Annotated in this window: 47 protein-coding genes, 3 tRNA genes and 3 pseudogenes (2 of these 53 running past the window's edge); 40 read left to right on the top strand and 13 right to left on the bottom strand. The window is 64.9% G+C overall.

Translation table 11 applies throughout. From position 1 onward, the window contains the following. Window positions 1-906, bottom strand: partial view of a TRAP transporter substrate-binding protein gene (locus ABIB91_RS07240; RefSeq protein WP_007591303.1) — the 5' portion only. The gene continues 117 nt to the left of window position 1, outside the view; only the first 906 of its 1,023 coding nucleotides appear in the window; the start codon lies at window positions 904-906; its stop codon lies beyond the left edge, outside the window. Between the two features lie 318 nt (window positions 907-1,224). On the opposite strand from ABIB91_RS07240, the gene ABIB91_RS07235 reads away from it, so the two are divergent. Beyond that, window positions 1,225-1,467 carry a pentapeptide MXKDX repeat protein gene (locus ABIB91_RS07235; RefSeq protein WP_007591301.1) on the top strand — a complete coding sequence of 81 codons (243 nt, stop codon included), beginning with the start codon at window positions 1,225-1,227 and terminating at the stop codon, window positions 1,465-1,467. Between the two features lie 123 nt (window positions 1,468-1,590). Here ABIB91_RS07235 and ABIB91_RS07230 read toward each other — a convergent pair whose 3' ends face one another. Next, window positions 1,591-1,938 carry a DUF6481 family protein gene (locus tag ABIB91_RS07230; RefSeq protein WP_007591299.1) on the bottom strand — a complete coding sequence of 116 codons (348 nt, stop codon included), beginning with the start codon at window positions 1,936-1,938 and terminating at the stop codon, window positions 1,591-1,593. A 267-nt stretch (window positions 1,939-2,205) separates the two neighbouring features. Here ABIB91_RS07230 and ABIB91_RS07225 point away from each other — a divergent pair, with 267 nt between their 5' ends. The 3 genes from ABIB91_RS07225 to ABIB91_RS07215 all read left to right on the top strand — a co-directional run bounded on the left by ABIB91_RS07225 (window position 2,206) and on the right by ABIB91_RS07215 (window position 3,715). Beyond that, on the top strand, window positions 2,206-2,442 hold the full coding sequence (locus tag ABIB91_RS07225) for a hypothetical protein (protein ID WP_354160626.1): 237 nt from the start codon (window positions 2,206-2,208) through the stop codon (window positions 2,440-2,442). A 75-nt stretch (window positions 2,443-2,517) separates the two neighbouring features. Beyond that, window positions 2,518-2,754 (top strand): hypothetical protein, encoded by a 237-nt coding sequence (locus ABIB91_RS07220; RefSeq protein WP_007591292.1) that lies wholly within the window; start codon window positions 2,518-2,520, stop codon window positions 2,752-2,754. A gap of 184 nt (window positions 2,755-2,938) precedes the next feature. After that, the gene (locus ABIB91_RS07215; RefSeq protein WP_354160628.1) at window positions 2,939-3,715 is read left to right on the top strand and encodes a hypothetical protein; all 777 of its coding nucleotides are present in this window, start codon (window positions 2,939-2,941) and stop codon (window positions 3,713-3,715) included. A gap of 110 nt (window positions 3,716-3,825) precedes the next feature. Here the strand turns inward: ABIB91_RS07215 and ABIB91_RS07210 are convergent, their stop codons facing one another. Beyond that, entirely contained in the window at window positions 3,826-4,005 is a 180-nt protein-coding gene (locus ABIB91_RS07210; RefSeq protein ID WP_007591288.1) for a hypothetical protein, read from the bottom strand. A 227-nt stretch (window positions 4,006-4,232) separates the two neighbouring features. Here ABIB91_RS07210 and ABIB91_RS07205 point away from each other — a divergent pair, with 227 nt between their 5' ends. Further along, window positions 4,233-4,382, top strand: a complete 150-nt coding sequence (locus tag ABIB91_RS07205; RefSeq protein ID WP_167552267.1) for a hypothetical protein — start codon at window positions 4,233-4,235, stop codon at window positions 4,380-4,382. A gap of 237 nt (window positions 4,383-4,619) precedes the next feature. Further along, on the top strand, window positions 4,620-4,838 hold the full coding sequence (locus tag ABIB91_RS07200) for a hypothetical protein (protein ID WP_354160630.1): 219 nt from the start codon (window positions 4,620-4,622) through the stop codon (window positions 4,836-4,838). 126 nt (window positions 4,839-4,964) lie between these two features. Here ABIB91_RS07200 and ABIB91_RS07195 read toward each other — a convergent pair whose 3' ends face one another. Then, entirely contained in the window at window positions 4,965-5,192 is a 228-nt protein-coding gene (locus ABIB91_RS07195) for a DUF2171 domain-containing protein (RefSeq protein WP_247349066.1), read from the bottom strand. Between the two features lie 140 nt (window positions 5,193-5,332). Between ABIB91_RS07195 and ABIB91_RS07190 the strand changes: the two genes are divergently transcribed. After that, a complete protein-coding gene (locus tag ABIB91_RS07190; RefSeq protein WP_354160632.1) occupies window positions 5,333-6,616 on the top strand; it encodes a hypothetical protein in 1,284 nt (427 codons plus the stop codon). 15 nt (window positions 6,617-6,631) lie between these two features. Further along, window positions 6,632-6,997 carry a hypothetical protein gene (locus ABIB91_RS07185; protein ID WP_354160634.1) on the top strand — a complete coding sequence of 122 codons (366 nt, stop codon included), beginning with the start codon at window positions 6,632-6,634 and terminating at the stop codon, window positions 6,995-6,997. Window positions 6,998-7,058: 61 nt separating this feature from the next. On the opposite strand, the gene ABIB91_RS07180 is transcribed toward ABIB91_RS07185, so the two are convergent. Both ABIB91_RS07180 and ABIB91_RS07175 read right to left on the bottom strand, forming a co-directional pair. Continuing rightward, window positions 7,059-7,301 (bottom strand): hypothetical protein, encoded by a 243-nt coding sequence (locus ABIB91_RS07180; RefSeq protein WP_007591272.1) that lies wholly within the window; start codon window positions 7,299-7,301, stop codon window positions 7,059-7,061. A gap of 200 nt (window positions 7,302-7,501) precedes the next feature. Further along, a tRNA-Arg gene (locus tag ABIB91_RS07175) sits at window positions 7,502-7,578 on the bottom strand. 402 nt (window positions 7,579-7,980) lie between these two features. Here ABIB91_RS07175 and ABIB91_RS07170 point away from each other — a divergent pair. The 6 genes from ABIB91_RS07170 (at window position 7,981) to ABIB91_RS07145 (ending at window position 19,174) form a co-directional block, all read left to right on the top strand. Then, the gene (locus ABIB91_RS07170; RefSeq protein ID WP_354160636.1) at window positions 7,981-13,185 is read left to right on the top strand and encodes an alpha-2-macroglobulin family protein; all 5,205 of its coding nucleotides are present in this window, start codon (window positions 7,981-7,983) and stop codon (window positions 13,183-13,185) included. A 95-nt stretch (window positions 13,186-13,280) separates the two neighbouring features. Then, a complete protein-coding gene (gene pbpC / locus ABIB91_RS07165; RefSeq protein ID WP_354160638.1) occupies window positions 13,281-15,389 on the top strand; it encodes a penicillin-binding protein 1C in 2,109 nt (702 codons plus the stop codon). 50 nt (window positions 15,390-15,439) lie between these two features. Then, window positions 15,440-17,182, top strand: a complete 1,743-nt coding sequence (locus tag ABIB91_RS07160; protein WP_354160640.1) for an ArnT family glycosyltransferase — start codon at window positions 15,440-15,442, stop codon at window positions 17,180-17,182. A 1-nt stretch (window position 17,183) separates the two neighbouring features. After that, window positions 17,184-18,029 carry a phosphatase PAP2 family protein gene (locus ABIB91_RS07155; protein ID WP_354160642.1) on the top strand — a complete coding sequence of 282 codons (846 nt, stop codon included), beginning with the start codon at window positions 17,184-17,186 and terminating at the stop codon, window positions 18,027-18,029. A gap of 63 nt (window positions 18,030-18,092) precedes the next feature. Next, window positions 18,093-18,839 carry a glycosyltransferase family 2 protein gene (locus ABIB91_RS07150; protein ID WP_354160644.1) on the top strand — a complete coding sequence of 249 codons (747 nt, stop codon included), beginning with the start codon at window positions 18,093-18,095 and terminating at the stop codon, window positions 18,837-18,839. Further along, on the top strand, window positions 18,836-19,174 hold the full coding sequence (locus ABIB91_RS07145; protein ID WP_007591223.1) for a lipid-A-disaccharide synthase N-terminal domain-containing protein: 339 nt from the start codon (window positions 18,836-18,838) through the stop codon (window positions 19,172-19,174). The genes ABIB91_RS07150 and ABIB91_RS07145 overlap by 4 nt, the downstream gene beginning before the upstream one ends. Before the next feature lie 10 nt (window positions 19,175-19,184). Here ABIB91_RS07145 and ABIB91_RS07140 read toward each other — a convergent pair whose 3' ends face one another. Both ABIB91_RS07140 and metC read right to left on the bottom strand, forming a co-directional pair. After that, a complete protein-coding gene (locus ABIB91_RS07140; protein WP_354160646.1) occupies window positions 19,185-20,876 on the bottom strand; it encodes a Na/Pi cotransporter family protein in 1,692 nt (563 codons plus the stop codon). A gap of 156 nt (window positions 20,877-21,032) precedes the next feature. Further along, window positions 21,033-22,217, bottom strand: coding sequence for a cystathionine beta-lyase (gene metC, locus ABIB91_RS07135; protein ID WP_354160648.1), 1,185 nt, complete (start codon window positions 22,215-22,217; stop codon window positions 21,033-21,035). Between the two features lie 395 nt (window positions 22,218-22,612). Between metC and ABIB91_RS07130 the strand changes: the two genes are divergently transcribed. The 6 genes and pseudogenes from ABIB91_RS07130 (at window position 22,613) to ABIB91_RS07105 (ending at window position 30,137) form a co-directional block, all read left to right on the top strand. Beyond that, on the top strand, window positions 22,613-23,629 hold the full coding sequence (locus tag ABIB91_RS07130) for an amino acid ABC transporter substrate-binding protein (RefSeq protein WP_007591217.1): 1,017 nt from the start codon (window positions 22,613-22,615) through the stop codon (window positions 23,627-23,629). 25 nt (window positions 23,630-23,654) lie between these two features. Next, the gene (locus tag ABIB91_RS07125) at window positions 23,655-24,860 is read left to right on the top strand and encodes an amino acid ABC transporter permease (RefSeq protein ID WP_354160651.1); all 1,206 of its coding nucleotides are present in this window, start codon (window positions 23,655-23,657) and stop codon (window positions 24,858-24,860) included. Continuing rightward, window positions 24,857-26,377, top strand: coding sequence for an amino acid ABC transporter permease (locus tag ABIB91_RS07120; protein WP_354160653.1), 1,521 nt, complete (start codon window positions 24,857-24,859; stop codon window positions 26,375-26,377). Before ABIB91_RS07125 ends, ABIB91_RS07120 begins: the two co-directional genes overlap by 4 nt. An 11-nt stretch (window positions 26,378-26,388) precedes the next feature. Then, window positions 26,389-27,126, top strand: coding sequence for an amino acid ABC transporter ATP-binding protein (locus tag ABIB91_RS07115; protein WP_007591212.1), 738 nt, complete (start codon window positions 26,389-26,391; stop codon window positions 27,124-27,126). 100 nt (window positions 27,127-27,226) lie between these two features. Continuing rightward, window positions 27,227-29,468, top strand: a pseudogene (locus ABIB91_RS07110) (tetratricopeptide repeat protein). 135 nt (window positions 29,469-29,603) lie between these two features. After that, window positions 29,604-30,137, top strand: a complete 534-nt coding sequence (locus ABIB91_RS07105; protein WP_354160655.1) for a DUF805 domain-containing protein — start codon at window positions 29,604-29,606, stop codon at window positions 30,135-30,137. A 21-nt stretch (window positions 30,138-30,158) separates the two neighbouring features. On the opposite strand, the gene ABIB91_RS07100 is transcribed toward ABIB91_RS07105, so the two are convergent. Continuing rightward, complete coding sequence (locus tag ABIB91_RS07100) at window positions 30,159-31,193, bottom strand: cysteine synthase A (protein ID WP_354160657.1); 1,035 nt, start codon at window positions 31,191-31,193, stop codon at window positions 30,159-30,161. Window positions 31,194-31,953: 760 nt separating this feature from the next. Between ABIB91_RS07100 and ABIB91_RS07095 the strand changes: the two genes are divergently transcribed. The 9 genes and pseudogenes from ABIB91_RS07095 to ABIB91_RS07055 all read left to right on the top strand — a co-directional run bounded on the left by ABIB91_RS07095 (window position 31,954) and on the right by ABIB91_RS07055 (window position 43,999). Beyond that, window positions 31,954-33,405 (top strand): efflux transporter outer membrane subunit, encoded by a 1,452-nt coding sequence (locus tag ABIB91_RS07095; RefSeq protein WP_502916957.1) that lies wholly within the window; start codon window positions 31,954-31,956, stop codon window positions 33,403-33,405. Further along, window positions 33,395-34,792, top strand: a complete 1,398-nt coding sequence (locus ABIB91_RS07090; RefSeq protein WP_354160661.1) for an efflux RND transporter periplasmic adaptor subunit — start codon at window positions 33,395-33,397, stop codon at window positions 34,790-34,792. The genes ABIB91_RS07095 and ABIB91_RS07090 overlap by 11 nt, the downstream gene beginning before the upstream one ends. 36 nt (window positions 34,793-34,828) lie before the next feature. Continuing rightward, on the top strand, window positions 34,829-37,978 hold the full coding sequence (locus tag ABIB91_RS07085) for an efflux RND transporter permease subunit (protein ID WP_354160663.1): 3,150 nt from the start codon (window positions 34,829-34,831) through the stop codon (window positions 37,976-37,978). After that, window positions 37,978-41,082 (top strand): efflux RND transporter permease subunit, encoded by a 3,105-nt coding sequence (locus tag ABIB91_RS07080; protein ID WP_354160665.1) that lies wholly within the window; start codon window positions 37,978-37,980, stop codon window positions 41,080-41,082. The genes ABIB91_RS07085 and ABIB91_RS07080 overlap by 1 nt, the downstream gene beginning before the upstream one ends. A 41-nt stretch (window positions 41,083-41,123) precedes the next feature. Continuing rightward, entirely contained in the window at window positions 41,124-41,858 is a 735-nt protein-coding gene (locus ABIB91_RS07075) for a tRNA-uridine aminocarboxypropyltransferase (RefSeq protein WP_354160667.1), read from the top strand. Window positions 41,859-42,052: 194 nt separating this feature from the next. After that, entirely contained in the window at window positions 42,053-42,769 is a 717-nt protein-coding gene (locus ABIB91_RS07070; RefSeq protein ID WP_354128227.1) for an ABC transporter permease, read from the top strand. A gap of 166 nt (window positions 42,770-42,935) precedes the next feature. Then, window positions 42,936-43,532, top strand: a pseudogene (locus ABIB91_RS07065) (ABC transporter ATP-binding protein); the annotation flags it as partial. Window positions 43,533-43,589: 57 nt separating this feature from the next. Next, window positions 43,590-43,663: transfer RNA gene (locus ABIB91_RS07060), tRNA-Cys, on the top strand. 189 nt (window positions 43,664-43,852) lie between these two features. Then, window positions 43,853-43,999, top strand: coding sequence for a hypothetical protein (locus ABIB91_RS07055; protein WP_007591188.1), 147 nt, complete (start codon window positions 43,853-43,855; stop codon window positions 43,997-43,999). Between the two features lie 85 nt (window positions 44,000-44,084). On the opposite strand, the gene ABIB91_RS07050 is transcribed toward ABIB91_RS07055, so the two are convergent. Continuing rightward, complete coding sequence (locus ABIB91_RS07050) at window positions 44,085-44,279, bottom strand: hypothetical protein (protein WP_007591187.1); 195 nt, start codon at window positions 44,277-44,279, stop codon at window positions 44,085-44,087. A gap of 253 nt (window positions 44,280-44,532) precedes the next feature. Between ABIB91_RS07050 and ABIB91_RS07045 the strand changes: the two genes are divergently transcribed. From ABIB91_RS07045 to ABIB91_RS07010, 8 genes are all read left to right on the top strand, one after another. Then, entirely contained in the window at window positions 44,533-44,796 is a 264-nt protein-coding gene (locus ABIB91_RS07045) for a hypothetical protein (protein ID WP_007591186.1), read from the top strand. A gap of 1,269 nt (window positions 44,797-46,065) precedes the next feature. Further along, window positions 46,066-46,434 (top strand): hypothetical protein, encoded by a 369-nt coding sequence (locus tag ABIB91_RS07040; RefSeq protein ID WP_354160673.1) that lies wholly within the window; start codon window positions 46,066-46,068, stop codon window positions 46,432-46,434. A gap of 134 nt (window positions 46,435-46,568) precedes the next feature. Beyond that, window positions 46,569-46,643, top strand: a tRNA-Asn gene (locus ABIB91_RS07035). Between the two features lie 176 nt (window positions 46,644-46,819). Beyond that, on the top strand, window positions 46,820-46,999 hold the full coding sequence (locus ABIB91_RS07030) for a hypothetical protein (protein WP_007591158.1): 180 nt from the start codon (window positions 46,820-46,822) through the stop codon (window positions 46,997-46,999). Between the two features lie 136 nt (window positions 47,000-47,135). Then, window positions 47,136-47,798, top strand: a complete 663-nt coding sequence (locus ABIB91_RS07025; protein ID WP_354160675.1) for a protein-L-isoaspartate O-methyltransferase family protein — start codon at window positions 47,136-47,138, stop codon at window positions 47,796-47,798. A gap of 213 nt (window positions 47,799-48,011) precedes the next feature. Continuing rightward, window positions 48,012-49,412 carry a TolC family outer membrane protein gene (locus tag ABIB91_RS07020; protein WP_354160677.1) on the top strand — a complete coding sequence of 467 codons (1,401 nt, stop codon included), beginning with the start codon at window positions 48,012-48,014 and terminating at the stop codon, window positions 49,410-49,412. A gap of 306 nt (window positions 49,413-49,718) precedes the next feature. After that, on the top strand, window positions 49,719-50,498 hold the full coding sequence (locus tag ABIB91_RS07015) for a PopZ family protein (protein ID WP_354160679.1): 780 nt from the start codon (window positions 49,719-49,721) through the stop codon (window positions 50,496-50,498). A gap of 153 nt (window positions 50,499-50,651) precedes the next feature. After that, window positions 50,652-53,528 carry a valine--tRNA ligase gene (locus ABIB91_RS07010; RefSeq protein WP_354160681.1) on the top strand — a complete coding sequence of 959 codons (2,877 nt, stop codon included), beginning with the start codon at window positions 50,652-50,654 and terminating at the stop codon, window positions 53,526-53,528. A gap of 2 nt (window positions 53,529-53,530) precedes the next feature. On the opposite strand, the gene ABIB91_RS07005 is transcribed toward ABIB91_RS07010, so the two are convergent. After that, window positions 53,531-54,133: a DNA-3-methyladenine glycosylase gene (locus ABIB91_RS07005; protein WP_354160683.1), complete on the bottom strand. Its 603-nt coding sequence runs from the start codon at window positions 54,131-54,133 to the stop codon at window positions 53,531-53,533. A 130-nt stretch (window positions 54,134-54,263) separates the two neighbouring features. Here ABIB91_RS07005 and lipA point away from each other — a divergent pair, with 130 nt between their 5' ends. The 3 genes and pseudogenes from lipA to ABIB91_RS06990 form a co-directional block, all read left to right on the top strand. Continuing rightward, entirely contained in the window at window positions 54,264-55,220 is a 957-nt protein-coding gene (lipA, locus tag ABIB91_RS07000) for a lipoyl synthase (protein ID WP_007591147.1), read from the top strand. Window positions 55,221-55,226: 6 nt separating this feature from the next. Further along, on the top strand, window positions 55,227-55,697 hold the full coding sequence (locus ABIB91_RS06995) for a type II toxin-antitoxin system RatA family toxin (RefSeq protein ID WP_007591145.1): 471 nt from the start codon (window positions 55,227-55,229) through the stop codon (window positions 55,695-55,697). An 89-nt stretch (window positions 55,698-55,786) separates the two neighbouring features. Next, a pseudogene (locus ABIB91_RS06990) lies at window positions 55,787-55,956 on the top strand (GFA family protein); the annotation flags it as partial. Between the two features lie 18 nt (window positions 55,957-55,974). Here ABIB91_RS06990 and ABIB91_RS06985 read toward each other — a convergent pair. Together ABIB91_RS06985 and ABIB91_RS06980 are read right to left on the bottom strand one after the other, a co-directional pair. Beyond that, complete coding sequence (locus ABIB91_RS06985) at window positions 55,975-56,583, bottom strand: CinA family protein (protein ID WP_354160686.1); 609 nt, start codon at window positions 56,581-56,583, stop codon at window positions 55,975-55,977. Window positions 56,584-56,586: 3 nt separating this feature from the next. Continuing rightward, window positions 56,587-57,410, bottom strand: the 3' portion of a protein-coding gene (locus ABIB91_RS06980) for a bifunctional 2-C-methyl-D-erythritol 4-phosphate cytidylyltransferase/2-C-methyl-D-erythritol 2,4-cyclodiphosphate synthase (protein WP_354160688.1). 358 nt of this gene lie beyond the right edge of the window; 824 of the gene's 1,182 nt are visible here — the last part of the coding sequence; its start codon lies off the right edge, out of view; the stop codon is at window positions 56,587-56,589.

The raw sequence follows: 57,410 nt of genomic DNA, 5'->3' as shown, positions 1-57,410 counted from the left end.
ATCGAGCGCCGAGACCTTGGCGCCGGCCTTCTCGTAGACCTTGGCGACCTCGACGTCGTCGTCCTGCGCGCCCTTGCGGCCGAAGGCTTCGAGCTCGGTGCCGACCGCGAGCAGGACGTCCTGCTGGTTCTTCGGCAGCTTGTCGAAGATCGCCTTCGACATCATCAGCGGCTCGAGCATGAACCAGTAGGACGCGCCTGCGCCCGAGGTCAGCGATTTCGCGACCTCTTCGAGGCGGAACGAGATCAGGCTGGTTGAGGAGGTGATGCCGGCATCGCAGGCCCCCGTCTGCATCGCTGCGTAGATTTCGTTCGAGGGCACCGACAGCACGGATGCGCCGGCGGTCTGCAGCACCATGTCCATCTCGCGCGAGCCGCCGCGCACCTTGAGACCCTTGGCATCTTCGGGGGCCACGATCGGCTTGGAGCGGCTGGCGACGCCGCCGGCCTGCCACACCCAGCTGAGCAGGATGATGCCCTTGTCGGCGAGGAAGTCGGTCAACGCCTTGCCGACCGGCTCCTTCTTCCAGCGCATGCCCTGGTCGTAGGTGGTGACGAGGCCCGGCATCAGGCCGATATTGGTTTCCGGCAATTCGCCGCCGGCGTAGGGCATCGGGTAGAGGCTGATGTCGAGCGCGCCCTTGCGCATCGCGGAGAACTGCGCGTTGGTCTTGATCAGGGAGGAGTTCGGATAGATTTCGGCGGCGATGTCGCCGTTGCTGCGCTTGGCGACTTCGGCGGCGAACATGCGGCAGAGCCGGTCGCGGAAATCGCCCTTGTCAACGGTGCCGCCCGGGAATTGATGCGAGATCTTCAGCGTGGTCGCGGCATGCGCGGTGCCGGTGCTGAAACGGAGAATGGCGGGTGCGGCGACGGCGGTCGCGATCAAGTGGCGGCGCGTGAGCATGGTGTGATTCCCTTTGGACGTTTCTTGGACGGTTCTTGCTTGCTGTGATTTTGGGCGGGTCTTTGAGACCGTGCTGAGGCCCATCCTAGCCGGTCTTTCAGACAATGTTCTCTAGTCTGATAGTTCGAGACCGAATGCCGCGGCAAGTGTCGACCATGCTGCGTTGCACACCACTGGGTTTCTGCATCCGTCCAACGAAGGGGCGGCGGGGGCGCAGAAATTTATCAGCGGTCGCGTAACAACGCCCCGTGGCAATCCGTCGAGATCAGATAGCGGCGTCCGTCGCTGACAAACATCATCTCGAAGGGAAGACCAGTCATGACCATTCGTACCCGCATCGCGCTCGGCGTTTCGGCGGCCGTTCTCTCGCTCGGCCTCGCGCTGTCGCCGGCCGCCTTTGCCCAGGACAAGATGGGCAAGGATGACGGCATGATGAAAAAGGACACGATGTCCAAGGACGGCATGAAGAAGGACACCATGTCCAAGGACGACGGCATGAAGAAGGACACGATGTCGAAGGACGGGATGAAGAAAGACGACGGGATGATGAAGAAGCACTGATCTTCCATCGTCGAGGCGGCGCTTGCGACAGCCAGACGCGCGCCAAAAATCCGGGGGCGGTCACGTAGACCGCCCCCGGAGTATTGTTTCAGTCCAAATTCAATTGAACGTGACTTGCGAACGTTACTTGCGCTTCGCCTTGCGGGCGGCGTAGCGGGCGTCTCGCTTGGCCTTTTGATCGGCCTCGGCTTCGGCCGCCTTCGCGACGGCTTCTTCGGCTTCGCGGGCGATCCGCGCGGCCTCGAGCGCGGCAGCCTCTTCTTGAAGGCGCTTCTGCTCGGCCTTTTCCGTCTCGCGCGCAGCCTTTGCCTCGGCGCGCTTGGCCGCAAGGGCCTCGCGCTCCGCACGCTTCGCCACAACCGCGGGATCATCCGGCCCCGGCTGCGACTTGAATTTGTTCAAAAGGTTTTTGCGTGCTTCCTGTGCCGCCTTTTGCCGGTCGGAGAAGCCTGGTTCCCTAAATCCACTCATCGGCGAACCTTGTCATCCTCGCTTTCGATCCTACATCACTGCCTGTTGGTACGTCGGCTGGGCATAGCGGGCGCCGCGCGACGCAGATGCGTGTACATCGGCGCGCGCCGTGATGCCACCTATAATCGCAGCCGATCAGGTAGACGAAAATCGCCGCCCCCGACGATCTCTCGTAGCCCCGAAAAACTGCCGAATTGTGATGCCCCTCATAAGGGGCACCAGGGCGGCGCCTAGCGTCCCGCCTGGTATGAGACGCGGAGCACGGGCATGACGATCTCAAGACTGAGCCTGAAGGCGCTCGCAATCGCCGTCGCGGTGGCAGCCCTGGCTGGTGTCACGCTGCTCTTCGCCAGCCCGCAGCCGATCGAAAGTGCCGTCCTGGGTGCAGATTGGGAATGCACCCAGACTGCGTTTGTGCTCACGACCTGCGCACCGCGGGCCCAGCAGGCGATCCCGGCCGCCGAAACCTCGCGCAAGGAAGCGATCCGGCCGACGCGGGGCTAACCGGGAGAAGCTGGGCGGGATGTGACGCCACGCCGCAGAGGTGATAAAGCCCGCTCGCCCCGTGATCGGTCAGCCATGTCCAAGTCCGAAGCCAAGCCCGAGCCTAAGCCCAAACCGGGCGCGAAGCTCAAATCCCCTCCAAAACCTCAATCCGGTGACAACCGCCGCGGCGCCATCGCCGGCTTGATCATCGCGATTGTCATCCTCGGCGTCGGCTGGTGGCTCGCCCGCGATCTCACCTCCGCGAGCAAGATGCAGGACTGCCTGATGTCCGGGCGAAGCAACTGCAATGTGATCGAGCCGGCCCGCTAGAGGCACTCCAGAGCGGCCCGCGCGGACGAAAAAATGTCGTGATCTTAATCATTTGTAACGGGACTTGGCCGACCAAAGCAGGTCAGTCATGTCAGCCGGCATCAGCTCAGCGCGAGCCGAATCGTCTATCGCGCCAGGCATCACGGCCATCGACGGCAATCGAGAGAGTAGGGGGCAAGCACGCATGAGTGCGTCCAGTCGCATCAAGATCATCATTCCCTTGGTTTCGGCCATGTCATTGCTCGCCGTCCCGGCGCAGGCTCAGGACGCCCGGCCGCCGAGAGACGCCGCCCAGCCATCGCCCGGGCCGAGCGCAGGTGCGCCGCCGCAGAACATGCGCAAGGGGCCGCCGTCGCAGCAGGCTGCCCGGCCCGTGCTACAGCCCGGCGGCCAGCCTCACGCGGGCGGTCCGGGCTATGCAGGTTCTGGTCCGCGCAATGCCGGCGGTCCGCCGCCCGGACGCAATTACGCCAGGGGTCCCGCACCGGCGCGCGATTGGGGCGGACACACCTATCGCGGCCATCTCGCCTGGGATGGCGGACGCTGGCGCCACGAAGTCCACGACGGCCGCTCCGGCTGGTGGTGGGATGTGGGCGGCGCGCGGTATTATTATCCGCAGCGCATGGAAGGGCCTCCGGCCTACATCTCGGAGGATTATTACGATGACGTGCCTGTGGCCTACGCCCCGCCGCCGGTCGCCTACGAACCGCCGCCTCCGCCGCCGCCGGCGGATCCTGGTGCGAGCGCGCTTGGCGGCGCTATCGTCGGCGGCGTGCTGGGGGGCCTGATCTCGGGCAACGCCTCGGGCGCGGCCGCAGGCGCCGTGATCGGCGGTGCCACCGGGGCGATCGCCGGCGCGACGGCTGCTTCGCGCCCCGGCTACTATCTGGCCCAGGGCAACTGCTACTACCGCTATCCGAGCGGCCAGTATGTGCAGGCCGATCCCCGGGCGTGTTACTGAGCACTCCAGGCGAGACCTGAAGCGATGAGGCGGGCGAAAAGTCCGCCTCTTTTCGTTTTGCGCTGGCCGTCAGCTGGCCGGGAATTGATTCAAGGGGGATCGCCCGCGCGTCAGGACACCAGCCAGCTGAAGAACGCGATCGCGGCCCAGACCAGGCCTGCGATCCAGGCCAGCATCACGATGCCGATGGTCGCAAGATAAGCGATGCCGAGCGGGTCGGATCTTTCGCGTCGCGTCGGGACGGCAATTTCGGCTGCGGCTTCTTGCGTCATGACGGGAATATCTCCCATGCCTTCTCCCTCTCTGGGAGCGCTGAGAACTGTTTAGCGGATGCGCCGGGCGCCGGCTGTGACGCACTTCACAGATCGGTACGCACCAAGCCCACAATCGGGGCGGATCGTTCGACAGATGCGTGAGCTGGATCGCGTCGCAAATCCGTGTCGGGAGGCATTAACCCCGCAATCATACGGACGAAATTGCCACGCGCTTGTCCAGATCGTCCGGCTAGAATTGCTTCATGTGTACCAAGTACGATCCACAGCACGAAGCTGAGGCGGCGATGAAGCGCGCCGTGGCGGCCGATGGCCCCGACCGGCAACGTCTCATCGAGCTAGCCCTGGCCTGGCATCAACTCGCCCGCGACCGGCGCGAAGAGCGGACGGACTGAGCCCACGCTCTTACGACAATATCCGTATTCAAAGAAAAACCCCGTGCTCGGGGGGACGAGCACGGGGTTCTCGAGAGCCGATCGGGGCTGGCAAATCGGCGCCACTCGATAGCGAACGCGCTGATCGCAGGTTCGTTCCGCGCCCCCTCAATTCTTTTCGCGCGAAGATCATGAAGGGCGACCGGGGGAGGGCGTCTTGCCGATGGAACGTCGGTTCCCCGCCGACGTTGAGCCGCTATGACCGATCCCGAGTTGCGCGCACAGTCCTTCGAGATTGCCTGGAAGTATCTCGACCAATCCGGCCTGCTTACCGGCGAGCGCAGGGACGCGGCCCGGTTCATCCTGAACAGGATCGACCGCATGATGTTGGGTGGCGAGAGGCGACGATTGCTGCTGTCCAACGCCGCGATCGATGCCTACCGCTTCCGGCCCGTGCTCGTGCCGCTCGAGGCCTGACGCGAGCCGTCGAAACGCGACGTTAAGACTCGTTCGGGCGACGATTTTCCGATCGCGATTCGTTTCGGAGAACGAAGCGGAGCAGGACCGTGAACAAACAAAAAGTCCCCGAGGGGACTTGCTGGCTCAGGCTGCTTCCGACTTCGGCACCGCGTCGGCATTGACCGAAAGCTTGACGACATCGCCTTCGACGGCACCCACATATTTCGTGTCGATGTAATGATGATGGTCCTTGTGACCTTCCGGGCTGTCCTTCCGCGTCAGCTTGATGCGGTTGCCCTCGACGCGGTCGACGGTGCCGACATGTGCGCCGTCCTTGCCGATGATCTTCATGTGCTCTCTGATCTCGCTCATGATGTTCTCCTTGTGCAGTGTCAACGGCGAGGACCGGTCTTCGTTGCAAGGATGAGCGCGGCCGACTGTTTGGAGCCAATGCGTTCGCCGAACGTTGAAAGGCCGTCGCAATTGCCAAGACCACCTTCGTCAAGATCCGCATGGAGACCTCCGAGGCCTATCTCGAACGAAAGCACAGGGAAATCGGGCTGCTGAACGATTGCCTGAGGAGCCCGCTGCATTTGGCTCGGCCGCAATCGGTCGACGAGGTCGTGGTCTCCAAGTTTCAGCTCGCCGCCGCGCTACGCGCGGAGCATGCGCTCCAGGACTGGAAGGCGACGGAGACCGCCTGGTCGCACGCGGCGTCTCCCAGGAGCGGTCCGTTCGTGTTCAGCTACGATTATCAGCGCGCGGACCTCAAGGTGCGTGGTCCCTCGTTCTACGAACTCGAGCGGAGCTGCGGGAGCGAGGCGATCTATACCGCATCCGGCATGGCCGCGATCTCCGCGCTGCTGCTCGCGTCCGCACGAATCATCGGCAAGGCAGACGTCGTGGTGCTGCCGGGCACCTACGGCGAGACACTGGAGCTGATCGAGAGCCTCGTCCCCCATTTGCGGCTTGTCACCGCCAGACTCCCGCTGGGCGAAGCGTTCGCTGCGGCAGCCTCGCCACGGTTTCTCCTGCTGGATTCGTGCGCCCCTGCCGGGGCGTTCGAGGCGGCTTTGTGTTGCGACGGTTCGGGGCTCGATCTGTTGATTTTCGACACGACATGCTTCGCCGGTAGATCGGGGCGCATCCGGCGCGTTCTGAGATGGGCCGCGCGATGGGACATTCCGGTCGTGTTGGTGCGAAGCCACAACAAGCTGGATTCGCTCGGGGTGGAATACGGCCGGCTCGGCTCTGCCGTATTCGTGCATTGGAGCCGGAAAGACCTGAATGCAGGCCAGCTGCTGTCCGAGAGCCTGGCGGCGGAAACCGGCAATGCCGTCCGGCTTCTCGGTGGCGCGGCGTTGCCGGCACACTTCCCGCCATTCGTGGGCTCAGCGGGCTATTGGGCCCTGACGAAAAAACGCGTCGCGGCGATCCTGCGCAACGGTCGCCACACGGCGCGATATTTCGCCGCCGAGCTCGGTTCGCTCTCGGCCGAGCTGCATTTCACCCACGGCCTCTATGTCACGCTTCGCGGCAGGCGCGCCCTCGATGAGGCGACCGCGCGGCAGGCCGCCGAAGACATGAGCCGCGACCTCAGCGGCAAAGGCTTCCCCATTCGTCACGCCGGCAGCTTTGGTTTTGATTTCGCGGCGACCGAGTGGTTTCACGACGCGACTACGGATCGGTACAGCGTCCGGGTGGCGGTGCCGGATCTGCCGACCGAGTCGTGGAAGGATCTCGCGGCGGCAATTGCCGGGTGGTGGGCGCGACATCAGGGCGACACTGAAGAGTGAGTGCGGTGCAAGGCCATGACAGAGCGACCGAAAGCGTTTCCTTACAGGGAATGCACGTGGCATGTTTCAGACGAACAGTCCCAGCAATGGCTTGCGGTGCTTGAAAAGACGGGTGCAGCCAACGTCCGAGCGCGCCTAGCCCAGACCGACGCGGCATCCGCAGGAGCGACTGCGATCGGAACCGCGCCCGTCATGACGATCGGGTTCGCCCAGGAATGGCTGAACTGGAAAGAAAATCAAAAATCCGAGGCGGATATCGAACGGCACGAGCGGCAGATCTGGTGGACTCGGACCGCGGCAATCGCCGCATCGGTCGCCGCCTTGAGCGCACTGTTCGGCTGGATTTGGACGATCTTCATCCGGGGGAATAATGGCCTGTAACAAACATGATTGTTACATTGCGCATACATCCGCGAGACGAGCGGCGACAAACTGCGCTGTTTCAATCGATCGCCAGGCATTCTTCCACGGCCGGCTTCTGGTGGCCGCGACGTGCCCACGCCTGAACGGCGAAGGCGAGTTGGTGCTGACTCGCCGCCGCGTCCGCGATGGAGGCCCGCGCCGTCGCGATGGGCTTTGTGATCACCCCGGAGTTCACGACTCCCGCGTCAACTGCCAGGAACGATATTGCCACAACCGCCACCGCAGATGCGATGGCCATTCTCGTCAAGTCGGATAGTGGCATCAAAGTCCTTATCGGGCGTACGTCGCTCGGCGGATAGATAGGGCTCGTTTGCCTGGATCAAAGCCCGGACCGAGGCGTCCCACGCGTTCGTGAAGGACGGTGGATTCTGCAGGCGCGCGTCGTAGACCGGGCTAACGATGAGCGCCGGTGTATCGAGTCAGCGTGCGCCGGACGATGTCCCCGTCCGATGAGACTGAATATGGCGATCCCGGCAGGAATCGAACCTGCAACCCTCAGAGTAGAAATCTGATGCTCTATCCAGTTGAGCTACGGGACCGTCTTGAGCCGCCCTGGTTGGGGCCGGCTGTTCATCTACCATGCCATTATGAAAAATATCGTCTTTCGCCAAGCCTGAACCGAACCGTTTTCCTCGAAGCCGCGACAAAGCGGAACGGTGGGGTGTCAGGGTGCCGGGTTGAGCGGCAGCGGACTGGACGATGGATCACATCGCCGGGAACGCTGGCCAGCTTCCGGGACACGGCCGCCGGACGACTGGTCGGGTATTGCTGCGCCATCAGGACGGCGTGCGCGGCGGTAGCTTGATCGGTCTCCTCTGGGCGTGCCTTGTCATGGCGAATGCGACGGTTTGCACCTTTGGTTCCATCGCCTTGAGTCGGTCACCTTTCCGCGCATTTCATGCGACAAGCGGCGTTCGTCCGCGATTTCCGGGAGTCCATCCATGATCGGTCTTGTTCGCGCCGTCACACTCTGCGCCACGCTGGCGTTCGGCCTTAGCGTAGCGCAGGCCGCCGACAAAGCCTTCAAGCGGGACGACCTCGCCGATTCCGCGATCAAACTGGAGGCGCAGATCAAGGGCGAGGCGGGGCCGGTCGCCAAGAGCGGCGCGAGCTTACGCACCGACGCCGATGCTGCCTTCCGGCGCAACGACTATCGCACCGGCCTGTCGGTGCTCGGCCAGATCGCGGCGACCACGCCGGAGGACGCCGGCAACTGGCTGCGCCTGGCGAAAGTCATCTTCCAGATCACGCCCAAGAGCTCGAGCGAGCAGACGTTTCTGGTGGAGCGCGCCTCGACTGCCGCCTACATCGCCTACCAGCGCGCCGGCAATGCGGGCGAGGAGGCCGATTCGCTCGCGGTGCTCGGCAAGTCGCTGTCCGAACGCAAGCTGTGGCGGCCAGCGCTGGATGCACTGCGGCTGTCGCTCGACATGCGCGAGGTCGCCGACGTCCGGGGCCAGTACGAGAAGATGCGCGACGAGCACGGGTTTCGGTTGCTCGACTACACCGTGGACTCGGACTCCGCCAGTCCGCGCGCCTGCTTCCAGTTCTCGGAGGAGCTGGCAAAACGCACCGATTTCGCGCCGTACCTCGCGCTGGCGGGCCAGGACAAGCCGGCTTTGTCGGCCGAGGGCAAGCAGCTCTGCGTCGATGGGCTCAAGCACGGCGAGCGCTACAACATCAATCTGCGCGCCGGCCTGCCGTCCACCGTGAAGGAAGGCCTGCCGAAATCGGCCGAGTTCAACGTCTATGTGCGCGACCGCAAGCCCTTCGTGCGCTTCACCAGCCGCGCCTATGTGCTGCCGAGGACGGGCCAGCGCGGCATTCCCGTCGTCAGCGTCAACACGCCAGCCGTCAACATCAACGTGTTCCGGATCGGCGACCGCAATCTGATCAACACGGTGGTCGACAGCGATTTCCAGAAGACTCTGTCGAAATACCAGCTCAGCGATCTCGGTGGCGAGCGCGGCGTCAAAGTCTGGACCGGCGAGCTCGCGACCGCGATGACGCTCAACCAGGACGTCACCACGGCGTTCCCGGTCGACCAGGCGCTGGGCGAGCTCCAGCCCGGCGTCTATGTGATGACGGCCGCAGCCAAGGGGCCGGGCTCGGACGACGACTACCAGCTCGCCACCCAATGGTTCATCGTCTCCGATCTCGGCGTCACGGCCTATTCCGGCAATGACGGCATCCATGTCTTCGTGAATTCGCTGGCCTCGACCGATCCCGTCGGCAAAGCCGAGGTGCGACTGGTCGCGCGCAACAACGAGATCCTGGCCACCCGCAAGACCGATGAGAGCGGCCATTTGCTGTTCGAGGCGGGGCTTGCGCGCGGCGAGGGCGGCCTGTCGCCGGCGATGCTCACCGTGACCGGTGAGAAGGCCGACTATGCTTTCCTCAGCCTCAAATCCTCTGCCTTCGACCTGTCGGACCGCGGCGTTTCGGGCAGGGCCGTGCCTGTGGGCGCCGACGCCTTCGTCTATGCCGAGCGCGGCGTCTACCGCTCCAGCGAGACCGTCTATCTCACCGCGCTGTTGCGGGACGGGCAGGGCAACGCCGTTACCGGCGGGCCGATGACCCTGGTGATCGAGCGCCCCGACGGCGTCGAATATCGCCGCGCCGTGCTGTCCGACCAGGGCGCCGGCGGGCGCACCTTGTCCGTGCCGCTCAACTCGGCCGTCCCGACCGGGACCTGGCGGGTGCGCGCCTTCACCGATCCAAAGGGCTCTTCGGTCGGTGAGACCACTTTCATGGTCGAGGACTACGTCCCTGATCGGATCGAATTCGACTTGTCTGCCAAGGACAAGCTGATCAAAGCTAACGCTCCAGTGGAGCTTAAGGCGGACGGTCATTTCCTCTACGGCGCGCCGGCCTCGGGGCTGGCGCTCGAAGGCGACATGCTGGTCGCGCCCGCGTCCGAGCGGCCGGGCTTCGCCGGTTACCAGTTCGGCGTCGCCGACGAGGAGACCACCTCGAACGAGCGCACGCCGCTGGAAAACCTGCCCGAAGCTGACGCCAACGGCGTTGCGACCTTCCCGGTCACGCTCGACAAGCAGCCGGCCTCGACGCGGCCGCAGGAGGCGCAGATCTTCGTCCGCATGGTCGAGACCGGCGGCCGCGCCGTTGAACGCAAGATCGTGCTGCCGGTCGCGCCTGCTGCCGCCATGATCGGCATCAAGCCGCTCTTTGGCGACAAGAACGTCGCCGAGGGCGACAAGGCCGAGTTCGACGTCGTGTTCGTCTCGCCCGAGGGCGAGAGGCTACGCCGCGACGGCCTGCGCTACGAGCTCCTGAAGATGGAGTCGCGCTACCAATGGTATCGCCAGAGCAATTACTGGGAGTACGAGCCGGTCAAATCGACCTCGCGCGTCTCTGACGGCGACGTGACCGTCGCCGCGGACAAGCCGTCGCGGATTTCGCTGACCCCAAAGCCCGGCCGCTACCGGCTGGACGTGAAGTCGAACGATGCCGACGGCCCGGTGACCTCGGTACAGTTCGACGTCGGCTGGTATTCCGACGGCAGCGCCGACACGCCGGACCTCCTGGAGACCTCGATCGACAAGCCGCAATACGCCTCGGGCGATACGATGACCGTGTCGGTCAACGTCCGCAGCGCCGGCAAGCTGACGGTCAACGTGCTCGGCGATCGGCTGCTGACGGCGCAGACCATCGACGTCAAGGAAGGCACCGCCCAGGTGAAGCTCCCGGTCGGAAAGGACTGGGGCACTGGCGCCTATGTGGTGGCGACGCTGCGCCGTCCGCTCGATGCAGCCGCGCAACGCATGCCAGGCCGGGCGATCGGACTCAAATGGTTCGGTATCGACAAACAGACCCGCACGCTCCAGGTGAAGCTGACCCCGCCGGCGCTGATCCGGCCGAATGGGTTGCTGAAGATCCCCCTCAAGCTCGACGGGCTCAATCCGGGCGAGGACGCCAAGATCGTCATCGCCGCGGTCGACGTCGGCATCCTCAACCTCACCAATTACAAACCGCCGGCGCCGGACGACTATTATCTCGGCCAGCGCCGCCTGAGCGCGGAGATCCGCGATCTCTATGGGCAACTGATCGACGGCATGTCGGGCACGCGCGGTCAGATTAAGTCCGGCGGTGACGCCGGCGCGGCCGAATTGCAGGGCTCGCCGCCTGCGCAGAAGCCGCTCGCGCTCTATTCGGGCATCGTCACGGTTGCCGCTGACGGCACCGCGGAAATCAGCTTCGACATTCCGGAGTTCGCCGGCACCGCGCGCGTCATGGCGGTGGCGTGGACCGCGACCAAGCTCGGTCGCGCCAACACGGACGTGGTGATCCGCGATCCTGTCGTGCTCACCACGACCCTGCCGCGCTTCCTGCTCAACGGCGACCACGGTACGGTCAATCTCGAGATCGACAATGTTGAAGGGCAGGCCGGCGATTACGTCATCAACGTGAAGACGGGCGGACCGGTGAAGATGACCGGCAATCCCGCAACCACGGTGAAGCTCGCCGCCAAGCAGCGGAACTCCTTCTCGCTCGCCATCGACGCGACGGCGGCGGGGCAGGCGACGCTCGACGTCGACATCAAGGGGCCGAACGGGCTTGCACTCGCGCGCCACTATGCGCTCGACGTCAAGGCGGCGACGCAGGTGCTGGCGCGGCGCTCGATCCGGACGCTGGCGAAGGGCGAGAGCCTGACGCTGACGTCTGATATGTTCGCCGACCTCGTGCCGGGCACCGGCAGCGTCTCGGTCTCGGCGAGCCTGTCGACCGCGCTCGATGCGGCGACGATCCTGAAAGCGCTCGACCGCTATCCCTATGGCTGCTCGGAGCAGATCACGAGCCGTGCGATGCCGTTGCTCTATGTCAACGATCTCGCCGCGGGCGCGCATCTCGCCATGGACACCGAAGTCGACCAGCGCATCCGCGACGCGATCGAGCGGCTTTTGGCCCGCCAGGGCTCCAATGGCTCGTTCGGACTGTGGTCGGCGGGCGGCGACGATGCGTGGCTCGACGCGTACGTGACCGACTTCCTGACCCGCGCCCGCGAAAAGGGCTTTGTGGTCCCGGATGTGCTGTTCAAGACCGCGCTGGATCGTATCCGCAACTCGGTCGTCAACGGCAACGAGCCGGAGAAGGACGGCGGCCGCGATCTCGCTTACGGCCTCTATGTGCTCGCGCGGAACGGCGCGGCGCCGATCGGCGACCTCCGCTATCTCGCCGACACCAAGCTCTCCAACCTCGCAACTCCCATCGCGAAATCGCAGCTCGCCGCGGCACTCGCGCTGGTCGGTGACCGCAACCGCGCGGAGCGCGTTTACGGAGCCGCGCTCGACAGTCTCGCGCCAAAACCCGTGCTGGAGTTCGGCCGCACCGACTACGGCTCGCAGCTTCGCGATGCCGCAGCGCTGGTGTCGCTTGCCAGTGAAGGCAATGCCCCGAAGGCGACGCTGACGCAGGCAGTGTCGCGAGTCGAGACTGCGCGCGGGCTGACACCCTATACCTCCACGCAGGAGAATGCGTGGCTGGTGCTGGCGGCACGCGCGCTCGCCAAGGAGAACCTGTCGATGGAGGTCGACGGCCAGCCGGTCAAGACCGCGCTGTACCGCAGCTACAAGGCGGCGACCCTGGAGGGCAAGCCGCTGAAGATCACCAACACCGGCGATGCGCCGGTGCAGGCCGTGGTCTCTGTGTCGGGTTCGCCGGTGACGCCGGAGCCCGCGGCATCGAACGGCTTCAAGATCGAGCGCAGTTTCTTCACGCTCGACGGCAAGCCCGCCGATATCAGCAAGGTGAAGCAGAACGACCGCTTCGCCGTGGTGCTGAAGATCACCGAGGCCAAGCCCGAATACGGCCACATCATGGTGTCCGATTATCTTCCGGCCGGCCTCGAGATCGACAATCCGAAACTGGTGTCGTCGGGCGACAGCGGCACGCTGGGCTGGATCGAGGACGGCCAGGAGCCCAAGGATACCGAGTTCCGCGACGACCGCTTCACGGCGGCCGTCGACCGGGCCTCGGATTCCAAGGCGGTCTTCACGGTGGCCTATGTCGTCCGTGTGGTCTCGCCCGGCAAATACGTGCTGCCGCAGGCCTATGTCGAGGACATGTACAATCCCTCGCGCTACGGCCGCACCGGGACGGGCACCGTCGAGGTGCGGGCGGCGAAGTGAGTGGTGAGGGGATGAGCGACAAGGAGCCACATGCTCCGCCGTCATGCCCGGGCTTGTCCCGGGCATCCACGGACTTTTGTGCGAGGGGCAAGGACGTGGATGGCCGGGACGAGCCCGGCCATGACCGAGCGCGGAGCTGGGACCTGCATGTCCTCTCCGCGCTGGCATTCTCGCTCATTCTCACCATCGTCGGTTTCGTCGCCTGGGTCTACGCCCTCGGTCCGCTGCCTTTCGACGAAGCCCGCCAAGTTTCCACCACCATTGTCGATCGCAACGGCAAGCTGCTGCGCGCCTATGCGATGGCGGACGGGCGCTGGCGACTGCCGGTTGAGACAAATACGAACGTCGATCCGACCTATCTGAAGCTGCTGCTCGCCTATGAGGACCAGCGCTTTTACGCGCATGACGGTATCGACCCGCTGGCACTAGGGCGCGCTGCGTTTCAGCTTGCGACCCGCGGCCACATCGTCTCGGGCGGCTCGACCATCTCGATGCAGCTCGCGCGGCTGATGGAGCCGCGGCGGCAGCGTTCGCTCCATGCAAAGCTGCGGCAGATGGTGCGTGCGATCGAGATCGAGCGCAGCTTGAGCAAGCAGCAGATCCTCGACCTCTATCTCGCGCTCGCGCCCTACGGCGGCAATCTCGAAGGCATCCGCGCTGCCTCGACCGCCTATCTCGGCAAGGAACCGAAGCGGCTGTCGCTGGCTGAAGCGGCATTGCTGGTCGCGCTGCCGCAATCGCCGGAGACGCGCCGGCTCGACCGCTATCCCGATGCGGCGCGCAAAGCGCGTGACCGCGTGCTCGACCGCATGGTCGAGGAGCAACAGATCAGCCTCGACGATGCCAAGCAGGCCAAGGCCGTTCCCGTGCCGAAGCTGCGCAGGCCAATGCCGATCCTGGCGCCGCATGCCTCCGATGCGGCGCTTGCGACGGTCAAGGACGCGCCCGTCATCAAGCTGACGCTGGATGCCAACCTGCAAAAGGTGCTTGAGCCGCTGGCGCGCGACCGTGCCATTGCGCTGGGACCGAACATCTCGGTCGGCATCATCGTCGTCGACAATGAGAGCGGCGACGTGCTCGCACGCGTCGGCTCGGCGGATTATTTCGACGAGCGCCGGGCAGGGCAGGTCGACATGACCCGCGCGGTCCGCTCGCCGGGCTCGACGCTGAAGCCGTTCATCTATGGGCTCGCTTTCGAGGACGGTTTTGTTCACCCCGACAGTCTGATCGACGATCGGCCCGTGCGCTTCGGCTCCTACGCGCCGGAAAATTTCGACATGACGTTCCAGGGCACCGTGCCGGTGAAGAAGGCGCTGCAGCTGTCGCTGAACGTGCCCGCGATCGTCCTGCTCGACCGCGTCGGCGCGAGCCGGCTGGCCTCGCGGCTGCATCAGGCGGGCGGCAATCTGGTGCTGCCCAAAGACGAGGCGCCGGGACTTGCCATGGGCCTTGGCGGCGTCGGTGTGACGCTGCAGGACCTCGCCCAGCTCTATGCGGGCTTCGCCCGGCTCGGCACCACCAAGCCGCTGCGCGAGATCATGAGCGACAGGGACGTGCGCGAGCCGCTGCGACTGCTCGATCAGGTCGCGGCCTGGCAAGTCGGCAATGTGCTGCTCGGCACCCCGCCGCCGGAGAACGCGGCTCACAACCGCATCGCCTTCAAGACCGGCACCTCCTACGGCTACCGCGACGCCTGGTCGATGGGCTTCGACGGGCGCATGACCATCGGCGTGTGGGTCGGCCGGCCCGACGGCGCGCCGGTTCCGGGCCTGATCGGGCGCGTCGCCGCCGCGCCGATCCTATTCGACGCCTTCGCCCGAACCGGCAAGACGCTCCTGCCGTTGCCGAAGCCACCGAAAGGAACTCTCGTTGCCAGCAACGCCAAGCTGCCGTTGCCCTTGAGGCGGTTCCGTCCGGTCGGGGATCTGGTGCGGACCGGGGGCGAGCAGGCTCTGCACATCCAGTTTCCGCTGAACGGTTCGCGGATCGACGTCGATCGCTCAGGTGGCGAGGGGGGCGCAGCCATGCCGGTCAAGGTCGCCGGAGGCGTTCTGCCTATGACCGTCATGGTTAACGGAACGGCGCAGGGCGAGATCGACGGACGGCGCCAGCGGCTGATCGATCCGCCTGGTCCGGGCTTTGCGCGGCTGACCGTCATCGATGCCGCGGGCGCCGCGGACACAGTTGTCATTCGAATTCAATGACCCTGCCTCAAGCGGTTGTGGCGATGGCGGTTTCAGCGTAAGCGGAACCGATGGCTGAAACCTACCCAGCACCCCGTTTTGGAGCTCCCCGCGGGCCGAAATCCCCGGTGAATCCGGGCAGCCGGCTCGTGTTCATGTTCGACATCGCCACCGCCAGCCACGTCCGCGCGGTCGCCTTCCTGCTGCTGTGCGCGCTGCTGCTGTTCCTGCCAGGCTTCTTCACGATTCCGCCGGTTGACCGCGACGAGGCGCGCTTTGCGCAGGCGACCAAGCAGATGGTCGAGAGTGGCGATTATGTCGATATCCGCTTCCAGGAGGACGTCCGCTACAAGAAGCCGGTCGGGATCTACTGGCTGCAATCGGCTGCGGTCGAGACGGCGTCGGCGCTCGGTCTGCCGAAGGCCGAGTTGCGGATCTGGGTCTACCGGCTGCCGTCGCTGATCGGCGCGATCGGTGCCGTGCTGATGACCTACTGGACGGCGCTCGGCTTCGTCACGCGACGCGCCGCGGTGCTTGCAGCCCTTCTAATGTGCGCCTCCGTGCTGCTCGGGGTCGAGGCGCGGCTTGCGAAGACCGACGCCATGCTGCTGTTCTGCGTGGTCGCCGCGATGGGCGCGATGGGGCGGGCCTATCTGTCGTGGCAGCGCGCCGAGGACGAGACGCGTCCGCCCTGGAGCTGGCCCGCAATCTTCTGGACCGCGCTCGCTGTCGGCATCCTGATCAAGGGTCCGCTGATCCTGATGTTCGCGGGCCTGACCATCGTCGCGCTCGCGATCCAGGACCGCGACGCCTCCTGGCTATGGAAGTTGCGCCCGCTCTGGGGCCTGATGTGGATGCTGGTGCTGGTGCTGCCCTGGTTCGTCGCGATCTTCTGGCGCGCGGGCGATGCCTTCTTCGCCGATTCCGTCGGCGGCGACATGCTGAGCAAGTTGGGCGCTCAGGAATCTCACGGCGCTCCGCCCGGACTGTATCTGGCGCTGTTCTGGATCACGTTCTGGCCCGGCGCGCCGCTCGCGGCGATGGCGGCGCCCGCGGTCTGGCGCGCGCGGCGCGAGCCCGGCGCGCAGTTCCTGCTGGCCTGGCTGATCCCATCCTGGATCGTGTTCGAGGTGGTGCTGACCAAGCTGCCCCATTACGTGCTGCCGCTGTATCCTGCAATCGCGATCCTCACCGCGGGCGCGCTCGAGCGGCGCGTGCTGTCCTGGTCCTGGCTGATGCGCGGCTCGGCCTGGTGGTTCGCGATCCCTGTTGGCGGCTCGATCATCGCGGTCGTCGGCGCGGTGATGCTGACTCGACAGCCTGCTTTCGTGGCCTGGCCGTTCATCGCGGCCTCGCTGATCTTCGGCCTGTTCGCCTGGTGGCTTCACGACAACAATCACGCCGAGCGCTCGCTGCTCAACGCGCTGGTCGCAGCCCTGATGCTCGCGGTAACAGTCTACGGCATCGTGCTGCCGTCGCTGACGCCGCTGTTTCCGAGCATCGAGATCGCACGCGCGCTTCGCAACGTCACCTGCGTCGGCCCGAAGGCGGCCGCGGCCGGCTATCACGAGCCGAGCCTCGTCTTCCTGACCGGTACGCAGACGCTGCTCACCGACGGTTCGGGCGCGGCGGATTTCCTGCGGCAAGGAAGCTGCCGTTTCGCGCTGATCGAGCAGCGTTCGGAGCGCGGCTTCGTGCAGCGCGCCGAGGCGATCGGGTTGCGCTATAAGGTCGGCACGCGCATCGACGGCTACAATTTCTCGCAAGGGCGTGCGATCTCGATCTCGATCTTCCGCTCGGAAGGCACCGAGTAGGGTGTCGGCACCAACCGACATCGCGCCGCGCGCGAGCTATCCCGCGCAATTGCTCACGCTCTCGGGGCGCGCCCTGGCACAGCTCGTGCGCACGCCCTCGCATTCGCGCCGCGCCGAGGCCGCGCGAAAGCTGGCGCGGCATTCGCTGTGGCTGAGTGCGGCAGGTGCAGCCCTGGTCATCGCGCTGATGGTCGTTTTCGACCTGACCGAGATCCAGCTGATGCCGGCGCGTGGCACGCCGGGCCTGTGGCCGATCCGCATCCTCACCGATTTCGGCAAGGACGAGTATGTGCTCTCGGTGCTCGGGGGCCTGCTGGTGGTGCTGGCGCTGGTTGCGGCGGGATTGCACGGCACAAGCCGCGCGTTGCTGCTCGGCCTCGGCACGCGGCTGCAGTTCATGTTCCTGTCTGTTGCCGTGTCCGTATTCGTCGCCGAGATCCTGAAATATCTCATCGGTCGAGGACGTCCGTTCGTCGGCGGCAAGGCCAATCCGTTCAACTTCGTGCCGTTCGATGGGACGGGCTCCTATGCCAGCCTGCCGTCGGGGCATGCGGTGACGGCGTTCGCGCTGGCGTTTGCGGTCTCGGCGCTATGGCCGCGCCTGCGCGTGTTCATGTTCACTTACGCGATCGTGATCCTGCTGACGCGTCTGGTGCTGCTCGCGCACCACCCGAGTGACGTGGTGGCCGGCGCCCTGGTCGGCATGGTCGGCGCCATGGCGGTGCGCTACTGGTTCGCGGCGCGCAGGCTCGGCTTTGCCATCCGGGCCGACGGCACCATTGTGCCTCTTTCAGGGGCGGTCTCGGGCCGCTTCAAAAGGGTTGCCCACGGGGCATCCGCCCCATAAAAGCGGCTGCCTGCCGGGACCGCCGGTTCCCGAGCCAAGCCAATTCCAACCACGAGCTTCGATTTGTCGTCCCAGCCTTCGGTTTTCCAGCCCTCGGTTTCCATCGTCGTTCCCGTGCGCAACGAAGCCGACAACATCGTGCCGCTGATCGAGGAGATCGGCGCGGCGCTCGACGGCCGCTGGGCCTATGAGATCATCTACGTCAACGACGGTTCGAGCGACGCGACCGGCGAACGGCTCGGCGCGGTCATGAAGCAGCGGGACAATCTGCGCCAGCTGCGCCATGCCAGATCAGGCGGCCAGTCCGCGGCCGTGCGCAGCGGCGTGCGTGCGGCACGCGGAGCGATCGTGGCGACGCTCGACGGCGACGGCCAGAACAATCCGGCTTTCCTGCCCGACCTGATCGCGGCGGTCGAGAACGGAAGCAAGGTTGGACTTGCCGCCGGACAACGCGTCGGCCGCAAGGATACCGGCTTCAAGAAATTCCAGTCGCGCATCGCCAACGGCGTCCGCAACGCGATCCTGAAGGACGGGACGCGCGATACCGGCTGCGGCCTGAAGGCGTTCCGGCGCGAGGTGTTCCTGATGATGCCCTATTTCGACGGGCTGCATCGCTTCCTGCCGGCGCTGGTGCGCCGCGAGGGCTACGAGATCGCCTATGTCGACGTGATCGACCGGCCGCGCCGCTCCGGCGTTTCGAACTACGGTTTCTTCGACCGGCTGTGGATCGGCATCATGGATCTCGGGGGCGTGTGGTGGCTGATCCGCCGCAAGAAGCCGACGCCGGATGTGACTGAGGTGACGGCATGATCATCCAATACGGTCAGGCGCTGAGCAATTATTTCTACGACGTCTTCGTGGCCAAGTTCGACTTCTGGCTCGCGTTCGGCCTCGTCGCGCAACTGTTCTTCACGGCACGCTTCCTGGTGCAGTGGATCGCGAGCGAGCGCGCCGGCAACAGCGTGGTGCCGATGGCGTTCTGGTTCTGCTCCATGGGCGGCGGGCTGATGACGCTGGTCTACGGCGTCGTCAAGCGCGAGCCCGTCATTATCCTCGGCCAGGCGCTCGCGACCATCATCTATATCCGCAACATCATGCTGATCGTGAAGAACCGCGGCCGCGCGTCAAAGACGCTGGAGCGCTGATCCGACGCGACTAGCGCGGCAAGGCCGACGCCGCGCCCGTTGCGGGCAGGGCGGCTGTCTCCGTCTCGGTCCTGCGATGGGGCTCGCCGGCTGCGTCGAGCACGGGATAGGCGACCGAGCAGATGTGCGAGTGGATGCGGCGCAAGTCCCGCAGCACGTCGAGATGCAGCGACGTGGTTTCGATGGTCTCGGGACGGCCCTCGCGCAGGCGATCGAGGTGGCGCTCGACGGCGGCAAGCTCGGTGTTGCGCAGCGCCGTCTTCTCCACCAGCAGCTTGCGCGCCTCGTTGGCGTCGCCCGACATGAAGACACCGAAGGCGATGCGCAGCGAATCCATCGTGCGCTTGTGGAAGGCGGCGAGCTCCTCGGCGCCCTCGGGCGAGAACTGGAAGCGGCGCTTGATCTTCTTGGTCGCCAGCTCGCTCAGGCTCTTGTCGATGATGTCGCCGATATGTTCCAGATTGATGGCGAAGGAGATGATCTCCATGGCGCGCCGGCCCTCGCTCTCGTCGAGGCTGCCGCGCATGAGTTTCGTCACGTAGAGCTTGATGGCTTCGTCGAGGCCGTCGACGATGTTGTCCATCTTCGAGACCTGGTCGACCAATGCGCGGTCGCCGCTCATCATCGCCGCCATCACCTTGCGCAGCATGACTTCCACGAGATCGCCCATGCGCAGGGTTTCGCGGCCGGCATCGGCCAGCGCCAGCGACGGCGATTCCAGCGCGGTCTCGTCGAGATAGCGCGGCCGGGCCGGATCGGCCTCCTGAACACGATCGGGCAGGAGCCGGGTCAACAGGCGCGACATGGTATCGAGCAGGCCGATGAAGATCATGGCCGTGCCGACGTTGAAGGCGATATGAAACGCCGCCGTCATCCTGGCAAGATCAGGCTGCCAAGCGTGGAAGTGCTCGGCGATCGGGCCCAGGAAGGGCAGGACGAGCGCGATCCCGATCACCCGGTTGACGAGATTGCCCACTGGCAGGCGATAGCTGGCGGGATCGTCACGCTTGGCGCCTTCGAATACGGGATTGATGGCGCTGCCGAGATTGGCGCCAAGCACCAGTGCGAGCGCGGCGTAAGGCGAGATGAACTGCGAATAGGCCAGTGACATGATCAGCAGCACGCTTGCGACGCTCGAATGCACCGCCCAGGTGGCGAGCGCCGCGGTCACGATGCACAGAACGGGATCGCCCGTGATGGAGGACATCATGACGCGGACGCCCGGTGCGTTCTCGGCCGGGGCCAGCGTGTCGAGCAGGATGTGCAGCGACAGCAGCATCAGTCCGAGACCGATCGAGACACGGCCGACATCCTTGATCCGCGAGCGCGGACCCACGCGGAAGGCGACCAGTCCGAGCACGAACAGGACCGGCGCGACGGCCGCGATGTTGAACGACAGCACCTGCACGATCAACGTCGTGCCGACATTGGCGCCGAGCATGATGGCAAGCGCGGTGACAAGGCTGAGCAGGCCCTCGGCTGCGAACGAGCTCGTGAGCAGCGCAGTCGCGGTGCTGCTCTGGAGCAGCGCCGTCAGCCCGAGACCGGCAGCAAACGCGTTGAAGCGGTTACCAAGAGCCTTGCCGAGCAGCCGTCGCAGGTCCGGGCCAAAGGCACGCAGAATCCCGCTGTGGACCATGTGCAGGCCCCACAGCAACAGCGCCACGCCGCCCATCAGATCGAGCAGTACCAACGTTCCCATGCTCCGAGTCCGGATTGGAGTCGATTGGTGAGGCTAGCGCCAAATGCTTGAGGTTCAAACCATTTGTTGGCGCAGGGGGCGTCAACGTTTGCAGCGGCTACACGTTCCTGCGGCGCGCGTTGGCGCGTCCGCAGGCGCAGTGCCTTGTGAACAGGCTCACATTGCTGCTTTGAGGGCAGCGAAGCCGCGATCGAGGTCGGCCTTGAGGTCGTCAGTGCTCTCCAGCCCGATGTGCAGACGCAGGGTAGGGCCGCCCGGCGCCCACTTGGTCGCCGTGCGATAGCCGTCGCAGTCGAAAGGAATCGCAAGGCTCTCGAAGCCGCCCCAGGAAAAGCCCATGCCGAACAGCTTGAGCGTGTTGAGCATTGTGTCGACCGCCTTCTGCGGCGCCGGCTTCAGCACGATGCTGAATAGGCCCGACGCGCCCGTGAAGTCGCGCTTCCAGATCGCATGGCCCGGATCGGTCTCGAGTGCCGGATGCAACACGCGCGCGACCTCTGGCCGGTTGGCGAGCCAGCGCGCCATGTCGAGGCCGGAGCGATGATGCTGCGCCAGCCGCACCGACAGCGTACGCAGGCCGCGCAGCGCCAGGAAGACGTCATCGGGACCGGCGCAGACGCCGAGCAGGCGGATGCCTTCGGCGATCTGCGGCCATGCCCTGGCATTGGCCGAGATGGTGCCGAACATGATGTCGGAATGGCCGCCGATATATTTGGTGGCGGCCTGCATGCTGATGTCGACGCCCTGTTCGAGCGAGCGGTGATACAGCGGCGTCGCCCAGGTGTTGTCGTCGATGACGAGCGCGCCGCGTGCATGTGCGACATCGGCGATGGCGCGGATGTCGGGCATCTCGAACGACTGCGAGCCGGGCGCCTCGACCAGGACGGCGCTTGTGTTGGATCTGAACAGCTTGTCGATGCCGGCGCCGATCATCGGATCGAAGTAGGTGGTCTCGATGCCGTAGCGGGTGAGCATGCCATTGCAGAAATTGCGCGAGGGCCGGTAGACGTTGTCGCAGACCAGGATGTGGTCGCCGGCGTTCAGCACCGAGAGCAGGGTGGTGGAGATCGCCGACAGGCCCGACGGCACGATGCCGACGCCGGCGCATTGTGGCCCCTCCAGCGCCATCAGCGTCTCCTGGAACGCCTTGGTGGTGGGGGAACCATGGCGACCATAGGTGAACTCGCCGCGATGGGCGTGCAGGTCCTCGGCGGTCGGATAGAGCACGGTCGAGCCGTGGAACACCGGAGGATTGACAAACCCCTTCTGCGCCTTGGTGTCGCGGCCGGAGGTGACCAGCCGGGTCTCGGCGTGCTGTTCGGAGGGGTGTGAGGAATCCATGCGTCTGCTTTCAAAAGCGCGTTTCCACCAGGCGCGCTGCGCCCGCGGGCAGGCCGAAAGGCCGCTGTCGTTAATAACAGAACACAGAAGAGTCCCGTCAACCCCTTGACCCGGCACGCCAGCCGTTCTGTTATCGCAGGTGCTATTCAGTCGCCGCATGTTGAGGGGCCTGCCGCGACCTTCGATCCATCGCCTGACCGGACCACGCGCCACAGCCGTAACGGCGGGCGCCTTTCGGCGGGGATTAAGGTAGGGCCTCCCGGGATCGGCGGGTGATCGGCAAGGTTTTCCAGCATGACTCTTGCAGGGCTGGTCCTGATACGGCTAGCCCTGGCAGAGACGATCGCAAAGACAACGTTCCTGACCTTGAGACGACTTTGAAAGGCCCCAAGCCCATGAAACGCGTAATCCTGGCTCTCACTCTCGCCCTCGCCGCCGGCCTGACGGCCCAAGCCGCCGAGGCGCAAACGCTCAAGACCGTCAAGGACCGCGGCATGCTGTCCTGCGGCGTCAGTCAGGGCCTGCCCGGCTTCTCCTCGCCGGACGACAAGGGCAACTGGACCGGGCTTGATGTCGACGTCTGCCGCGCGATCGCCGGGGCGATCTTCAACGATCCGACCAAGGTCAAGTACGTGCCGCTCTCCGCCAAGGACCGCTTCACGGCGCTGCAATCCGGCGAAGTCGACGTGCTGTCGCGCAACACCACCTGGACCATCTCGCGCGACACCTCGCTCGGCGCAAACTTCACCGGCGTGACCTATTATGACGGGCAGGGCTTCATGGTGAAGAAGTCGCTCAAGGTGAACTCGGCGCTCGAGCTCAACAGCGCCTCGGTCTGCGTCCAGACCGGCACCACCACGGAGCAGAATCTCGCCGACTACTTCAAGGCCAACAACATGAAGTACGAGGTGATCGCGTTCGGCACCAACGACGAAACGGTCAAGGCCTACGAGGCCGGGCGCTGCGACGTCTTCACCACCGACCAGTCGGGCCTTTACGCCAACCGCCTGAAGCTTGCCAATCCCGGCGATCACATGGTGCTCCCGGAAATCATCTCGAAGGAGCCGCTCGGACCGATGGTGCGCCACGGCGACGACCAGTGGTTCGACATCGTGAAATGGACGCTGTTTGCCATGATCACCGCCGAAGAGCTCGGCGTGACCGCGAAGAACGTCGACGAGAAGGCGAAGCAGGAAAATCCGGAGCTGAAGCGCGTCCTCGGCACCGACGGCAATTTCGGTGAACAGCTCGGCCTGAGCAAGGATTGGGTGGTGCGCATCGTGAAAGCCGTCGGCAATTACGGCGAAGTGTTCGACCGCAACGTCGGCGCAGGCTCGCCGCTTGGTATCAATCGGGGACTCAACAATCTCTGGAATAAGGGCGGTCTCCAATACGCGCCGCCGATCCGCTGACCCCGCCTGACCCGCGCTCGCGGCGATGAGCATCGAGGCCCGCAAACCCCCGCCCCAGATCGCGCTGAAGATCAGGCGCGTCCTGGGGGGCAAGACAGGCTGGAACGGCATCGCCGTCCAGTTTGCCTTCGCTGCGGTCCTGGGCTGGATTGCCTATGAAATCGTCTCCAACGCCCGCGCCAACCTCGAGAACCAGCACATTGCGGCCGGCTTCGGCTTCCTCGCGAACAACGCCGGTTTCGACGTCAATCAGACGCTAATCTCGTATACCGGCTCGGACACGTTCCTGCGCGTGTTCCTGGTCGGGCTCCTCAATACGCTCGTGGTCTCGGTGGTGGGCATCGTGTTTGCCACCGTGATCGGCTTCATTGTCGCGCTGTGCCGGCTGTCACCCAACTGGTTGCTCGCGCGCATTGGCGAAATCTATGTCGAGATCATCCGCAACCTGCCGGTGCTGTTCCAGATCCTGTTCTGGTACCTGGCGGTGCTTGCTGCCTTGCCTAATCCACGACAGAGCATTTCGCTGCTCGGCATCGCTTTCGTCAGCAATCGCGGTCTCGTCATTCCCCGGCCGATCGGCGAGAGCGGCTTCGAGGCGTTTCTTGTGGTGCTGGCGCTCGGCATCGTGGCTTCGGCGGTGCTGCGCATCCACGCGCGCCGGGCGCTGTTCCAGCGGGGGCAGATGATCCGGATCTGGCCCTATGTGCTGGGCCTGCTGTTCGGACTGCCGCTCGTCACCATTCTGGTAGCGGGTCTGCCCTTCAGCTTCGAGCTGCCGCAGCTCAAGGGCTTCAATTTCGCCGGCGGCTCGCGGATCATCCCGGAGTTCGTGGCGCTCACATTGGCCTTGTCGACCTATACGGCTGCCTTCATCGCCGAGATCGTGCGCGCGGGCATCCTCTCCGTCCACAGCGGGCAGATGGAGGCGGGATCGTCGCTGGGCCTGAGCCGCGGCACCACGCTCCGCCTGGTGGTCGTGCCGCAGGCGATGCGCGTCATCGTTCCGCCGCTGACCAACCAGTACCTCAATCTCACCAAGAATTCGTCGCTGGCCGTCGCGATCGGCTATCCTGACCTTGTCTCCGTGTTCGCCGGCACGTCGCTGAGCCAGACCGGGCAGGCCATCGAGATCATCGCTATGACGATGGGCGTCTATCTCCTGATCTCGCTGATCACCAGCGCCGTCATGAGCGTCTACGGTTGGCGCATCAGCCGGAGTCTCGGCGCATGAGCGATATCACCTCGTCCAGCTTCGTCCGCCAGGATCTTCTCGATGAACGTCCCGCGCCGGTGAAGACCACGGGCTTCGTCGGCCTGGTGCGGACGCGCCTGTTCAACTCGCCGACCAACATCCTGCTCACGATCGTCGGCGCCTTGCTGCTATGGTTCACCATCATTCCTTCCGTCAGATTCCTGATGGTCGATGCAGTCTGGACCGGTAAGGATCGCACGGCCTGCCTCGCCGAGAACGCCGGCTTTACGGTCGGCGCCTGCTGGCCCTACATCCAGGCCAAGCTGCCGCAACTGATCTACGGCTTCTACCCCGAAGCCGAACGCTGGCGGGTCAACCTCACGCTCGTCCTGTCGGTGGTCCTGTTGGTGCCGTTGCTCATTCCGCGACTGCCGTCGAAAGGATTGAACGCAGGCCTGTTCTTCTTTGCGTTTCCAGTGGTCGCATTCTTTCTGCTGCATGGCGGCGGCATCAAGGGATTTGGCCTGAGCTGGACCGCTGACCTGCTGCAACTGTTCGACGACAGCATCATCGGCGCCGGCAAGGCTCTGCTCGGTCTCGGCAAGACATCCTCTGCCGCACCGCTGTTGTGGGTCGTCGGCAATGTCATCATGCTCGTGGGGACCGCGATCTACTGGCTGATCTTTCCGCTGACCTGGCTGCGTGACCAGATGCAGGGGACGGGCCAGTCGGTCTGGGCCGATTTCGCCATCACCGCCGCGATCGTCTCGCTGATCGCCTTCGTTCTCGGCGGCGGCCTCCGCACCGGGGGGCGGGCCCTGACGTCCAGCGTCGTCACCTTCGCCGCCATCGCAATCGTGATCAAGCTGATGGGGCTCGATCACGGCGGACTGCCGATCGTGCAGACGAACCTGTGGGGCGGACTTCTGGTGACGCTGGTGGTCTCCGTCACGGGCATCGTCACCTCGCTGCCGATCGGCATTGCGCTGGCGCTTGGCCGCCGCTCGACCATTCCGCTGATCCGGATCTTCTCGATCGCCTTCATCGAGTTCTGGCGCGGCGTGCCGCTGATCACCGTGCTGTTCTTCGCCACCTACATGCTGCCGCTGTTTCTGCCGGGCAATTTCACAGTCGACGGGTTGGTGCGTGCGCTGATTGGAATTTCGCTGTTCACGGGCGCCTATCAGGCTGAGAACGTCCGTGGCGGGCTGGCTGCTATCCCGCGCGGGCAGGGCGAGGCGGCCGCGGCATTGGGGCTGTCCTGGTGGAAGACGACCTCGCTGATCGTGCTGCCGCAGGCGCTGCGCCACGTCATTCCGAACCTCGTCAACAGCTTCATCTCCCTGTTCAAGGACACGTCGCTGGTCTCGATCGTGGCGCTGTTCGATCTGCTGGGCTCGCTGCGGGCGTCGTTCTCGGATCCGAAATGGTCGTCGCCGTCGACCGCGTTCACCGGGTTCGCCTTCGCCGGGATCATCTACTTCATCTTCTGCTTTGGAATGTCACGCTACTCGCTCTTCGTCGAGCACCGCCTCAACGCTCACCGCCGCAACTGATCGAGGTCATCATGTCCGACCCCATCGTTAAAATATCCGGCCTGAACAAATGGTACGGCGAATTTCACGTGCTGCGCGACATCGACCTTGCGGTCGAGAAGGGCGAGCGCATCGTGATCTGCGGCCCCTCCGGCTCGGGCAAGTCGACGCTGATCCGCTGCATTAATGCGCTGGAGGAATTCCAGGAAGGCGAGATCGTGGTTGACGGCATCGAGCTCGGGCCGAATCTGAAGCATGTCGATGCGGTGCGGCGCGAAGTCGGCATGGTGTTCCAGAGCTTCAACCTGTTTCCTCACCTGTCCGTGCTGGACAATTGCACGCTGGCGCCGATCTGGGTGCGCAACATCCCCAAGAAGGACGCCGAGGCGGCGGCGATGAAGTTTCTGGAGCGGGTCAAGATCCCGCACCAGGCCAACAAGTTTCCGGGGCAGATGTCCGGCGGTCAGCAGCAGCGCGTTGCGATCGCCCGCGCGCTGACGATGAACCCGAAGGTGATGCTGTTCGACGAGCCGACCTCGGCGCTCGACCCCGAAATGGTCAAGGAGGTGCTGGACACCATGGTCGACCTTGCCGAGGAGGGCATGACCATGCTGGTCGTCACCCACGAGATGGGCTTTGCCCGCGAGGTCGCCAACCGCGTGGTGTTCATGGACGCGGGCCAGATCATCGAAGCCAACACGCCCAACGAGTTCTTCGCGGCCCCGCAGCACGCCCGCACAAAACTGTTCCTGAGCCAGATCCTGCGCTGAGCACCTGCAATCCGGTGGCGTCGCTGGTCTAACCGATCCGCCAGCTTGGCACCATGCGAATCGGCCATCGTCTTTTCGGGCCATACTCCGGAGAGAGACTTTGCAGAGCAGCGCCGGCGCGCGCGCATTCCAGAACGCGCGATTGCAAAAGAAATTGAAGAAGCAGGCGGACGCGCTCATGTCCGCCGCGGTTCAGGCACTCGGGCAGGGCAGATACGCGGAGGTCGAGACACTCTGCCGTCGGATTTTGACGGAGGTTCCGGATCATTTCGACGCCGCGCACCTGCTCGGCCTGCGCGCGTATGATGGCGGGCGGCTCGAGGAGGCGCAACAATTGCTCGAGCGCGCGACCGTGCTCGATCCGCGTTCGCCCGATGCCCATGGTAATCTGGGGGCAGTGTATTTCAATCTCCAGAAATTTCAGGACGCTCGCGCATGCCAGGAGAGGGCCATTGCGCTGAAGCCGAATTCTCCGATCGCCTTGACCAATCTCGGCAATACGCTGCTGCACATGGGCCTCGCCGAGCAGGCTATCGAGCTGCACGATCGCGCTATCAGGCTGAAGCCGGACTATGCCGATGCATTTTGCAATCGTGGCATGGCGGAGCTGATCGAAGGCCAGTTCCAGCGCGCCAAGGAGAGTTTCGATCGCGCCCTCGCGTTTCAGCCACGTCACGCGGAAGCGATCGCGGGCAAGGGCATGGTGTGCATCGAGCTCCGGCACTACGAAGAGGCGGCCGCGGCGATCGCGGCAGGGCTCGCGATCAAGCCGGATTCGCCGAAGATTCTGGCGCAGCGCGGACGGCTCAATCTCGATCTGTTGCGGTTGGAGCAGGCGACCGCGGACTTCGATGCGGCGCTGGCGCTTTCGCCAAGGCTCGAAGTCGCCTTGCAGGGAAAGGCGCAAGTCAACATTCTCAAGGGCAACACGGCCGGGGCGATTGCGGCGGTCAAGACGTTGCTGGAGGAAAATCCGCGATCCGACATCGGAATTGCGCTCCTGGCTTCCTGCTATGCGAGCCAGGGAGACATCGCGACGGCGCTCGAACATCTCGATGCGGGGCTGGCAATCGCGCCTGATTATGCGGACTTGATCGGGCGCAAAGATATTCTTGCTGGACTATCTCCCCGACGCGGATTTTGCGGTCCAGCAGGCCGCACGAAAGCAGTGGTGGGATGCGATCGGCGCCAAATTGCCGCAAAGGGCGTTGTCCCCCCGCAAGCGCGATCCGGACAAGCGGATCTTGATCGGATATGTCGCGTCCGAATTCAGGAACCACTCGGCAGCGTTCGCTCTGTTGCCGGTGCTGCGCCACCATGACCACGCCAGGTTCGAGATCGTCTGCTATTCGTGTTCGCCGGTAAGAGATGAGATGACCGCCGCATTCAGGTCCTCGGCGGACATCTGGGTCGACGCCTGGCAGATGTCGGATGACGAGTTGGCCGATCGCATCCAGGCGGACAAGGTCGATATCCTGATCGACGTGTCCGGGCACACCACCGGCAACAGGCTCCACGTCTTCGCCCGCAAGCCGGCTCCGATCCAAGTCACCGGGTTTGGTCACGCCACGGGCACGGGCCTGCAGACCATGGACTACGTGCTCGCGGATCCCATCTTCATTCCGCAATCGGCGCGCCATCTGCTGGCTGAAAAGGTCTACGACCTGCCGTGCCTGATCACGATCGATCCCATTTTGGATGTACCTGCATCGGAGCCGCCCATGCTCCGCAACGGTCATGTCACCTTCGGCGTGTTCAACCGCATCTACAAGATCTCGGACGAGGCCATCCGGGTGTGGTCGAAAGTGATGCGGGAGGTGACGGGATCGAAGATCGTCATCAAGCATACCCTGCTCGACGATCCCATGCTGCGCGATAATCTGATCGCGCGGTTCGTGGCACAGGGCGTTGCCGAGGAGAATGTCACCTGCCTGGGTTCGACGCCGCGCCACGAGCACCTGCGGGCGTTTGCAAACGTCGACATATCGCTCGACACGTTCCCGCAAAACGGCGGCGTCAGCACCTGGGAATCGCTCTATGCGGGCGTTCCGGTCGTGGCCAAGCTCGGCAACGGCGCCTCCTCGCGTGCCGGCGGTTCGATCGTGGTTGCGGTCGGTCTCGACGACTGGGTCGCCGAGAATGACGAGGGCTATGCCGCGATCGCCTGCAAATATGCGGCGCAGCCGGCGCATCTGGCGAAATTGCGGGCGGACTTGCCGGCTCGGATCGCAGCGTCCCCGGCCGGCAATGTCGAAATCTACACGGCCAGGGTCGAGGCGGCTTACCGCCAGTTCTGGCGCGACTATTGTGCCGCGGCTGCCGAAGGCAGCGAGGGCGCCTGACCCTCTCGAGTGGGGCGAAGCCTCGAATTGCGCTGGCCAGCTTAGTCGTCCGGAAACCATGCGCCGGCGCGCGATAGTGCCGGTTCATGGCTCCGAAAGCTATTTCTGGGCATATGGCGCCAAAAGGGTACGCCAATGCTCGGTTTCGTCTTCGGCTTGAACGCCCGGCTCGGGCGATTGCATTTCGTCCTCGCCACGGTCGCGCTTGCGATCGTGATGACGGCGATCTGCTTTGCAATCGCAATGGCCGTGCTGCGCAACACCTCGCCCGGCGCGAACCGGCCTGAAGATCTCACCAGCAGCTGGGCGATGATCGCTGCGATCGTCTTCTTCGGAGTTGCCACCTTCACGCTGCAATCGATGCGCATCCGCGACATCGGCTGGGATCCGGTCTGCGTGGTGCCTGCCTGGTTCGCGCTGGTGATCGTCGACCATTTCGTCGCGGGCCGGTTTCCGGCCTGGGCGATCGGGCAGGAGCATCAGGCAACGGCGGTCGGCGCGCTCGTCAACCTCGCGCTGATGCTCGCGCTCGTGTTCTGGCCGAGCGGCGACAGCGAAGGCTCCTACGGCACTCCCCTCCCGCCGCGCACGCGCGCGATCAAGCCTTCGCTATCGAACGAGCGCCTCACGCGGGTGTCGCAGGGATCGTCGCGGCCGACCTGGAGTTAGACGGCCGGCTTCCGGAACGTTCTAGACGAAGGGCAGCTTGATATTGCTGCGCTTCTCCAGCCATTCCGGCACCGGCAGGTTCTTGGCGCGCATGAAGTCGGCGTTGAACAGCTTCGACTGGTAACGGCTGCCGGAATCGCAGAGCACGGTGACGATCGTCTTGCCGGGCCCGAGCTGTTTTGCGAGACGCATCGCGCCGGCGACGTTGATGCCGGTCGAGCCGCCGAGGCACAGGCCTTCGTGCTGGAGGAGTTCGTAGATCACCGTCACCGCTTCGGCATCGGGAATGAGATAGGCGTCGTCGACCTTTGCGCTCTCGACGATTGCGGTCGCCCGGTTGAGGCCGATGCCCTCGGTGATCGAGCCGCCCGGCGTCGCCTTGGCGTCGCCCGTTCTGAAATATTCATACATGCCGGCGCCGTGCGGGTCGGCGCAGGCGATCCTGACGTCCTTGCTCTTCTCTTTCAGGAAGCGGCTGGTGCCGGCCAGCGTGCCGCCGCTGCCGACGGAGCAGACGAAACCGTCGACCTTGCCGCCGGTCTGCTCCCAGATCTCAGGACCTGTGGACTCGTAATGCGCCTTCGCATTGTCGAGGTTGTTCCACTGGTCGGCGAACAGCACGCCGTTCGGCTCCGTCTTGCGCAGCTCGTCGGCAAGACGACGGCCGACATGCTGGTAGCTGTTCGGATTGGAATAGGGCAGTGCCGGTGATTCCAGCAGCTCGGCGCCGCACAGCTTCAGAAAATCCTTCTTCTCCTGGCTCTGCGTTTCCGGGATCACGATCAGCGTGCGGTAGCCGCGCGCGCTGGCCACGACCGCAAGGCCGATGCCGGTATTGCCGGCGGTCGATTCCACGACGAGACCGCCGGGCTTGAGCTCGCCGCGCTTCTCGGCCTCGAGGATCATCCATTTGCCGGCGCGATCCTTCACCGACTGGCCGGGATTCATGAACTCGGCCTTGCCCAGAATGGTGCAGCCGGTCAGTTCGGAAGCGCGCTTGAGCTTGATCAGCGGGGTGTTGCCGATGGCTTCGACAACGTCATTTTTGATGGTCATGTCAGGGGAAATCACTGGCAAAGGGTTGATCAGGTTGGCCAGAACCTAGTGCTTGGGCGGTCAAAGGGGAAGGCTTTTGCGCTGCGGCGAAACCGGCGGAAGTGCCCGGAAGCAGTGAATTTTTGGGAGGAGAGATCGCCGATGCTGCTGCTGTGCTACGCCGCGGGATATCGGTAGGAGGATGTGGCCGGCACCTGCCAAAACATGGAAGATAAGGGTCGTCGCCAGCACACCTTCGCCATTGGATCTGAGGCGTCGCCCTCGAAGAGTGCGGCTGGTACGCGGGAGGCGGTCCGCATATCGGCACGACGAATGCCCATTCGTTTCGACAATGGACGGCCTCGCGAGAGTGGCCCACCTCGGTTTCGAGACCGGACTGAAGCCGCATCGCGAGCGGTGCAGGCGGATTGAAGGGACTGGCGTCGGTGTGGCGGCATTATCACATGAAATCTTGGTAAGCTTGAGCAGGCTCCACGGCCGCATAGGAATGCGAAAAAGCGCTGCAACACAGCACTATTTCGTGCTTTCTTCGTGTTGATGGCGGTGCGCTTTGGCGGTCATTTCGCACCTGCGGGACTGTCCCGCTGTTCCGCACCCGGCTAGTATGGGTGTCCGGTTCCGCAGAAAGCATCATCGCTGTGAACGAGTTATCCAACGCCCGCCGACTGTCCAGCCGCGAATCGGTTAATCCGGCTTCGCGGCGGCGGCTCGATCTGCCCGGCGGGGGGTGGATTTGACACAGGATGATCCTGCGATCGCGGTGCGGCGGTCTCTAGGTTCCGCGTCCCGGACACGACGTGCGGCGCGCTGGCTTGCGGTCGCTTGCCTCGCCGCCGGTTCGGGCGCTTGCGTGCTGACGCAGGATCTTCCCGATCCCGCGCTCGACGTTCCCACGCAGTACAAATACGCCGGCAAGGGCGATGCGCCGCCGTCTCTGGACTGGTGGCGCAGCTTCCGCTCGGCGGAGCTGACACAGCTGATGGAAGAGGCGCAGACCGTCAACCTCGACATTGCCGCCGCCGTTTCGCGCATCGTCGAGGCCGACGCGCAGGCGCGGCAAGCGGGTGCGGCGCTGCTGCCGAGCCTTTCCGGCACCGGGCAGGAGGCCTATTCGCGCACCTCCGGCTCCTCCGCCTCGGGGCTCACCAATGGCGGCCGTGAGGTCGTCAACTACCAGGCTTCGCTGAGCGCGAGCTACCAGCTCGATTTCTGGGGTCAGAATCGGGACGCACTCCAGACCGCGGAAGAAACGGCGCATGCCAACCGTTTCGATCGCGACGTCGTTGCGCTGACGACGCTTGCGGGTGTGGCTAACGCCTATTTCCAGGTGCTGGCCTCGCAGGATCGCATCCGGACCTCACAGCGCAACATCGCGAGCGCGCAGCGCATCCTCGATGCCGTCAGGGAACGGCGCAAAGCCGGCACCGGCACCGATCTCGACGTCGCCCAGCAGGAGAGCGTGCTCGCAAACCAGAAGGCCCTGGTGCCGCCGCTGCGCCAGACGCTCGACCAGAACGTCAATGCGCTTGCAGTCCTGGTGTCGCGGCCGCCGGAGAGCGTGCGCGTGCTCGGCGGCTCGCTGAACCGGATCGCGATTCCCCGCGTGACGCCGGGACTGCCGTCGGAGCTCCTGACGCAGCGGCCCGACATTCGCCGGCAGGAGGCGCAACTTGCCTCGGCGACCGCGAACGTCGGCAATGCCCGCGCGCAGTTCTTTCCGACCATCCAGCTCACCGGCAATGGCGGCTATCAGAGCTCGGCCCTGGTCTCGCTATTCCAGCCGCATGCGGCGTTCTTCCAGCTCGTCGGCAGCGCGACGCAACCGATCTTCGACGGCGGCAAGATCCTCGGCAATTTCGAGTTTGCCAAGGCGCGGCAGGACGAACTGCTCCAGACCTACCGCAAGACCATCATCCAGTCTTTTGCCGATGTCGACAATGCGCTGTTCTCGATCAAGCAGACCACGATCAGGCTGCAATTGCAGCGTGACGTCCTCGACGCCTCCCGCCGCGCCTTCGATCTCTCCGAGCAGCAATTGCGCGCCGGCACCGCCGACATCGTCACCGTGCTCAACACCCAACTGACCCTGTTCCAGGCGGAAGACGCGCTGTCGCAGGCGCAACTTGCCCGCCTTCTTGCTATCGTCAGCCTGTATCAGGCGCTCGGCGGCGGCTGGGAGCCGAGGATGGAGAAACCGGTCAATGCTCTTTAAGCCGGATACGAAGCAGGGCGCGAAGGAGGGAACGGCGAAGAAGTCGCGCCGGCGCGGATTCGTCATGACCCTGATCACGCTGGCGATCCTCGGCGGGCTCGGCTACTACGGCTGGACCACCTGGCATCAGCAGCCGCAGCAGGCGAACGGCCGCAATCAACGGCCGGATCTGCCGGTACCGGTGCTGGCGGCGACGCCCCGCATCCAGGACGTTCCCGTCTATCTCGACGGCGTCGGCGCGATCCGCGCACTCAACACCGTGACCGTCCGCTCTCAGGTCGACGGCAAGCTGATCGCGGTCAATTTCACCGAGGGACAGGACGTCAAGAAAGGCGACGTGGTCGGCGAGATCGACCCGGCGCTCTACCAGGCGACGTACGATCAGGCTGTCGCCAAGAAGGCGCAGGACCAGGCCCAGCTCGCCAACCAGCGTATCGACCTCACACGCTACGAGCAGCTCGCGGCGTCCAATGCCGGCTCCAAGCAGCAGGCCGACACCCAGCGCGCGCTGGTCGCGCAGACCGAGGCGCTGGTCAAGGCCGACCAGGCCGCGATCGACAATGCGGCGGCGACGCTGAGCTACACCAAGATCGTGGCGCCGATCTCGGGCCGCGCTGGCCTGCGCCAGGTCGACCAGGGCAACATCATCCATGCCTCCGACACCACCGGCCTCGTGGTGATCACGCAATTGCAGCCGATCGCGGTGTGGTTCAGCCTGCCCCAGCAGCAGATCATGCGGGTCAACGCCGCCGCGTCGAAGGGCGCGCTCGCCGTCGACGTGTTCGGCAATGACGGCCTCACCGTGATCGACACCGGCAAGCTCACCGGCATCGACAACCAGGTCGACCAGACCACCGGCACGCTCAGGCTCAAGGCCGAATTCCCGAACGCCAATTACCAGCTCTGGCCCGGCCAGTTCGTCAATGTCCGCCTCAAGATCGAGACCTTGACGCAGGCACTGGTGGTGCCGACCTCGGCCGTGCAGCGCGGACCGATCGGCACGTTCAGCTATGTCATCGGCGAGGACAATTTGGTTGCGGCCAAGCCCGTGACGGTGACGCAGCAGAACGAGCATGACGCCGTCATCGCCAGCGGCCTGTCGGCGACAGACAAGGTCGTCACCACAGGCTTTGCCAATCTGTCCGATGGCTCCAAGGTGGTCATCGGCCGCGACGACCAGACCCCGTCGGCCGATCTCGCGCCACGCAAGCGCTCGCGCGGACCGGATGGTCAGAAGAAGGACGGCGCCAAAGACGGCCAGAGGGACGGACAAGATAAGGACGGCGAGTTCCGCACCAAGCGCAAGAGCAGCGAGGGCGACCAGAAGGGCCAGACCGGACCGGCACCAGGGCCGGGTGCATCGGGAAGTGGAGCCAAGCAGCCATGATCCCGACGACAGCCGCCTGAGCGGCAGGCGCATCCCATGGGCGTCTCCGAACCCTTCATCCGACGGCCGATCGCGACCTCGTTGCTCGGCATCGCGCTTCTGATCGGCGGGCTGCTCGGCTATTTCGCGCTGCCGGTGTCTGCGCTGCCGCAGGTCGATTTCCCGACCGTGCAGGTGACGACGCAATTGCCCGGCGCGAGCCCCGACGTGATCGCCTCGCTGATTACCGCGCCGCTGGAGCGGCAACTCGGCCAGATCCCGTCGCTGTCGGCGATGAACTCGACGAGCTCGTTCGGCGTCAGCCAGATCTCGCTCCAGTTCGATCTCAACCGCGATATCGACGGCGCGACCCAGGACGTCCAGGCCGCGATCAATGCCGCGGCCGGCGTGCTGCCCAAGACGCTGCCTTATCCGCCGACCTACGCCAAGGTGAACCCGGCCGATGCGCCGGTGATGACGTTGGCGCTGCGCTCCGACACCATCTCGTTGCGGGCGATGAGCGACATCGCCGACACGCTTCTCGCGCAGCGGCTGAGCCAGATTTCCGGCGTCGGACGCGTCTCGGTCCTGGGCGGGTTGAAGCCGGCCGTCCGCATCCAGGCGGATTTGGCGCGGTTAGCTGCCTATGGCATCGCCATGGAAGACCTGCGCACCGCGATTGCCAATGCCAACGTCTCCGGGCCGAAAGGCTCGCTCGACGGCGCGCAGCAATCCTACATCATCGCCGCCAATGACCAGATCGCCGCCGCCGACGCCTACAAGCCTGTCATCATCGCCTACCGCAACGGCTCGCCGGTCACGATTGCCGACGTCGCTCAGATCGTCGATGGCCTCGAGAACGACCGCACCGGCGGCTGGTATCAAGGCTCGCCCGCCGTCATCATCGACATCCAGCGTCAGCCCGGCGCCAATGTGATCGACGTCGTCAGCCAGATCCGCGCGGAAATCCCAAAGGTCCAGCGCGCTATTCCGGCCGGCGTGAATCTCACCATCGTCTCCGACCGTACCGTCACCATCCGTGCCTCGGTCCGCGACGTGCAGTTCACGCTGATCCTCAGCGTGGTGCTGGTGACGCTGGTGGTGCTGCTGTTCCTGCGTTCGCTCAGGGCCACGCTGATCGCCGGGGTGGCGCTACCACTCTCGCTGATCACCAGCTTCGGCATCATGTATTTCGCCGGCTTCAGCCTCGACAATCTGTCGCTGATGGCGCTCACCATCGGCACCGGCTTTGTCGTCGACGACGCCATCGTGATGATCGAGAACATCGTCCGCCACATGGAAAACGGCGACAGCGCGATGGAGGCTTCGCTGAAGGGCGCCAGCGAGATCGGCTTCACCGTGATCTCGCTGACGGTGTCGCTGATCGCGGTGTTTATCCCGCTGTTGTTCATGTCGGGCCTTGTCGGCCGCATGTTCCGCGAATTCGCGCTGACGCTGACGATCGCGGTCGTCACGTCCGCCGTGGTCTCGCTGACGCTGACGCCGATGATGTGCTCGCGCCTGCTGAAGCATGCCCATGAAGAGCTGGCAGTGCCGGGTCTTGCCGCGGTCAGCCGCTTCATCGACCGCACCGTCGAGTTCTATCACCGCACGCTGCTCTGGGTGCTGGAGCGCCAGCGCGCGACGCTGGTCGTGACCTTCGCCACGCTGATCGCGACCCTGGCGCTTTATGTCGTCGCACCAAAGGGCTTCCTGCCGCTGCAGGACACCGCCTCGATCACGGCGGTGACGGAAGCGGGTCCCGACGTGTCGTTCGCAGAGATGCAGAAGCGGCAGGCCGACGCGGCCGACGCCATCAAGGCCGACCCCGATGTAACAGGCGTGGTCTCGGTGATCGGGGCAGGCTCGGTCAATCCGACCACCAATGTCGGCCGTCTGGTCATGACGCTGAAACCCCGCGGCGAGCGGCGCGACGATGTCAGCGTCGTCATCACGCGGCTGAAGGAGCGGGTGGCAGCCATCCCCGGCATGACCGTCTACTTCCAGCCGGTGCAGGATGTGCAAATCTCGACCCAGTCGAGCCGCTCGCAATACCAGTACACGCTGACCGGCACCGACGCCGCGCTGGTGTCGGAATGGGCGCGCAAGCTGGTTGCCGAGATGCGGCGCGATCCGCTGTTCCGCGACGTCTCCTCGGAGGCGCAGGAAGGCGGTCTGCGGGCGCAGCTCACGGTCGACCGCACCCGCGCCGGCCAGCTCGGCGTCAGCCTCCAGGGCATCACCGACACGCTCAACGACGCCTTCGCGCAGCGCCAGATCTCGACCATCTACGGCCAGGCCAACCAGTACCGCGTGGTGCTGGAAGCGCTGCCGATGTACCAGCGCGATCCCTCGATCCTGTCGAAGCTCCATCTGCCGGGCGGGGCGAGCGCGACCGCCGGCGCGCCCAACGCACAGGTGCCGCTCTCCGCCGTGGCGACGCTGACCCGCACCACCGCGCCGCTCGCGATTTCGCACCAGGCCCAGTTCCCGTCGATCTCGCTCAGCTTCAACCTCGCCCCGGGCGCTGCGCTCGGCGATGCCGTCGAGGCCGTGAAGACCATCGAGACCCGGATTGAGATGCCCAACAGCATCGTCGGCGTCTATGCCGGCGACGCCGCCGAATTCGCCAAGGCACTCGCCGGCCAGCCCTGGCTGCTGCTGGCCGCGGTGATCACGATCTATATCGTGCTCGGCGTGCTCTACGAGAGCTACATCCATCCGATCACGATCCTCTCGACGCTGCCGTCGGCCGGCGTCGGCGCGATCCTGGCGCTGATGCTGTGCGGGCAGGATCTCTCCGTGATCGGGCTGATCGGCATCATCCTGTTGATGGGCATCGTCAAGAAGAACGCGATCATGATGATCGACTTCGCGCTCGAGGCCGAGCGCAGGCAGGGGATGTCGCCCAACGAGGCGATCGTGCAGGCTTGTCTGCTGCGCTTCCGTCCCATCATGATGACGACGCTGGCCGCGTTGTTCGGCGCGCTGCCGCTGGCGATCGAGAGCGGCACCGGCGCCGAGCTGCGCTTTCCGCTCGGCATCTCCATCATCGGCGGCCTGCTGCTCAGCCAATTGCTCACGCTCTACACCACGCCGGTGATCTACCTCGCCCTCGACCGCATCAACCGCCGCCTCGAGCAGGCGCTGCCGCCGGCGGAGTCCGGCGGGCCGCCCGTCGCGGGCGCGACCGAGGGGATGCAGTGATGGCATCGATCTCGGAGCCCTTCATCCGCCGCCCGGTCGCGACCACGCTGCTGTCGATCGGGTTGTTCTTGCTGGGTATCGTGGCTTACGAGTTCCTCCCCGTCGCCTCGGTTCCGAACATCGATTTCCCCGCCATCTTCGTTTCCGCCAGCCGTCCCGGCGCCGATCCGTCCGTGATGGCCGCGACCGTTGCTTCGCCGCTGGAGCGGCGGCTCGGCGAGATCGCGGGCATCAACCAGATCACCTCGACCTCGTCACTCGGCACGACCAGCATCCAGCTCCAGTTCGACATCGGCCGCAACATCGACAAGGCCGCGCGCGACGTGCAGGCCGCGATCAACGCCGCGCTGGTCGACCTGCCCAGCGATCTGCCGACGCTGCCGCGCTTCCGCAAGGCCAATACCGCAGGCGCGCCCGTGTTCGTGCTGGCGCTGACCTCGAAGACGCTGTCCGCCAGCGCGGTCTACGACGTCGCCGATACCGTGCTGGCGCAGCGCATCTCGCAGGTGCCGGGGGTGGGCAATGTGACGATCTCGGGTGCCGACCAGCCGGCGGTCAGGATTCAGCTCAATCCCGTCGCGCTGTCGAACGCCGGCATCGCCACCGATGACGTGCGAACTGCGATTATCAACGCCAACCCGCTCGGTCCGGTCGGCATCTTCAACGGCGAGCGCCAGAGCGAAACGCTGTCGCTCAACAGGCAGATGCGGACGGCGAAAGAGTTCCGCGACATCGTCATCAAAAGCGCGAACGGCAATTTCGTCCGGCTCTCCGATGTTGCCGACATCGAGGACTCCGTCCGTAACGCCCGTTCCATCGCCTGGTTCAACAAGCAGCCGGCGGTGCTGATCCAGATCACCAAGCAGGGCGACGCCAACGTCATCGAGACCGTCGACCGGGTGAAGGAGCTGATCCCCGCGCTGAAGCAGTGGATCCCGGCCGGCGTCGACGTCTCCACCTTGGTCGATCGCACCAGTACGATCCGCGCCAGCGTACTCGACATGCAGTGGACCTTGTTCGCGACCGCCATTCTCGTGATGGTCGTCGTATTCGTATTCCTGCGACGGCTCACGCCGACGATCGCGGCCGGAATCTCCGTGCCACTGGCGTTGGCCGGAACCTGCGCCGGCATGTGGGTCGCGGGCTTCTCGATCGACAATCTGTCGCTGATGGCGTTGGCGATCTCCGTCGGCTTCGTGGTCGACGACGCCATCGTCATGATCGAGAACATGTACCGCAATCTTGAGCACGGCATGCGGCCGCTCCAGGCGGCATTGGACGGCGCCCGGCAGATCGGCTTCACCGTGGTGTCGATCAGCCTGTCGCTGATCGCGGCCTTCACGCCGCTGATCTTCATGGACGGCATCGTCGGCCGGCTGCTGCGCGAGTTCTCGCTGACGCTGACCTTCGCGATCCTGGTCTCGACCCTGGTGTCGCTCACGGTGACGCCGATGATCTGCGCCCATTACATCCGGCAGACCACGTCCGGCACGGCGACGCTGTTCGACCGGATCATCGAGGGCTCGCTGTCGCGCATCGTCGCCTTCTACACCCGCACCTTGCGCACCGTGCTGGAATATCCGCTGCTGACGCTGCTGGTGTTTTTCGCCACCATCGGCCTCACAATTACGCTCTACATCAAGATTCCCAAGGGCTATTTCCCGACCGACGATTCCGGCTTCGTCATCGGGGCGACACGCGCCTCGGCCGACATCTCGTTCCAGTCCATGCTCAGCCTGCAGCAGCGGCTCGCCGACATCGTGATGCAGGATCCGGCCGTGGCCGGCATCGGCTCCACCGTCGGCAGCGGCGGCGGGCCGGGTGGCGCGACCTCCAATCGCGGCACCATGTTCATCAGCCTGAAGCCGCCGGAGGAGCGCGACCACGTCTCAACCCAGGTGGTGATCGACCGTCTCAGGCGGGCGTTATACCCGGTGCCCGGCATCCGCCTGTTCATGTTCGCCGCCCAGGACGTGCGCGCCGGCGGACGGCAGAGCGATTCCGACTACCAGTACACGCTGACCAGCACCGATCTCGGTTTGCTCCAAAAGTGGGCGCCGATCGTGGCCAAGCGCATGGAGAGCGTCGAGGGTATCACCGACATCTCCAGCGACCGCGATCCCGGCGGGCTTCAACTGACCTTGTCGATCGACCGTCAGAAGGCCTCGGCGCTCGGCGTGCGCGTCCAGGACATCGACAACGCACTTAACAACGCGTTCTCGCAGCGGCAGATCGGGATCATCTACACCCAACGCAACCAGTACATGACCGTGCTGGAGATCGACCCGAAATTCCAGGTCGATCCGTCCAACCTCGATCGCATCTATGTCGCCGGCGCGGGCGACGCGCAGGTGCCGCTGTCGGCCGTGGTACATGCGACGCGCGGGCTCGCCGCCCTCGCGGTCTATCATTCGCAATCGTTCCCATCGACCACGGTGTCGTTCAACCTATTGCCGGACGTGCAGATCCAGGCCGCAACGCAGAACATCCAGCGCGCGGTCGAGGAATTGCACATGCCGGAAGGCATCCGCGGCAGTTTTGACGGCAACGCCGGCGATTTCGCCAAGACCAGCGGCCGCCAGCCGCTCCTGATCCTCGGCGCGCTGGTGGCGATGTATATCGTGCTCGGCGTGCTCTATGAGAGTCTCGCGCATCCGCTCACGATCATCTCGACGCTGCCCTCGGCGGGCCTCGGCGCGCTGCTGGCCTTGCAGATCACCAACACGCCGCTGACGGTGATCGCCTTCGTCGGCATCATCCTGTTGATCGGCATCGTCAAGAAGAACGGCATCATGATGGTGGATTTCGCGCTCGATGCCGAGCGCCAGCGCGGCCTGTCTTCGGCGGAGGCGATCTTCGAGGCATGCCAGGCACGCTTCCGTCCGATCCTGATGACGACCATGGCGGCATTGTTCGCCGGCATTCCGCTGGTGGTCGCGACCGGGCCCGGCACGGAACTGCGCCGCCCGCTCGGCATCACCATCATCGGCGGGCTGTTCGTCTCGCAGATCCTGACGCTCTACACCACGCCCGTGATCTACCTGCTGATCGACCGCCTGCGCCGGCGCCGCGAGCCGCGCCCGGTGCCTGCGCCGGCGGAATAGGCGGGTTGTTGAACAGCCCTGCAAAGCGTATAGCGGCGACCATGTCGAACCCCACCGCCGCCGCGCCGGCCGATCCGATCCCCGAATGCCCGCACTGCCAGAAGCCGATGCCGCTGTGCATCTGCGACAGCGTCACGCCCATCAAGAACCGGCTCTCGCTCCTGGTCCTTCAGCATCCGCAGGAGCAGGACAGGGCGCTCGGCACCGCCCGGCTGCTTGCGAAGCATTTTGCCGGTGCCACGCTGCGGGTCGGCCTGTCCTGGCCGAGCCTGTCGAAGGCGCTGGGGCAACCAATCGAGAACGCCTCGCACTGGGCCGTGCTCTATCTCGGCTCAGCCCACGCCGCCGATCTCGAGGCCGAGGACGAAATCCTGGCGCTCAACCGCAAGGGCGAGGTCGCGGACAACCAGCGCGCTCGCCTCGGCAAGCTCGAAGGTGTGGTGCTGCTCGACGGCACCTGGAGCCAGGCCAAGGCCCTGTGGTGGCGCAACCCCTGGATGCTGAAATGCCAGCGCGTCATCCTCAACCCGGCCGCGCCATCGCGTTACGGCCGCCTGCGCAAGGAGCCTCGGAAGGACGGCCTGTCGACCATCGAAGCGGCAGCGACGATCCTCTCCGTTCTGGAGAAGCGCCCGGACATCGCCGAGACGCTGAATGCCAGCTTTGAACGGATGTTAACCCGCTACCGCGAGGTCCAGACCGAGATGCCCGAATTGGCGCCGAAGCCGCCGGTGAAGGACCGCCGGCGCGGTGTCCGGCGGGGCAAGCGAGCCTGAGTCCGGTCCGGATCATCCGTACGGCCGATTGTCCCGCGAGAGGCGGGCGGATAGAGACCATCGGCCAACAGGCCGCGATCTGCTATCCTGATCATCGGAACGCCGGAAACGGAAGGGACCGTCGCATTCAGCTTGCAGCCAAGGAGATCCTTGCCCAGGCGGCGCGGTTCGATCGTTGGGGCACGCTCGCCCTGATGGACATTTCGCTGCGCTACCGGCGCACCGTGATCGGCCCGCTCTGGATCACGCTGACGCTCGCCGCGACGATTGCCAGCGTCGGCACGGTCTATGCGGCACTGTTCAAGCAGGACATTGCGAGCTTTCTGCCGCCCTTTGCCATTGGCCTGATCGTCTGGACGCTGATCGCGACGACGCTCCAGGAAGGTTCCAACATCTTCGTGGCATCAAACCATTTGATCAAGGCGGTGCCGGCGCCGCTGATCGTGCATGTTCTCCAGATGATGGCGCGCAACGTCCTCATCTTCGCGCATCATCTGGTGATCGTCGTACTGCTCTATCTGGTAATGCCGTGGCCGCTGCATGGGAGCATGCTGCTCGCGGTGCCGGGCTTTGCGATCCTGCTCGTCGTGCTGCTGGGCGGCTCGGTCGCGCTCGGCATGCTCTGCGCGCGGTTTCGTGACATCGGCTCGGCGATCGTCAGCGGCCTGCAATTCGTGTTCTTCCTGACGCCGATCATCTGGACCGAGGACACCGTGCGCGGCACCGCGTTTTATTGGCTGATCCGCGCCAATCCGTTCGCGACGCTGCTCGATCTGGTGCGCAGGCCACTGCTCTCACAGCCGACCGATGCGGAGCAATGGCTGCTCGGGGTCATCTATGCGACCGTCGTGGCCGTCATCGGCCTCGGCTGCTACGCGAAATACCGCCATCGCGTGGCGTATTGGCTGTGAGGCGCGAGATATGACCCCCGCAGCTCATATCGCGCTTCGCAACGTCTCGGTGAGATTTCCGGTGTTGTCGTTCCGCGACCGCTCGCTGCGCAGCCGGTTCGTCAACGCGGTGACACTGCGGCAGACCATGGCGACCCCGCACATCGTCTCCGCGTTGAACGATGTCAGTCTCGACATCCGTGCCGGCGACCGCGTCGCCATCATCGGCGCCAATGGCGCCGGCAAGACCACGCTGCTGCGGGTGCTCGCCGGCATCTACCATCCGACGTCCGGCAGCGTGGACGTGCTGGGCCGCTGCCAGCCGCTGTTCGATCTCTCGGCCGGATTCGACGAGGAAGCGACCGGCTACGAGAACATCATGCGGCGCGGGCTCGTGATCGGCGCGCGGCGCTCCGAGATCGACGCCCGGCGCGCGGAGATCGCCGCATTCACCGAGCTCGGCGAACGGCTCGACTTGCCGCTGCGCACCTATTCCAGCGGCATGATGCTGCGCCTGATCTTTGCGGTCGCAACCGCCGTCGAGGGCGAGATCGTGCTGCTCGACGAATGGATCGGCGTCGGCGACCAGCAGTTCCGCAAGAAGGCGCGGCAGCGGCTCGACGAGATCGTCGTGCGCGCCGGCATTCTGGTGCTCGCCTCGCACGACGTCGAGCTGATCAAGAGCACCTGCAACCGCGCGATCCTGCTGGAGGAGGGGCGGATCGTGGCGGCCGGTGCGACCGATGAGATTCTCGGCCAATATCTCGGCGGCGCGAAGGCGTAGCTGCCCGGTCGGGGTTGCCTAAACCCGTGATCCCCTATATTGCTCCGCCCTCGTTGGGGCCACGTGGCGGAGTGGTTACGCGCCGGTCTGCAAAACCGTTTACTCGGGTTCGAGTCCCGACGTGGCCTCCATCACAACCTCCTGATATCTCAGCGAATATCCGATCGTGTCGCGGCTGCCATCAGCCTGCGGGGGCGATACGTGCCGGCTGCGCACACCGGGTTTGCCTGGGGGCCCGCGGAAACCCGCCATTCAGCCCGCTGGCATAGTCTTCGCATCTGCGAAGTGATGCATCCCAACGATCGAGCGCTGGAGAGCACGTGAGCGAAATCGTCCGATTTGTCCCCAAATCCGAGCTGGAGCGGGCTCGCCTCATTCGCGAGGCCCGCGCGATCTACGACAGCATCTTTCCGCCGGCCGTACCCGACCAGGCGCCGCAGGACGACGGGGAGCGCGTCAAGACCTGATCGCGGTCACGCGGGATTCGCAGCGTAGTCGCCACAGCAAAATGCCCGCAGAGCGCGGGCGCATCGGCTCACGATGAAATTGGCTTCAGCAGGCCGCGTACCAGCCGTCCGGGAAAGGTAGCAGGGGCCACGCGCCCTCGTTGTCATTGGCAGCTTTGGGCTTCGCGTAATAGGTCCACGAGCGCGGCACGAAATCCTCCCCCGGCACGAACGCCAGATCTTCATGGACCATGGCGTCCTGGACGGCGTCCAGCAGCAAGTTGAATTCGGCTTCGCTCATCACACCCTCCGGCCCGCGGATGGCGCAATGTCGCAAAGCCGGTTTGCTTCCCGGTTGAGCCGATCGTTCGTATTTTAACGATCGGCCAATCGGGTCCCGATTGGTTAGCGATTGATGAAATCCCGTTGGGAAACTTAGGTTCCTGCCGGTGCCCGCAGTGTGAAGGAGGTCACATCTTCCGCTGTTTATTTCTCCTACCCCTTCGCACACCGGCCAACACAGGCCGGCGGGCAAGGCAGACGGGAGACTGGTCATGAAGGCGAGGTTCTTGCGGTTTGCGGGTGTGAAAAGCCGGGCGCGTCGCGCCTCGACGGTCGGGCTGTTCCTCACGCTGTTTGCCTCCGCCGCCCATGCGCAGCAGGGAACGCCCGAGCAGCGCCGGGCCTGCACCCCCGACGTCTACCGGCTCTGCGCCGGCGAGATCCCCAACGTCCGGGCCATCACGGCGTGCCTGCGCCGTAACAGGTCAAGCTTGAGTGAGGCTTGCCGCACTGTGTTCGATCAGGGCGGCGGCTGACATACCGGGCCTGTGGGTTTGTGCGCAGCAAGTGGCTCGCGCGGGCTCGCGAATCCGGCATAGTCGGCCTGTGGATATGCCTGTGGGTATGCTGCGGAAAGACTGTGGGCGGGGGTGATGTGCTTCGGATGCCGGCCGCAGATGCGTCCTTCGATTGTCATATCTGTGTCAAATGACCTCACCGAATGATTCCCTAATCGGGCAGATCGCTGCGTCGCGCAAGATCATGTTGTTTCTCCGAATTCGGAAATTGATGCCGCGAGGGTTCCTCACGAGCAGTTTTTGGCAGCCGGCTGCTAGGACGCACTGATCGAGATCGACCCGGTGTGTCGGCGGCCGTGAGGCGACAGCCGATAGCCCGGATTCGCGAAGCAATCCGGGCTTCAATCCCTTGCGTTGCCCGACGGGCAAAACACCCAAACGACGGGTCAATCCGCTCGCGCAAAAATATTCCGCTTTACCGAAATTCGGCTTTGGCGTATTCAGCCGCCACCTCATCCCCCGGTCAGAGGGGCGTATCGCGATCGTCACGAAACGTGGGGTGAGCTGCGGTGGACGCGGGCAGCATCGGCGCGAAGGGCTTCGCAGGGCGGCAAAACCGTGAGCGAAGGCGTCGCGCACACGACCGGTGCTGACAGCGTACGGCAAAACCGTGTCGTCCTGACGCCCGGGGTCTGTGCGTCAAGTCTTGTGGTGATGTGGGCGGCCCGACCGGGCATCCGCATCAGCCATCCGCAAGGCGACGGGGGCAATAATGCATCGCTCCCCGGGGAGAGCACGGCATAAGCCGTCAAACCACTGCGCAGGGAAGGCCGTGTGTTGGGCTTCACCTGTATGCCGCTGTGCAGCCTCTCGTAGCGCAACCTTCGCACAGTGGACCGTGGGTGCCAGCCGGCACCCGGTGTTCCCTGCGCCCTCTGACGGAGGAGGGCGATGAGACAAAGCAAACTCGGGCGAGATACGTCGCGAGGACGCGAAGTTGTGCCTGCGACAAAAATCACATTCCGCACGGTGCCGGCGCCCGCGCCGGAGACCACAAGCCGCGCCGATCTATGAATGCCGGTTCATTGCTGCGGAGAATTCGAATCGATAAGAATTGGCTCGCTGCGCGTCTCGCGTCGCGCAGAGAGCCGGAGGCGGATCGATCGCGTCTTGAACCTTTCGATTGCGCCTCCGACGAATCCTCCAAGGCAACACCATTGGTTGCCGCGGCGCCTGCGCCGATCGACGTCAGGCACCGAAAGCCCGTTTCGATCGGGGGAATTTCATATGAAGTATTTTCTGTCTGCACTGATCGCGATCGGTCTATCGATTGCCGCCGCGCCGTCGTTCGCGGCTGACGCGCGCAACGTCACTGTCGTCAACGAGACCGGCTATGCCATCAAATTCCTGGGCTTCAACGCCCCGGACGATGGCGTGGACGAATGGGACAACGAGCTGGACAAGGTTTTGCAGAACCAGGCGAGCACCTATGTCGAGTTCGACGATGACGACGAAGGATGCGTCTGGAACGTCCGCGTCGACTGGCAGAACTATGACGAGACCGTGCTCTGGAAGAACGTCAACCTCTGCAAGTTCACCGCCCTTCGGCTGCGCTACGATTCCGGCACCAAGACCACCTCGTTCGTCGCCGAGTAACTTGGCCTGAGGCCAGGCGGAGGAGGGGCCACGCGCCCTTCCTCGCCGCAATGTGCGAGATGGCGAATTCGTCCTTTGCAAGCGCAAGCGGCTTTGTTATACGCAGCCGCGCGCGAACGACGGGTTCGCCCTTTTCCTCGGTAGCTCAGCGGTAGAGCATCCGACTGTTAATCGGATGGTCGCTGGTTCGAATCCAGCCCGGGGAGCCAAATTCCGCTTCATCGTCAATGGTTTGCGTCCAGACTCTGATCTGGGATGCGATCTCGTTGCGGCAAATTCTCAATTAGATGTGTACCGTGGCGGGCCCGCATCCTCCGCCGCGACGCCAAAACGACTCAATTGAAATCGAGCTTCCAGGCCCCGGCCCTTTACGGAGCTGATTCCCATGCGAGACATCCAGGTCGACCGTTCCCCGCTGGCTCCCTCCATTCTGCCGGCGGACATCCCCGAACTCAGCGATGACGAATGCCTCGCCTGTCTCGCGCGGGCGGTCGAGACCCACGATTCGGCACGGCTGGATGAAGTCGCCGCATTGATCGGCCGCCTCGCAGTCACGATCGAATAGGCGGCTCACCCTCGACGTTGCGAGTTGCGGAAGGGCCCGTTTCGCGGGCCAAAGCCATGTTGCGTTTTCGCAGGGCCTGTTCCAAAGATGCCGCCAACTTTCGTCCGCGGCATCGTCCGCCTTGCAGGGTCCGCAAATGTCCGTTTTCTCGACGGCGCGCCTAAAAATGGTCGATGGCCAGGTGCGCACCAGTGACGTCACCGACCGTCGTGTTCTTGATGCCATGCTCACGGTTCCGCGCGAGGCCTTCGTGCCGGCCAGCCGGCAGGCATTGGCGTATCTCGACCTCGATCTCGACGTCAGCGAGGGCGGCGCCAAGCGGTTCCTGATCAAGCCGCAACTGACCGGCAAGTTGCTCCAGGCCGCCGAGATCGGCGAGGATGACAACGTGCTCGTCGTCGGCTGCGCCACGGGCTATCTCGCTGCGCTGACCGCCAAGCTTGCGCGTCAGGTCACCGCGACGGAATGCGATCCGGCCTTGGCCGCGAAGGCCAAGGACGCCTTCGCCGCCCTCGGGCTCGCCAACGTGGCCTGCAAGGCCGCGGCCTGCACCGAGGGTGATGCCGCTGCCGGCCCCTATGATGTGATCGTCCTCAACGGCGCCACCGAGGTGACGCCGGCAGGGCTGCTCGGGCAGCTCAAGGAGGGTGGGCGCCTGTTGGGGGTCTCGGCCGAATCCAGGCCGCCGCGAGCCATGATCGTCACCCATACTCACGGCGAATTCGGCCATCGGGCGCTGTTCGATGCCGCGGCCCCGGTCCTTCCTGGGCTGGAACGAGCCGCCGCCTTCGTGTTCTGACGGCCCGATAGCGGCTTTGGCCCTTAAAATCCCGTTCTGAATCAGAAGTGTGGCCGGGATGCTGCACGTGAAGAGTTTCCACCGAGAACCACCCTCAGGTAGTTCCGTCGCGCTTGACCGCGTCCTATGTTGCGGCGGGGCAACGACTCCACTCGTAGACGGTAACCCAGCTCGCGGGCACGAGCCGGGCGTTAGAATGAACGGAATTTTTGGATGCATGGGGTGAAGTTCTTCACCGGAGCAGCGGTTTCGGTCCTGCTGCTGGCGCTTGCCGGGCCGACGCCTGCCTTGGCGGATACGATCGAGGCTGCGCTGGTGCGCGCCTATCAGAACAATCCGCAGCTGAACGCGCAGCGCGCCCAGGTGCGCTCGACCGACGAGAACGTGCCGCAGGCGCTGTCGGGCTATCGGCCCAAGGTCAATGTGACCCTCGGCAGCGGGTATCAATATCAGGACGTCCAGGCGACGCAGAATGTCGTCCCCCGCACCCCCAAGTCGATCTCCGGCTTGCTTCAGCCCAACAGCGCCAGCGTGAGCGTCAGTCAGACACTCTACAACGGCAATCAGACCGCCAACAGGACGCGCGTTGCGGAGAGCCAGGTGTCGGGTTCCCGCGAGGCATTGCGTGTGCTCGAGCAGACGGTCCTGCTGCAGGCTGCCACGGCCTATATGGATTTTCTGCGCGACTCGGCCACGCTCGAGGTTCAGCGCAGCAACGTGCGCGTGCTCGAACAGACGCTCAAGCAAACGCGCGATCGCTTCAATGTCGGCGAGGTGACGCGCACGGACGTCGCGCAATCCGAAGCGCAGCTGGCTGCCGGCAGGACCCAGGCCCTGACCGCCGAATCGAATCTCACGACGACGCGCGCGAACTTCCGCCGGATCATCGGCAACGAGCCGGCGGCCCTCGCCCCCGGCTCGCCGGTCGATCGCTTCCTTCCTGCCACGATCGCCTCCGCCGTTGGTCTCAGCCTAGTCGAGAATCCCAACGTTACGGCTGCCATGTATGGCATCGACGTCAACTACCTCCAGGTCAAGATCAACGAAGGCGCTTTGCTGCCGACGGTCACGGTCGCGGCTACTGCCAGCACAGCCTACCAGCAGCAGCTGACGATCTTCCGAACGAGTTCCGCGTCCGCCCTCGCGACAGTCGCTGTGCCGATCTATCAGGGTGGCACAGAATATGCGCTGATCCGCCAATCGAAAGAGAACCTGGCGCAGCAGCGCCTGAATCTCGAAACCACCCGCGATCAGACCCGCGCCAACGTCGTGCAGGCCTGGGGCCAGTTGGAAGCCGGCAAGGCGCAGGTGCAGTCCGCGCAGGCGCAGGTCACTGCGTCCGAGATCGCGCTGAACGGCGTGCGCGAAGAGGCCAAGGCCGGGCAGCGCACCACCCTCGACGTGCTCAATGCGCAGCAAGCGCTGGTGAACGCGCGCGTTGCGCTCGTCACTGCCCAGCATGACCGCGTGGTGGCGTCCTATTCGGTGCTCAACGCGGTCGGTCGTCTGGCGCCGCAGGTGCTTGGTCTCAACACCACGGTCTACGATCCCAGCGTGCACTACCAGCAGGTCCGCGACAGCTGGGCCGGCGTACGCACGCCAGACGGACGCTAGAGTCCCGTAGTCATCCGGTCGGCCTCGCGAATAGCCGAAGCCGACCGGTGCTTTGCTTGCAATCATCAAAATCCCTGACATAGCCTTGCCAAGAAGATGCGGGTCGATTCGCTCTGCATCCGATGCCGTGTGCGTAAAGCATGAGGTGCCGAGGGCAGGGGCGCACCGCTGCACGTTGAGCCGTCATCTGGGGACAAGTCGGGCTGCCGTGACGAAAATGTCGGGCCAGCCATCCGGAACCGGCCAATCCTGTCGTGCTTGGTGTAAAACAACGCATGCGAGGGCGTTGATGATGTGGAGTCGGAGATGACGCAGCCTGCAAAGGTCACAGAACCCTCGATGGAGGAGATTCTGGCCTCGATCCGGCGCATCATTGCCGACGATGAGGCCAAGCCGCCGCCGGCGGATGCTGCCAAGCCCGAGAAGGCTGCCGCCCCCGCCGCGCCAGCGAAGCCGCAGCCGATCAGCGATATTCCGCCATCCAAGGTCGCGCCGCCCAAACCGGCCGCCGAGAAGCCTGCACCTGCTCCGGCCGCAAAGCCGGCACCGGCGCCGGCCCCCGCACCCGAGGCGGATGCGTCCAACAATCAGGACGATATCGACGCGCTGCTGGCGGGCCTCGACACGGCCACGGCTGCGCCGGAAATCCGTGCTCCGGAGCCGGAGCCCGAACCTGAGCCCGACGTGCTGGAATTGACCGACGATATGGCGCTGGCGATGGAGCCGACACCGCCTCCGCCGCCGCCGAGCTTCCGCAAGGTCGAGCCGCGCGACGATCTCGAATTCGCCGAATCGCCGCCGCCGCGTCCGACGCCGGCCCCGGCATCCTATGCGCCCGTGGACTTCGATGCGCCGCCACTACCGCCCCAACAGCCGATCCTGGCGCAATCGACGGTCTCCGCGGTCGAATCCGCCTTCAATTCCCTGGCCCACACGGTGCTCAGCAGCAATGCGCGAACGCTGGAGGATCTGGTCAAGGAGATGCTGCGTCCGATGCTGAAATCCTGGCTCGACGACAATTTGCCGGGCCTCGTCGAACGCATCGTGAAGGCCGAAATCGAGCGGGTATCCCGCGGCGGCCGGTAGAACGGGCCGCAGAGCCCTCATAAAGCCCTGCTTGTGGGTCATATTCTGCTTCCCGACCGGACCGGAAAGCCCTGTTGCCGCCTTTCTTTCCTTTGACCTTTCCGTTGACTTGTCCGTTGACTTGGACCCCGTGCGCGGCTTTCTAACAGCGCCATGATCGAGAAAAATTACCAGCCCGCCGATATCGAAGCCCGCATGTCCGTCGTGTGGGAGGACAGCCTTGCGTTCAAGGCCGGCCGCCCGGACCGCCGCGACGCAGTGCCCTTTACCATCGTGATTCCGCCGCCGAACGTGACGGGCTCGCTGCACATGGGCCACGCCCTCAACAACACCCTCCAGGACATCCTGTGCCGCTTCGAGCGCATGCGCGGCCGCGACGTGCTGTGGCAGCCCGGCACCGACCATGCCGGCATCGCCACCCAGATGGTTGTCGAGCGGCAACTGATGGAGCGCCAGCAGCCCAGCCGTCGCGAGATGGGCCGCGAGAAGTTTCTGGAGCGGGTCTGGCAGTGGAAGGCCGAGAGCGGCGACACCATCATCAACCAACTCAAGCGGCTCGGCGCCTCCTGCGATTGGTCGCGCGAACGCTTCACCATGGACGAGGGCCTCTCCAAGGCCGTGGTCAAGGTCTTCGTCGAGCTGCACCGCGACGGCCTGATCTACAAGGACAAGCGGCTGGTCAACTGGGACACCAAGCTGCTTACCGCGATCTCCGATCTCGAAGTGCAGCAGACCGAGGTCAAGGGCAGCCTCTGGTACCTGCGCTATCCGATCGAGGGCAAGTCTTTCAGCCCCGAGGATCCCTCGAGCTTCATCGTCGTTGCCACCACGCGCCCGGAGACCATGCTCGGCGATAGCGGCGTCGCCGTGCATCCCGACGACGAGCGCTATCAGAAGCTGGTCGGCAAGAACGTGATCCTGCCGCTGGTCGGCCGCAAGATCCAGATTGTCGCCGACGATTATTCCGATCCGGAGAAGGGCTCGGGCGCGGTCAAGGTGACACCGGCGCACGACTTCAACGATTTCGAAGTCGGCAATCGCCATGGCCTCGCCCGGATCAGTGTCATCGACAAGGAAGGTTGCCTCGATCTCCTCGACAACGAGGATTATCTGCGCGACCTGCCGGAAGGTGCCTCGCAGTTCGCCGAGGAGTTCAACAAGCTCGATCGCTTTGCTGCGCGCAAGCGCATTGTCGAGCGGTTGGAATCGTTCGGCTTCGTCGAGCGGATCGAGCCCCACACCCACATGGTGCCGCATGGCGACCGCTCCGGCACGGTGATCGAGCCCTATCTGACCGACCAATGGTATGTCGACGCCAAGACGCTGGCGAAGCCCGCGATGGCGGCAGTGCGTTCCGGCGAAACCACGTTCGTGCCGAAGAACTGGGAAAAAACCTATTTCGAGTGGATGGAGAACATCCAGCCGTGGTGCATCTCGCGCCAGCTCTGGTGGGGTCACCAGATCCCGGCCTGGTACGGTCCCGACGGCAAGGTGTTTGTCGCCGAGACCGAGGAGGAGGCCGTCAGCCACGCGCTTGGCTATTACGTCGAGCAGGAAGTCATCACGGTCGAGCAGGGCCGCGAGATGGCGCTCGACCGCAACAAGCGTGATGGCTTCATCACGCGCGACGAGGATGTGCTCGACACCTGGTTCTCCTCGGCGCTGTGGCCGTTCTCGACCCTCGGCTGGCCCGCGGACGCGCCGGAAGTGCAGCGTTACTACCCCACCAACGCGCTGGTGACCGGCTTCGACATCATCTTCTTCTGGGTCGCCCGCATGATGATGATGGGCCTTCACTTCATGAAGGAGGTGCCGTTCTCGACGATCTACATCCACGCCCTCGTCCGCGACGAGAAGGGCGCCAAGATGTCGAAGTCGAAGGGCAACGTTATCGATCCGCTCAGCTTGATCGATCAATATGGTGCGGATGCGCTGCGCTTCACGCTTGCGGCGATGGCCGCGCAGGGGCGCGACATCAAGCTCGCCACCAGCCGCGTCGAGGGCTATCGCAATTTCGCGACCAAGCTCTGGAATGCGTCGCGCTTCGCCGAAATGAACCATTGCGCCGTGCCCGAGGGTTTCGAGCCGGCCAAGGTCAAGGAGACGCTGAACCGCTGGATCGCGCATGAGAGCGCGCACACCACGCGCGAGGTGACCGAGGCGATCGAGGCCTATCGCTTCAATGACGCCGCCGGCAGCATCTACCGCTTCGTCTGGAACGTCTATTGCGATTGGTATCTCGAGCTCGCAAAACCCGTGCTGCTCGGTCCCGATAGCCCTGCCAAGGCCGAGACCCGCGCCATGGTGGCATGGGCGCGCGACGAGATCCTGAAACTGCTGCACCCCTTCATGCCCTTCATCACCGAGGAGCTGTGGGAGGTGACGGCCAAGCGCGACGGTCTGCTCGCGCTGGCGCCGTGGCCGCTGAAGCCGGCCGGGCCGACGCCGGAGCAGCTTGCGATGCTCGCGGCGACGACGGGGCCGACCGATGCGCTCGTCTCGCCGGTTTGGGTGCTGCCGATTTTCGATCATGCCGACTTCACCGATCCCGCGGCCGAGGCCGAGATCGGCTGGGTCATCGATCTCGTCACGCAGATCCGTTCGGTGCGCGCCGAGATGAACATCCCGCCGGCGACCCTCACGGCGCTGGTGCTCGCAGGCGCCTCGGCCGAGACGAAGGAGCGCGCGCCGCGCTGGAGCGACGTCATCAAGCGCATGGCGCGGCTGTCGGATATCTCCTTCGCCGACCGTGCGCCCGACGGCGCGGTCCAGCTCCTGGTGCGCGGCGAGGTGGCCGCGCTGCCGCTGAAGGGCGTGATCGACGTCGCCGCCGAGCGCACGCGTCTCGACAAGGAGATCGGGAAGGCCGATTCCGACATCAAGCGCGCCGAGTCCAAGCTGGCCAATGAGAAATTCGTCGCCAACGCAGCCGAGGAGGTCGTCGAGGAGGAGCGCGAGAAGCGCGAGGCCGCGCTGGCCCGCAAAGCCAAGCTGCTTGAGGCGCTGGAGCGGCTCAAGCAGGCGTCGTAGGCTTATTTCGGAAACGGCTTGCTCAAAAACTTCGAACCCCTGACGCCATAGCGCCAGGGCAGCTCGGCCGCCTTTGTGATGCCGATCCGGATGCCGGCCACCACCTCGACGTCCTCCGTCCGCGCATGCAGCGCGATCGGCGGACGGTCCAGCGGCAAGGCATTGTGCGCGATGGTGATGCCGAGCGCTTCGGTCAGCTTGCCCGGGCCCGAGCACAACGCGTGCAAATCCTGGAGATGGCGCCGCCGACGCATCGCGGCGATACCATGGGTCGGCTCCAACGCGCGGATCAGCACGGCGCTGGCCGAGCCTTCTTCCTCGCAGACGAAGTTCACGCACCAGTGGATGCCGTACGAGCGGTAGACATAGGCAAAGCCGGGCGGGCCGAACATCACCTGGTTCCGCGGCGTGAGGCCATTGTAGGAGTGCGCCGCCGGCTCGGTATGATGATAGGCCTCGACCTCGACGATGATCCCGCCGACGCCGTCGACCAGCATGGTTGCACCGATCAAGTCGGGCGCGACCTCGTGCACGCTGCGTGCGAAAAAGGCACGCTTCAGCGCTTTGCCGAGCCGGGGTGTGGAAGGTTTCGAGACTGGAGCCATTCGAGGTGAGAATCGCCAGAGAACAGAGCAGGATATTGCCCATATCTGCCATGTTCCCTGAAGCGGGGCGAGCCGGGTTGCGATGCCCGGCGAGACCGACTAGGTAGGACTTGGTCAGACCGGACACCCCATGGTCGTTATTGTCGATACCATCTCGAACCCGCTGCGCCCACGTCACCCCGAAAAGGTGAATCGGCCCGATTCCGCTTCGCCGCCGAAGCCGGACTGGATCCGCGTACGCGCGCCCAACACCCGCGGCTATGCCGACACCCGCAACATCGTGCGCGCCAACGGCCTGCATACGGTGTGCGAGGAGGCAGGCTGCCCGAATATCGGCGAGTGCTGGGACAAGAAGCACGCGACCTTCATGATCATGGGCGACACCTGCACCCGCGCCTGTGCATTCTGCAACGTCAAGACCGGCATGCCGAACGCGCTCGACGCGGCCGAGCCGCAGAACGTCGGCGAGGCCGTGGCCAAGCTCGGGCTTGCCCATGTCGTCATCACCTCCGTCGACCGCGACGATCTCACCGACGGCGGCGCCGAGCATTTCGCCCAGACCATCCGCGCGATCCGCGCCGCGTGCCCCTCGACCACGATCGAGATCCTGACGCCCGATTTCCTGCGCAAGGAGGGGGCGCTGGAGGTTGTCGTCGCGGCGAAGCCCGACGTGTTCAACCACAATCTCGAGACCGTGCCGTCGTGCTATCTCACGGTGCGGCCGGGCGCGCGCTATTTCCATTCGATCCGGCTGCTGCAGCGGGTCAAGGAGCTCGATCCCACCATCTTCACCAAGTCCGGCATCATGGTCGGCCTCGGCGAGGAGCGCCACGAGGTGCAGCAGGTGATGGACGATCTGCGTTCGGCCGACGTCGATTTCCTGACCATCGGGCAATATCTCCAGCCGACCCGCAAGCATCACGCCGTGATGCGCTACGTGCCGCCGGACGAGTTTTCGTCCTACGAGAAGGTCGCCTACACCAAGGGCTTCCTGATGGTGTCGGCGAGCCCGCTCACCCGCTCGTCGCATCATGCCGGCGAGGATTTTGCGAAACTGAAGGCCGCGCGGGCAGCAAGCGCCCGCTGAATCGCCATGCCCAATTTTTCGAGCAAGCGCCGTGTCGATCACAGCGCGTCCGAGATGTTTGATCTGGTCGCCGACGTCGAGCGCTACCCGGAATTCGTGCCGCTGTGCAGCGCGCTGAAGGTCCGTCAGCGTATGGCGAAACCCGACGGCACCGAGGTGCTGGTCGCGGACATGACAGTGTCGTTCAAGCTGGTCAGGGAATCCTTCACCAGCCGCGTGACGCTCGACCGTGCCAATCTGAAGATCCTGGTCGAATATCTGCAAGGTCCCTTCAGCAATCTGGAAAACCGTTGGACGTTCGAGCCCAAAGGCGAGAGCGTTTGCGATGTCGGCTTCTTCCTTGCCTACGAGTTCAAGAGCCGCATGCTGGCGCTCCTGATGGGCTCGATGTTCGACGCCGCGTTCGCGCGATTTTCCATCGCGTTCGAGAAGCGAGCGGATGCGATCTACGGACGGCGGAAGCTGGCGTCGTCGTAAGGGTCGTTACTCCAGTGTCCCGGACGCGGTGCGGCGCGTAGCGATGCTCCGCAGAGTCGGGACCCAAGCCGCACGAACGCCCTCGGAAGCATCAGCGACGATCCGACCAATCTCTCTATGCCGTCAACTCGCCTGCCTGGACGGGGTAAGCCCGTTCGATTTCACCGAGGTGCTGGTCATGGATCGCATCAATCACACTAACGACACTGGTCAGCCGACGCGGCGGGCCGGCACTCTCCGCTTCATTCCGGCTGACTGACGGCGGCAGTTGCCTGGCTCACCCTCGCGGCGACCGCGGAGTCCTGCGCTTCACGGCGTGCCGGCGTGGCGAGCGGGTGACGCGGGGACGGAGGCGCGTTGCGGCGGCGGCGCGTTTCGGCTTGGCCTGCGCCGGGCCGCGGGCGAGATCCATCAGCATGCGCAGCGCCTCGACCACCGAGCGCTGGCGCACGGCGGAACGGCCGATGGCGCCAAAGCGATGCTCGCGGTGAACGATGCGTCCGTCGCGCGCGGCGGCGGCGAAGTGGACGAGGCCAACCGGCTTGCCAGGCGTGGCGCCGCCGGGTCCGGCAATGCCGGTGATGGCGACCGCAAGATCGACGCCGGCACGCTCCAGCGCGCCGACCGCCATAGCTGTTGCGGTCTCCTTGCTGACGGCGCCGAAATTTGTGAGCGTGCTCGCCTCGACCCCGAGCATCGCGCGCTTGGCGTCGTTGGAATAGGTGACGAAGCCGCGATCGATGACGTCGGACGAACCTGGGATGTCGGTCAGCGCGCCCGCGACGAGACCGCCGGTGCAGGACTCCGCGGTCGCGATCGTCAGCTTGCGCATCCGGCACAAATCGAGCAGCGAGCGGGAGAGGGCGCGTGCGTCGCTGCCGGCCATGGCCTAGACACTCCAGGGCAGACGGATGGTGGCGCTCGCGGTGGCCGCGATGCCTTCCTCGCGACCGGTGAAGCCGAGCCGCTCGCTGGTGGTCGCCTTGACCGCGACGCGGGAGATGTCGACGCCGGAAATCTCGGCGATGCGCGCGCGCATGGTGTCGCGCAAGGGCCCGATCTTCGGCCGCTCGCAGATCATGGTGACCTCGAGATTGGCGATGCGGCCGCCGCGCTGGGTGACGCGCTCGATGGCGTATTGCAAAAACTGGTCGGAGGAGGCGCCTTTCCACTTCGCGTCGCTGGGCGGAAAGTGCGATCCGATGTCGCCGTCAGCGAGCGCGCCGAGGATGGCGTCGACCAGCGCATGCAGGCCGACATCGCCGTCGGAATGGGCCAGGAAGCCCTTGGTGTGCGGCACGCGCACGCCGCAGATCATGAGATGGTCGCCCTCGCCGAAGGCGTGCACGTCATAGCCCGTGCCGGTCCTGATGTCGCCGAGCAGGCTGGCCAGCCGCGCTTCCTCGCGCACGAAATCCTCGGGAGTGGTGAGCTTCATATTGGCAACATCGCCTTCAAAGGTTGCAACCGTCAATCCCGCCCATTCGGCAATCGCGGCATCATCGGTGAAATCGCTGCGGCCGTCCTTGGCCGCGCGACGATGCGCTTCGAGGATGACGTCGAAACGAAAGGATTGCGGCGTCTGCGCGATCCGCAACCGCGCCCGGTCCGGCGTGTCCTCGACATTGCCGTTCTCGCCGGTGACCTTGATGGTGTCGGTGACGGGAACGACGGGGATCGCGGCGCCGGTGCGGCTGGCCGCATCGATCGCGC

Source organism: Bradyrhizobium sp. JR4.3 (assembly GCF_040547695.1).
Lineage (GTDB): Bacteria > Pseudomonadota > Alphaproteobacteria > Rhizobiales > Xanthobacteraceae > Bradyrhizobium > Bradyrhizobium canariense.
Note: the sequence above shows the minus strand (reverse complement) of the source record. Positions and strands in the feature narration are given on the sequence as shown.

Coding starts and splice junctions, on each gene's coding strand:
- ABIB91_RS07200 (WP_354160630.1), top strand. CDS start 4,620: ATGACCGATCCCGAGTTGCGCGCACAGTCCTTCGAGATTGCCTGGAAG.
- ABIB91_RS07005 (WP_354160683.1), bottom strand. CDS start 54,133: ATGGCTCCAGTCTCGAAACCTTCCACACCCCGGCTCGGCAAAGCGCTG.
- ABIB91_RS07085 (WP_354160663.1), top strand. CDS start 34,829: ATGGGCGTCTCCGAACCCTTCATCCGACGGCCGATCGCGACCTCGTTG.
- ABIB91_RS07010 (WP_354160681.1), top strand. CDS start 50,652: ATGATCGAGAAAAATTACCAGCCCGCCGATATCGAAGCCCGCATGTCC.
- ABIB91_RS07215 (WP_354160628.1), top strand. CDS start 2,939: ATGAGTGCGTCCAGTCGCATCAAGATCATCATTCCCTTGGTTTCGGCC.
- ABIB91_RS07075 (WP_354160667.1), top strand. CDS start 41,124: ATGTCGAACCCCACCGCCGCCGCGCCGGCCGATCCGATCCCCGAATGC.
- ABIB91_RS07145 (WP_007591223.1), top strand. CDS start 18,836: ATGATCATCCAATACGGTCAGGCGCTGAGCAATTATTTCTACGACGTC.
- ABIB91_RS07225 (WP_354160626.1), top strand. CDS start 2,206: ATGACGATCTCAAGACTGAGCCTGAAGGCGCTCGCAATCGCCGTCGCG.
- ABIB91_RS07100 (WP_354160657.1), bottom strand. CDS start 31,193: ATGACCATCAAAAATGACGTTGTCGAAGCCATCGGCAACACCCCGCTG.
- ABIB91_RS07025 (WP_354160675.1), top strand. CDS start 47,136: ATGTCCGTTTTCTCGACGGCGCGCCTAAAAATGGTCGATGGCCAGGTG.
- metC (WP_354160648.1), bottom strand. CDS start 22,217: ATGGATTCCTCACACCCCTCCGAACAGCACGCCGAGACCCGGCTGGTC.
- ABIB91_RS07130 (WP_007591217.1), top strand. CDS start 22,613: ATGAAACGCGTAATCCTGGCTCTCACTCTCGCCCTCGCCGCCGGCCTG.
- ABIB91_RS07190 (WP_354160632.1), top strand. CDS start 5,333: ATGGAGACCTCCGAGGCCTATCTCGAACGAAAGCACAGGGAAATCGGG.
- ABIB91_RS07210 (WP_007591288.1), bottom strand. CDS start 4,005: ATGGGAGATATTCCCGTCATGACGCAAGAAGCCGCAGCCGAAATTGCC.
- ABIB91_RS07235 (WP_007591301.1), top strand. CDS start 1,225: ATGACCATTCGTACCCGCATCGCGCTCGGCGTTTCGGCGGCCGTTCTC.
- ABIB91_RS07090 (WP_354160661.1), top strand. CDS start 33,395: ATGCTCTTTAAGCCGGATACGAAGCAGGGCGCGAAGGAGGGAACGGCG.
- ABIB91_RS07185 (WP_354160634.1), top strand. CDS start 6,632: ATGACAGAGCGACCGAAAGCGTTTCCTTACAGGGAATGCACGTGGCAT.
- ABIB91_RS06985 (WP_354160686.1), bottom strand. CDS start 56,583: ATGGCCGGCAGCGACGCACGCGCCCTCTCCCGCTCGCTGCTCGATTTG.
- ABIB91_RS07205 (WP_167552267.1), top strand. CDS start 4,233: ATGTGTACCAAGTACGATCCACAGCACGAAGCTGAGGCGGCGATGAAG.
- ABIB91_RS07230 (WP_007591299.1), bottom strand. CDS start 1,938: ATGAGTGGATTTAGGGAACCAGGCTTCTCCGACCGGCAAAAGGCGGCA.
- ABIB91_RS07180 (WP_007591272.1), bottom strand. CDS start 7,301: ATGCCACTATCCGACTTGACGAGAATGGCCATCGCATCTGCGGTGGCG.
- ABIB91_RS07015 (WP_354160679.1), top strand. CDS start 49,719: ATGACGCAGCCTGCAAAGGTCACAGAACCCTCGATGGAGGAGATTCTG.
- ABIB91_RS06995 (WP_007591145.1), top strand. CDS start 55,227: ATGCCCAATTTTTCGAGCAAGCGCCGTGTCGATCACAGCGCGTCCGAG.
- ABIB91_RS07040 (WP_354160673.1), top strand. CDS start 46,066: ATGAAGTATTTTCTGTCTGCACTGATCGCGATCGGTCTATCGATTGCC.
- ABIB91_RS07080 (WP_354160665.1), top strand. CDS start 37,978: ATGGCATCGATCTCGGAGCCCTTCATCCGCCGCCCGGTCGCGACCACG.
- ABIB91_RS07020 (WP_354160677.1), top strand. CDS start 48,012: ATGCATGGGGTGAAGTTCTTCACCGGAGCAGCGGTTTCGGTCCTGCTG.
- ABIB91_RS07045 (WP_007591186.1), top strand. CDS start 44,533: ATGAAGGCGAGGTTCTTGCGGTTTGCGGGTGTGAAAAGCCGGGCGCGT.
- ABIB91_RS07195 (WP_247349066.1), bottom strand. CDS start 5,192: ATGAGCGAGATCAGAGAGCACATGAAGATCATCGGCAAGGACGGCGCA.
- ABIB91_RS07220 (WP_007591292.1), top strand. CDS start 2,518: ATGTCCAAGTCCGAAGCCAAGCCCGAGCCTAAGCCCAAACCGGGCGCG.
- ABIB91_RS07115 (WP_007591212.1), top strand. CDS start 26,389: ATGTCCGACCCCATCGTTAAAATATCCGGCCTGAACAAATGGTACGGC.
- ABIB91_RS07030 (WP_007591158.1), top strand. CDS start 46,820: ATGCGAGACATCCAGGTCGACCGTTCCCCGCTGGCTCCCTCCATTCTG.
- ABIB91_RS07050 (WP_007591187.1), bottom strand. CDS start 44,279: ATGAGCGAAGCCGAATTCAACTTGCTGCTGGACGCCGTCCAGGACGCC.
- ABIB91_RS07170 (WP_354160636.1), top strand. CDS start 7,981: ATGATCGGTCTTGTTCGCGCCGTCACACTCTGCGCCACGCTGGCGTTC.
- ABIB91_RS07140 (WP_354160646.1), bottom strand. CDS start 20,876: ATGGGAACGTTGGTACTGCTCGATCTGATGGGCGGCGTGGCGCTGTTG.
- ABIB91_RS07105 (WP_354160655.1), top strand. CDS start 29,604: ATGCTCGGTTTCGTCTTCGGCTTGAACGCCCGGCTCGGGCGATTGCAT.
- ABIB91_RS07125 (WP_354160651.1), top strand. CDS start 23,655: ATGAGCATCGAGGCCCGCAAACCCCCGCCCCAGATCGCGCTGAAGATC.
- ABIB91_RS07070 (WP_354128227.1), top strand. CDS start 42,053: ATGGACATTTCGCTGCGCTACCGGCGCACCGTGATCGGCCCGCTCTGG.
- ABIB91_RS07160 (WP_354160640.1), top strand. CDS start 15,440: ATGGCTGAAACCTACCCAGCACCCCGTTTTGGAGCTCCCCGCGGGCCG.
- ABIB91_RS07120 (WP_354160653.1), top strand. CDS start 24,857: ATGAGCGATATCACCTCGTCCAGCTTCGTCCGCCAGGATCTTCTCGAT.
- lipA (WP_007591147.1), top strand. CDS start 54,264: ATGGTCGTTATTGTCGATACCATCTCGAACCCGCTGCGCCCACGTCAC.